This window comes from Mesorhizobium sp. XAP4 (assembly GCF_029269325.1).
In the GTDB taxonomy this organism is placed as follows: Bacteria; Pseudomonadota; Alphaproteobacteria; order Rhizobiales; family Rhizobiaceae; genus Mesorhizobium; species Mesorhizobium ciceri.
The window spans coordinates 1-57,671 of record NZ_JARIXW010000011.1 but is presented as its reverse complement, the minus strand read 5'-3'; the positions used below and the strand labels follow the sequence as shown (position 1 = coordinate 57,671).

50 protein-coding genes and 7 pseudogenes are annotated in these 57,671 nt (G+C 58.4%); 49 read left to right on the top strand and 8 right to left on the bottom strand.

Annotated elements, in window-relative coordinates:
- Window positions 1-118 precede the first annotated feature (118 nt).
- From P3C39_RS31225 to P3C39_RS31200, 6 genes and pseudogenes are all read left to right on the top strand, one after another.
- Window positions 119-1,297 (top strand): cytochrome P450, encoded by a 1,179-nt coding sequence (locus P3C39_RS31225; RefSeq protein WP_024505246.1) that lies wholly within the window; start codon window positions 119-121, stop codon window positions 1,295-1,297.
- Between the two features lie 29 nt (window positions 1,298-1,326).
- A pseudogene (locus tag P3C39_RS31220) lies at window positions 1,327-1,449 on the top strand (ferredoxin); the annotation flags it as partial.
- Between the two features lie 138 nt (window positions 1,450-1,587).
- Entirely contained in the window at window positions 1,588-2,175 is a 588-nt protein-coding gene (locus tag P3C39_RS31215; protein WP_245463580.1) for a nuclear transport factor 2 family protein, read from the top strand.
- A gap of 148 nt (window positions 2,176-2,323) precedes the next feature.
- Window positions 2,324-3,925: an SDR family oxidoreductase gene (locus P3C39_RS31210; RefSeq protein ID WP_063169384.1), complete on the top strand. Its 1,602-nt coding sequence runs from the start codon at window positions 2,324-2,326 to the stop codon at window positions 3,923-3,925.
- Window positions 3,926-4,063: 138 nt separating this feature from the next.
- On the top strand, window positions 4,064-5,116 hold the full coding sequence (locus P3C39_RS31205) for an LLM class flavin-dependent oxidoreductase (RefSeq protein ID WP_024505249.1): 1,053 nt from the start codon (window positions 4,064-4,066) through the stop codon (window positions 5,114-5,116).
- Window positions 5,103-5,729 (top strand): nitrogen fixation protein NifQ, encoded by a 627-nt coding sequence (locus tag P3C39_RS31200; RefSeq protein WP_024505250.1) that lies wholly within the window; start codon window positions 5,103-5,105, stop codon window positions 5,727-5,729. Before P3C39_RS31205 ends, P3C39_RS31200 begins: the two co-directional genes overlap by 14 nt.
- Here P3C39_RS31200 and rpoN read toward each other — a convergent pair.
- Window positions 5,726-7,159 (bottom strand): RNA polymerase factor sigma-54, encoded by a 1,434-nt coding sequence (gene rpoN / locus P3C39_RS31195; protein ID WP_275954936.1) that lies wholly within the window; start codon window positions 7,157-7,159, stop codon window positions 5,726-5,728. The genes P3C39_RS31200 and rpoN overlap by 4 nt on opposite strands.
- 68 nt (window positions 7,160-7,227) lie before the next feature.
- Window positions 7,228-7,761: a peroxiredoxin gene (locus tag P3C39_RS31190; RefSeq protein WP_024505252.1), complete on the bottom strand. Its 534-nt coding sequence runs from the start codon at window positions 7,759-7,761 to the stop codon at window positions 7,228-7,230.
- Between the two features lie 1,173 nt (window positions 7,762-8,934).
- Between P3C39_RS31190 and P3C39_RS31185 the strand changes: the two genes are divergently transcribed.
- The 4 genes and pseudogenes from P3C39_RS31185 to P3C39_RS31170 all read left to right on the top strand — a co-directional run bounded on the left by P3C39_RS31185 (window position 8,935) and on the right by P3C39_RS31170 (window position 13,780).
- Window positions 8,935-9,207 carry a hypothetical protein gene (locus tag P3C39_RS31185; RefSeq protein WP_206523012.1) on the top strand — a complete coding sequence of 91 codons (273 nt, stop codon included), beginning with the start codon at window positions 8,935-8,937 and terminating at the stop codon, window positions 9,205-9,207.
- An 872-nt stretch (window positions 9,208-10,079) separates the two neighbouring features.
- On the top strand, window positions 10,080-11,234 hold the full coding sequence (hisC, locus tag P3C39_RS31180) for a histidinol-phosphate transaminase (protein WP_275954935.1): 1,155 nt from the start codon (window positions 10,080-10,082) through the stop codon (window positions 11,232-11,234).
- Window positions 11,235-11,281: 47 nt separating this feature from the next.
- Entirely contained in the window at window positions 11,282-12,316 is a 1,035-nt protein-coding gene (locus P3C39_RS31175; RefSeq protein WP_095484287.1) for an LLM class flavin-dependent oxidoreductase, read from the top strand.
- 254 nt (window positions 12,317-12,570) lie between these two features.
- A pseudogene (locus tag P3C39_RS31170) lies at window positions 12,571-13,780 on the top strand (IS3 family transposase).
- 6 nt (window positions 13,781-13,786) lie between these two features.
- Here the strand turns inward: P3C39_RS31170 and P3C39_RS31165 are convergent.
- Window positions 13,787-13,916 (bottom strand): annotated as a pseudogene (locus P3C39_RS31165) (transposase); the annotation flags it as partial.
- Complete coding sequence (locus P3C39_RS31160; protein ID WP_275954942.1) at window positions 13,900-14,253, bottom strand: hypothetical protein; 354 nt, start codon at window positions 14,251-14,253, stop codon at window positions 13,900-13,902. The gene P3C39_RS31160 and the pseudogene P3C39_RS31165, both read right to left, overlap by 17 nt.
- A gap of 155 nt (window positions 14,254-14,408) precedes the next feature.
- Here P3C39_RS31160 and queC point away from each other — a divergent pair, with 155 nt between their 5' ends.
- The 28 genes and pseudogenes from queC (at window position 14,409) to P3C39_RS31020 (ending at window position 39,301) form a co-directional block, all read left to right on the top strand.
- The gene (gene queC, locus P3C39_RS31155) at window positions 14,409-15,107 is read left to right on the top strand and encodes a 7-cyano-7-deazaguanine synthase QueC (protein ID WP_275954934.1); all 699 of its coding nucleotides are present in this window, start codon (window positions 14,409-14,411) and stop codon (window positions 15,105-15,107) included.
- Window positions 15,107-15,463, top strand: coding sequence for a 6-carboxytetrahydropterin synthase QueD (gene queD / locus P3C39_RS31150; protein ID WP_063169374.1), 357 nt, complete (start codon window positions 15,107-15,109; stop codon window positions 15,461-15,463). The genes queC and queD overlap by 1 nt, the downstream gene beginning before the upstream one ends.
- A gap of 5 nt (window positions 15,464-15,468) precedes the next feature.
- The gene (gene queE / locus P3C39_RS31145; RefSeq protein ID WP_164752747.1) at window positions 15,469-16,194 is read left to right on the top strand and encodes a 7-carboxy-7-deazaguanine synthase QueE; all 726 of its coding nucleotides are present in this window, start codon (window positions 15,469-15,471) and stop codon (window positions 16,192-16,194) included.
- A 573-nt stretch (window positions 16,195-16,767) separates the two neighbouring features.
- A complete protein-coding gene (locus P3C39_RS31140; RefSeq protein WP_275954933.1) occupies window positions 16,768-17,028 on the top strand; it encodes a hypothetical protein in 261 nt (86 codons plus the stop codon).
- 1 nt (window position 17,029) lies between these two features.
- Entirely contained in the window at window positions 17,030-17,782 is a 753-nt protein-coding gene (locus P3C39_RS31135; protein ID WP_275954932.1) for a carbonic anhydrase, read from the top strand.
- A gap of 162 nt (window positions 17,783-17,944) precedes the next feature.
- A pseudogene (locus P3C39_RS31130) lies at window positions 17,945-18,135 on the top strand (7-carboxy-7-deazaguanine synthase QueE); the annotation flags it as partial.
- 1,097 nt (window positions 18,136-19,232) lie between these two features.
- Window positions 19,233-20,126: a nitrogenase iron protein gene (gene nifH / locus P3C39_RS31125; RefSeq protein ID WP_024505261.1), complete on the top strand. Its 894-nt coding sequence runs from the start codon at window positions 19,233-19,235 to the stop codon at window positions 20,124-20,126.
- 87 nt (window positions 20,127-20,213) lie between these two features.
- Window positions 20,214-21,716: a nitrogenase molybdenum-iron protein alpha chain gene (nifD, locus tag P3C39_RS31120; protein ID WP_024505262.1), complete on the top strand. Its 1,503-nt coding sequence runs from the start codon at window positions 20,214-20,216 to the stop codon at window positions 21,714-21,716.
- Between the two features lie 129 nt (window positions 21,717-21,845).
- A complete protein-coding gene (gene nifK / locus P3C39_RS31115; protein WP_275954930.1) occupies window positions 21,846-23,387 on the top strand; it encodes a nitrogenase molybdenum-iron protein subunit beta in 1,542 nt (513 codons plus the stop codon).
- A gap of 61 nt (window positions 23,388-23,448) precedes the next feature.
- Window positions 23,449-24,924, top strand: coding sequence for a nitrogenase iron-molybdenum cofactor biosynthesis protein NifE (nifE, locus tag P3C39_RS31110; RefSeq protein ID WP_095489376.1), 1,476 nt, complete (start codon window positions 23,449-23,451; stop codon window positions 24,922-24,924).
- Window positions 24,925-24,932: 8 nt separating this feature from the next.
- Window positions 24,933-26,285 (top strand): nitrogenase iron-molybdenum cofactor biosynthesis protein NifN, encoded by a 1,353-nt coding sequence (nifN, locus tag P3C39_RS31105; protein ID WP_275954929.1) that lies wholly within the window; start codon window positions 24,933-24,935, stop codon window positions 26,283-26,285.
- Window positions 26,282-26,779 carry a nitrogen fixation protein NifX gene (gene nifX, locus P3C39_RS31100; RefSeq protein WP_126097324.1) on the top strand — a complete coding sequence of 166 codons (498 nt, stop codon included), beginning with the start codon at window positions 26,282-26,284 and terminating at the stop codon, window positions 26,777-26,779. The genes nifN and nifX overlap by 4 nt, the downstream gene beginning before the upstream one ends.
- 16 nt (window positions 26,780-26,795) lie before the next feature.
- Window positions 26,796-27,275 carry a NifX-associated nitrogen fixation protein gene (locus tag P3C39_RS31095; RefSeq protein WP_024505267.1) on the top strand — a complete coding sequence of 160 codons (480 nt, stop codon included), beginning with the start codon at window positions 26,796-26,798 and terminating at the stop codon, window positions 27,273-27,275.
- Window positions 27,276-27,382: 107 nt separating this feature from the next.
- On the top strand, window positions 27,383-28,087 hold the full coding sequence (locus P3C39_RS31090) for a response regulator transcription factor (protein ID WP_275954925.1): 705 nt from the start codon (window positions 27,383-27,385) through the stop codon (window positions 28,085-28,087).
- Window positions 28,088-28,182: 95 nt separating this feature from the next.
- Window positions 28,183-29,055, top strand: coding sequence for a universal stress protein (locus P3C39_RS31085; RefSeq protein WP_063169369.1), 873 nt, complete (start codon window positions 28,183-28,185; stop codon window positions 29,053-29,055).
- 842 nt (window positions 29,056-29,897) lie between these two features.
- Window positions 29,898-31,196: a SidA/IucD/PvdA family monooxygenase gene (locus P3C39_RS31080; RefSeq protein ID WP_275954924.1), complete on the top strand. Its 1,299-nt coding sequence runs from the start codon at window positions 29,898-29,900 to the stop codon at window positions 31,194-31,196.
- Between the two features lie 13 nt (window positions 31,197-31,209).
- Window positions 31,210-31,587, top strand: coding sequence for a hypothetical protein (locus tag P3C39_RS31075; RefSeq protein ID WP_024505270.1), 378 nt, complete (start codon window positions 31,210-31,212; stop codon window positions 31,585-31,587).
- Between the two features lie 272 nt (window positions 31,588-31,859).
- Entirely contained in the window at window positions 31,860-33,005 is a 1,146-nt protein-coding gene (locus tag P3C39_RS31070) for a TlpA disulfide reductase family protein (protein ID WP_127318854.1), read from the top strand.
- 320 nt (window positions 33,006-33,325) lie between these two features.
- Entirely contained in the window at window positions 33,326-33,769 is a 444-nt protein-coding gene (locus tag P3C39_RS31065; RefSeq protein WP_245454719.1) for a DUF269 domain-containing protein, read from the top strand.
- 90 nt (window positions 33,770-33,859) lie between these two features.
- Window positions 33,860-34,018, top strand: a complete 159-nt coding sequence (locus P3C39_RS31060; RefSeq protein WP_224571204.1) for a CCE_0567 family metalloprotein — start codon at window positions 33,860-33,862, stop codon at window positions 34,016-34,018.
- Window positions 34,015-34,331: pseudogene (gene fdxB, locus P3C39_RS31055) on the top strand (ferredoxin III, nif-specific). The gene P3C39_RS31060 and the pseudogene fdxB (P3C39_RS31055) overlap by 4 nt, the downstream one beginning before the upstream one ends.
- Window positions 34,303-34,608 (top strand): exopolysaccharide production repressor protein, encoded by a 306-nt coding sequence (locus tag P3C39_RS32965; RefSeq protein WP_346016463.1) that lies wholly within the window; start codon window positions 34,303-34,305, stop codon window positions 34,606-34,608. Before fdxB (P3C39_RS31055) ends, P3C39_RS32965 begins: the two are co-directional and overlap by 29 nt.
- Window positions 34,609-35,001: 393 nt before the next feature.
- Complete coding sequence (locus P3C39_RS31045) at window positions 35,002-36,015, top strand: 1-aminocyclopropane-1-carboxylate deaminase (protein ID WP_024505903.1); 1,014 nt, start codon at window positions 35,002-35,004, stop codon at window positions 36,013-36,015.
- A 599-nt stretch (window positions 36,016-36,614) separates the two neighbouring features.
- Window positions 36,615-37,772 carry a TlpA disulfide reductase family protein gene (locus tag P3C39_RS31040; RefSeq protein ID WP_275954921.1) on the top strand — a complete coding sequence of 386 codons (1,158 nt, stop codon included), beginning with the start codon at window positions 36,615-36,617 and terminating at the stop codon, window positions 37,770-37,772.
- Between the two features lie 324 nt (window positions 37,773-38,096).
- Window positions 38,097-38,534 carry a DUF269 domain-containing protein gene (locus tag P3C39_RS31035; protein ID WP_126104992.1) on the top strand — a complete coding sequence of 146 codons (438 nt, stop codon included), beginning with the start codon at window positions 38,097-38,099 and terminating at the stop codon, window positions 38,532-38,534.
- 91 nt (window positions 38,535-38,625) lie between these two features.
- Window positions 38,626-38,784: a CCE_0567 family metalloprotein gene (locus P3C39_RS31030; RefSeq protein WP_224571204.1), complete on the top strand. Its 159-nt coding sequence runs from the start codon at window positions 38,626-38,628 to the stop codon at window positions 38,782-38,784.
- Window positions 38,781-39,098 (top strand): ferredoxin III, nif-specific, encoded by a 318-nt coding sequence (fdxB, locus tag P3C39_RS31025; RefSeq protein WP_174800308.1) that lies wholly within the window; start codon window positions 38,781-38,783, stop codon window positions 39,096-39,098. The genes P3C39_RS31030 and fdxB (P3C39_RS31025) overlap by 4 nt, the downstream gene beginning before the upstream one ends.
- Window positions 39,095-39,301 (top strand): exopolysaccharide production repressor protein, encoded by a 207-nt coding sequence (locus P3C39_RS31020; protein ID WP_275954920.1) that lies wholly within the window; start codon window positions 39,095-39,097, stop codon window positions 39,299-39,301. Before fdxB (P3C39_RS31025) ends, P3C39_RS31020 begins: the two co-directional genes overlap by 4 nt.
- Window positions 39,302-39,899: 598 nt before the next feature.
- On the opposite strand, the gene P3C39_RS31015 is transcribed toward P3C39_RS31020, so the two are convergent.
- Window positions 39,900-41,702 carry an ABC transporter ATP-binding protein gene (locus tag P3C39_RS31015; protein ID WP_063169366.1) on the bottom strand — a complete coding sequence of 601 codons (1,803 nt, stop codon included), beginning with the start codon at window positions 41,700-41,702 and terminating at the stop codon, window positions 39,900-39,902.
- A 637-nt stretch (window positions 41,703-42,339) separates the two neighbouring features.
- On the opposite strand from P3C39_RS31015, the gene P3C39_RS31010 reads away from it, so the two are divergent.
- Both P3C39_RS31010 and P3C39_RS31005 read left to right on the top strand, forming a co-directional pair.
- The gene (locus tag P3C39_RS31010) at window positions 42,340-42,954 is read left to right on the top strand and encodes an autoinducer binding domain-containing protein (RefSeq protein WP_275954919.1); all 615 of its coding nucleotides are present in this window, start codon (window positions 42,340-42,342) and stop codon (window positions 42,952-42,954) included.
- Window positions 42,951-43,085: a LuxR C-terminal-related transcriptional regulator gene (locus tag P3C39_RS31005; RefSeq protein WP_346016464.1), complete on the top strand. Its 135-nt coding sequence runs from the start codon at window positions 42,951-42,953 to the stop codon at window positions 43,083-43,085. The genes P3C39_RS31010 and P3C39_RS31005 overlap by 4 nt, the downstream gene beginning before the upstream one ends.
- A gap of 16 nt (window positions 43,086-43,101) precedes the next feature.
- Here P3C39_RS31005 and P3C39_RS31000 read toward each other — a convergent pair.
- Window positions 43,102-43,337: pseudogene (locus tag P3C39_RS31000) on the bottom strand (transposase); the annotation flags it as partial.
- Between the two features lie 719 nt (window positions 43,338-44,056).
- Here P3C39_RS31000 and P3C39_RS30995 point away from each other — a divergent pair.
- From P3C39_RS30995 to P3C39_RS30970, 6 genes are all read left to right on the top strand, one after another.
- Window positions 44,057-44,773, top strand: a complete 717-nt coding sequence (locus P3C39_RS30995) for an SPASM domain-containing protein (protein WP_275954918.1) — start codon at window positions 44,057-44,059, stop codon at window positions 44,771-44,773.
- Window positions 44,774-45,226: 453 nt separating this feature from the next.
- Entirely contained in the window at window positions 45,227-46,516 is a 1,290-nt protein-coding gene (gene istA, locus P3C39_RS30990) for an IS21 family transposase (RefSeq protein ID WP_275954917.1), read from the top strand.
- The gene (istB, locus tag P3C39_RS30985) at window positions 46,516-47,316 is read left to right on the top strand and encodes an IS21-like element helper ATPase IstB (RefSeq protein ID WP_275954939.1); all 801 of its coding nucleotides are present in this window, start codon (window positions 46,516-46,518) and stop codon (window positions 47,314-47,316) included. Before istA ends, istB begins: the two co-directional genes overlap by 1 nt.
- A gap of 725 nt (window positions 47,317-48,041) precedes the next feature.
- On the top strand, window positions 48,042-49,298 hold the full coding sequence (gene ectB / locus P3C39_RS30980; RefSeq protein ID WP_275954916.1) for a diaminobutyrate--2-oxoglutarate transaminase: 1,257 nt from the start codon (window positions 48,042-48,044) through the stop codon (window positions 49,296-49,298).
- The gene (locus P3C39_RS30975; RefSeq protein WP_095489413.1) at window positions 49,291-50,130 is read left to right on the top strand and encodes a hypothetical protein; all 840 of its coding nucleotides are present in this window, start codon (window positions 49,291-49,293) and stop codon (window positions 50,128-50,130) included. Before ectB ends, P3C39_RS30975 begins: the two co-directional genes overlap by 8 nt.
- 23 nt (window positions 50,131-50,153) lie before the next feature.
- On the top strand, window positions 50,154-50,303 hold the full coding sequence (locus P3C39_RS30970) for a hypothetical protein (RefSeq protein WP_275955459.1): 150 nt from the start codon (window positions 50,154-50,156) through the stop codon (window positions 50,301-50,303).
- Between the two features lie 782 nt (window positions 50,304-51,085).
- Here the strand turns inward: P3C39_RS30970 and P3C39_RS30965 are convergent.
- Window positions 51,086-51,331 (bottom strand): annotated as a pseudogene (locus tag P3C39_RS30965) (helix-turn-helix transcriptional regulator); the annotation flags it as partial.
- Window positions 51,332-52,057: 726 nt separating this feature from the next.
- Window positions 52,058-52,837: a hypothetical protein gene (locus tag P3C39_RS30960; protein ID WP_275954915.1), complete on the bottom strand. Its 780-nt coding sequence runs from the start codon at window positions 52,835-52,837 to the stop codon at window positions 52,058-52,060.
- 480 nt (window positions 52,838-53,317) lie between these two features.
- On the opposite strand from P3C39_RS30960, the gene P3C39_RS30955 reads away from it, so the two are divergent.
- The 3 genes from P3C39_RS30955 (at window position 53,318) to P3C39_RS30945 (ending at window position 57,459) form a co-directional block, all read left to right on the top strand.
- Window positions 53,318-55,015, top strand: a complete 1,698-nt coding sequence (locus tag P3C39_RS30955) for a GMC family oxidoreductase (RefSeq protein WP_127382838.1) — start codon at window positions 53,318-53,320, stop codon at window positions 55,013-55,015.
- Window positions 55,016-55,559: 544 nt separating this feature from the next.
- Entirely contained in the window at window positions 55,560-56,492 is a 933-nt protein-coding gene (locus tag P3C39_RS30950; RefSeq protein WP_127382839.1) for a 2-oxoglutarate and iron-dependent oxygenase domain-containing protein, read from the top strand.
- A 529-nt stretch (window positions 56,493-57,021) separates the two neighbouring features.
- Window positions 57,022-57,459, top strand: coding sequence for a DUF2267 domain-containing protein (locus tag P3C39_RS30945; RefSeq protein WP_127382840.1), 438 nt, complete (start codon window positions 57,022-57,024; stop codon window positions 57,457-57,459).
- Window positions 57,460-57,671 lie beyond the last annotated feature (212 nt).

Here is a 57,671-nt window from a genome sequence, read left to right as displayed (position 1 = left end):
AATTCGGCACGGAGCTTGCACCAACGATTGCATGCAAATGCCGACAGCATCTCATGAACGGTCTCTCGATTCTGGCGCGGTTAAATCGCGGCCGGTTCCAGATCATGTCCCGCCCGAAATGGTGAGGGACTTCAACCTGTTTACGTCGCCCGGCATGTTGCCGACGGCTAACGGGGATCCGCATGCCGCGGTTGCTTGCGTTCATGCCGGGCCTCCGATCTTTTATTCAACCAGCAACACGCGCGACGGTCGGGGTACCTGGGTCATCACTCGCGCGAGCGACCAGCGCCGGGTGCTGCAGGACACCGAAACGTTTTCCAGCCATCGCAGCATCTTCGCCTCTGTGCTCGGCGAGAGCTGGCCGATGATCCCGCTTGAGCTCGATCCGCCATTCCACGGTGTTTTTCGCTCACTGCTCAATCCGCTGCTTTCGCCAAAGCGGGTAATGGCATTGGAGCCGGCTGTCCGGGAACGAGCGATCAAGCTGATCGACAGGATCGCCGCATCAGGCACGAGCTGCGACATCATGAAGGATTTTGCAGTTCCGTTCGCGGTCAATATCTTCCTTCGCTTTATTGGGCTTTCGGACGACGGACTAGAAACATTTGTCGGCTGGGCTAGAGATCTGCTCCACGGCGATAAGGAGCAACGACCACCCGCAGCCCGGGCGATCGTGGCCTTCATCGACGAACTTGCCACCGAGCGCCGCAAGGAGCCGGTCGATGATTTCATGACCTTCATCGTGAAGGCAAAGGTCGAGGGTCGTCTGCTCAGTGACGAAGAAGTCCGTGGCATCGGCGTGCTTGTGTTCGTCGCGGGACTCGACACGGTCTCAGCAGCCATATGCTTCGACTTGGCCCATCTCGCGCGCAACCCCAAAGATCAGGAATTGCTACGAAGCGAACCTGACCGGATTGCCGTCGCTGCGGAAGAATTGCTGCGCGCCTATTCGACCATTCAGATGATCCGAGTGGCAACGAAGGATGTCGACTTCAAAGGCGCGCCGATCCGCAAGGGAGATTATGTTTCCTGTGCCACGATGATTGCCAATCGTGACCCGGCGGAATTCGAATGCCCGAATGAGATCGATCTGGCGCGCGAGGACAACCGGCACGCTGCCTTTGGCTATGGTCCCCATCGTTGTCTTGGCTCACACCTTGCCCGGCGGGAGATTGTCATTGGCCTGGAGGAGTGGCTGGCGCGCATCCCAGCCTTTCGGATCAAGACAGGGACTGAACCTATCACCTTCGGCGGCCATGTGTTCGGGATCGAGAATCTGATCCTGGACTGGTCCTGAAGTTTCAGCCAACGACATTGGAGTTCGCTATGCGTGTCGTCGTACATAAAGCCAGATGCCAGGGTCATGCGCGCTGCTGGGCGCGGGCGCCGAGAGTCTTCAAGCTTGATGACGCCGGCTACATCTTGCCCGGTGATATTGATGTTGCCGATGGGGAGCAACTGCTTGCCTCAAAAGGGGTACGAGCCTGCCCCGAACAAGCTCTGGAAGTTGACGAGCCCCCCGCTAACTCAGTTGTAGAGAGAGACACACGCAAAGTGCAGACTGGCATCGGGAAGGACAAAACAATCATACAATTCGCGACAGACCCTGTCGACCACGCGAAAATTACCGAACTGCGTGACCGAGAGGCGATCCGCAACTGCCTGTATCGGTACTGCCGCGGGATAGACCGCGCCGATGAGGCGGCGCTGCGTAGCGCATACTGGCCCGAAGCGTATGACAGGCACGGTCCCTATTGCGGACCGGCAGAGGACTTCATCCAATTTGCTCTCGGTCTGCCGGGGCACCGTAACATCCATCAAATCACGAACAGCCTGATCGACTTCATCAGTTCAGCAGAGGCCGCGGTCGAGAGCTATTTCACCGCGCTGCAACGCGGACCGGATACAGACCAAGAAATACGTCAGACGCTGCTTTGCGGCCGTTACTGCGATCTGTTTCAGAAGAGGCAGGACGAGTGGCGAATTGCGGAACGGACAGTCGTCTACGATTGGGTTGAGGAGCAAATCCCGCCAGCGATTCTTGAGGCAGATAGGTTCGGCCAGCGACAGCCGATTGGAGCACCACATCCAGACGATCCCATCTACCAGTTGCTCAAGGGTCACATCCCCACCGACCAAGATGGCGTCGAGGGTCCCCAACTGGGAGCTGCATAAGTGGGTAGAAATGGAGGATGAGCGCCCTACGGGAACGACATCTGTGTGGGGCCGCAACTGGCGGTCACTGCAACGATTTGGCTCGGCCCTTCATTCCGCCCAAGGTTGATGGGCTGAGATCACAAGCGGTCATCGTGGAGAAGCTCTCGTGAAACTGGCAGCACGCACCGTAATCATCACAGGCGCTGCGGGCGGGATCGGCCGTGCCCTGGTCGATATCCTTGCCGCGGACGGAGACACTGTAGTTGCGGTGGACCTTCCGGGCAGTGGTGTGGTTGAACTGGCTCGGGATCTCGGGTCGCCGCACGTCGGTCTGGAGTGCGATGTGTCGCGAGAGAAGGACATGCTCTCACTTTTCGGCCAGGTCGAAGCACGCTTCGCGCAAATCGATGTCCTCATCAACAATGCGGCGGTTGGACCCACGATGGATAGGATCATCGACACCGCTGTCGATACCTTCCGACGCGGCGTGACAGTGAACCTTATTGGGCCATTCGTTATGGCCAGGGAAGCGGCGCGGCGCATGAAGCCGGGCGGTGCGATCGTCAATGTGGCTTCGATGGCGGGCGTGGTCGGCAATCCCAGGCGCAACGCCTACGCAGCCTCGAAAGCTGGCGTGATCTCGTTGACAAAGTCCCTTGCATGCGAGTGGGCTATGCGAGGAATCCGCGTCACGGCGGTGGCGCCGGGCTCCGTCCGCACCCCAATGGTCACAGAACTGGCACGCGCTGGCAAAATGGACCTCGCGGCGATACGCCGCCGCGTGCCGATGGGGCGCTTGGCTCGCCCCGACGAGATCGCCAGGGTCGTGCGTTTTCTGAGCAGCACGCAGGCGCGCTACATCACCGGCTCGGTGCTGGCAGTCGACGGAGGCTGGATGTCATTCAACCAGCCGGGGGATGCTCACCCGCCGGTGGATGGTGCGCTCCAAGCCGAGCTCTCCTGTCCGGCCGAATGCACAGATGCGCGAATCGTGCTCGTCACCGGTGGCGCAAAAAGCATTGGCGCGGCCGTCGCTCGCCGCTTTGCCGCGAACGGCGACACCGTCGTGATTGCTGATAAAGATGGCACTGCAGCGGCAGAGCTGGCTACATCGCTCCCCGGCAAGCATCTGGCGAAATCGCTGGACGTGGCCGTCGAGAGCGATGTGGTGTCGATGTTCGAAGAACTGAGGGGACGCTTCGGGTATATCGATGTTCTGGTCAATAGTGCTGATACCGCCGACAGGATTGTGCCTGCGATCGAGCAACTGTCGAAACAGCTCGAACACGTCCTGGATGTCAACCTTACCGGCGCCTTCACCTGCGCGCGCGAAGCGATCAAGGCTATGCGCCCGGGCGGCGTGATCCTCAATCTCGGGTCGATCGACAGCTTTCTGCCGTTCGCGCCGCGCCATGCCTACGGCGCCTCCAAGGCGGGGATGGATATGCTGACCCGTTGCATGGCGGCCGAACTCGGGCCGGTCGGAATTCGGACAGCCACCGTCGCTCCTGGCCACATCCGCACGCCCGCACTTGCTCAGTTGGCCAAAGCCGGCCGCATCGACCTGACAGCAATCGGACGACGCATCCCCATGGGCAGGATGGGACGGCCAGAAGACGTCGCAGATGCATCGTTCTTCCTTGCTTCGTCTGACGCCTCATACATCAACGGCTCGATCCTCTACGTGGACGGCGGCTGGACCTCGTTCGGTGATGCGGGAAACGCCAGCGAGCTCTATGACGAATGTTTTGCGGAGGCGGCAGGTTAATTGCCAGGCCTTCGCAGGGCGACCGGCCGAGCATTATGAAGCCTCGGCTCCACGACGCACCTGAGGTGCTTGAGATCCAAGCATGCGCATGCCGAGCACATTCCCGGTCGGCTGACGTGTCTATAACGAGGAGAAATCATGGAATTTGCCACTTTCATTCTGGCCGCCCAGCGTGGCTATCACCAATCCTCAGAAAGCGTCATCCGCAACTCCATCGAACAGGCCGTCGCTTCGGAGCAGGCTGGGTTCAACACCGCGTGGTTTGCTGAGCACCACTTCAACAATTACAGCCTCATACCATCCCCGCTGATGATGGTGGCGCACTGCGCCGGCTTGACAAGCACGATTCGCCTGGGCACTGCCGTCTGCGTGCTGCCGCTTTACCAACCGCAGCGCCTGCTGTCCGAGATCGGCTTCGCCGACATCGTTGCGAACGGCCGTCTCGAGCTCGGCGTAGGCTTGGGATACCAGCAGTTCGAGTTCGAACGGTTCGGCGTGGACATCGATGAGGCGCCGGCCGTCTTTTCGGAATACCTGGACATCATTCTCAAGGGCCTCAACCAAAACGTCTTCGAACACGACGGCCAATATGAGAAGATCCCCCCAACAGCGATTTCGGTCCGCACAGTCCAGCAGCCGACGCCGCCTATCTGGATCGCTGGCGGAGCCGCACGGATGGCTCGGGCCTACCGCGAGGGGCACAATTTTTTTGTCACAGCCTTCCACGACGGCTTAGAGACTTTGACCACACTGCGTGAATCAGTCGAGAGGGCGGCGGCATCCGAGGAAAAGAACGTCACCGACGTCAAGATATCGCTGCTGCGCTGCTGCTATGCCAGCCACGACGAGTTGGAGATCAACAGCTATCTCGACAATGCCCGCTTCCAGCGCCGGCTTTCTGAAGCCCTGCATCAGCGCCGCCAACAGAGCCACGATGGCTACCTGCTGCAGGAGACACCGACCCAGCAGGATCTGTCCTTCGAGACCATGCGCAAAAATTTGCCGATTGGCAGCGTAAATCGCGTGATTGATCGCCTGCTGGAAGAGATCGATATCTTGAAACCGGACCAGATCGCAGTTCAGACTCAATTGGGCGACTTCGACCAAAAGACGATGCTGCGCCAGATCGAGCTCTGGGGCGACAAGATCATCCCTGCGGTCAACAAGGCGCTTTGTCATGCCGGAAGCTGAAGCCGGCCGTTACGATGATGGCTGCCTATCCAGCGCGCAATGGCGTGGGTCCGAGCTAGGGAGGAGCTTCGATCAGCATGTGCTGCCCTGCGTACATTCACGTTCGCTTGAGGAGGTCCAGGCGGGCGAGGTGTTGGCGACGGAGGGGACAGGCCTTTCGTCTGTCGAATTGCGTGATGTCTTGGCCGCAACTTTCCCGTCTACCTCCAGCAGCGTATTCGCTTTGGAGGAGTTGAGCGAGCCCGAGCCGGAACTGGAAGAGGAACTGCTACGCCGGCTGCTGCTAGCGCATGCTGCGCCGGCCGACCCGGCGAGCGCCCGCTTGGCCAAGATCATCGCCCGGCGTGCGATGCGCATGGACCATCTTTGGCGGGATCTTGGCCTCTCAAATCGCGCTGAGCTCAGCCGCCTGCTTGCCAGACATTTTCCCGCGCTGGCGGCAGGCAACACAGAAAACATGAAATGGAAAAAGTACTTTTACCGCAAGCTGTGTGAGGCCGAAGGCTTTTCGTCATGCACAGCACCCAGTTGCGGGGAATGCCATGACTTCGAAAGCTGCTTCGGCCCGGAGGAAGTTGAGAGTTGCCTCTCGCCGACCACGAATGTCGGTTAGTCACTTCGCTTGATCGCAGCTGCGGACAAACGCTTATCGCGGCGCCGTCGTATGGAGGAAGGGATGTTCATCGCCTCGCGATATTTGGTGACGGTACGGCGAGCGACATCGATGCCGGTCTCCTTGAGTTGAGCAACGATGTCTTCGTCGGAATGTACCTTGTCGAGCGATTCTTCGGCTATGATTGCCTTGATCCGATGGCGGACAGCTTTGGCGGAGTGCGCATCGCCGCCCTCGCAGGATGCGATTGGCGCAGCGAAAAAATACTTCAGCTCGAACACCCCGCGCGGAGTTAACATGTACCTGTTCGAAGCCACCCGGCTTACCGTCGACTGGTGCATGCCGATCTCGTCAGCGACATTTTTGAGACAGAGAGGCCGCAGATGGGCGGCGCCGTGTGTAAAAAAGGCATCCTGCTGGCGCACGATTTCGGTCGCAACCTTAAGGATCGTCTTAGCGCGCTGCTTGAGACTGCTGATCAGCCAGTTCCCTGTTTCCTGGCAATGGTCGAGAAACGCTTTGCCTTCCGGATTTTGCTTGGTCAGCTGCGAGATTTCGGCGACATAGGTGTGGTTGATCAACACTTTGGGCAGCGTGGCCGGATCAAGCTCCACCCGCCATCCACCTTCGGACTTGGGCATTACCCAGACGTCCGGTACGATGGTTTCCGGCGTCCCGGACTGGAACCGGTCTCCAGGCTTGGGATCGAGCGCGCGGATTTCGTTCCTCATGTCGAGGAGATCCTCCTCGTCGACTCCGCAACGCTGCTTCAATCCCTGAAAATCCCCCCGTGCAAGCATCTCGAGATTGGCGACCAAAGCTGCCATAGCCGGGTCGAACCGGTCTTGCTGGCGCAGCTGAATCTCCAGGCATTCGCTGAGAGTTCGCGCAAAAATGCCCGGCGGATCAAATTGCTGCAAGATTCCGATGACCCGTTCCACATCAGCTTGCCGAACGTTTAACCTCCTGGCCAGATCGAAAAGGTTTACCTGAAGATAGCCAGTGTCCTCCAGATGAGCGGCGAGCTGTCCGGCAATCAGCCGCTCCTGGGGGGTGAACGGGGTGAGGGCGACCTGGCGGGCGACATGGTCGTGCAATGTTTCGGTGTGGGCGGTAAACTCCTCGACGGCAGGTCGATCGTTGCCGCTACTGCGTTGCGACTTCCATTGCCCGCGCCCGCCAGACGGCCCGCCAATGGGCGATTCGCCGATTTCGCTTCTGCTTTGACTGCTCCGCTGATCCACCCCTGGCAGCGGCGAATCGTCGTCAAACGGGTCAGGCTTCAAAACGGGGTTCTTCTCGAGTGCCTGCTGCACGAGCTGATGGAGTTCAGTATGCGTCAATCGCAGCAAGCGAATAGCTTCAATGGCTTGAGGCGATAAGGCCATACGTTGCTTCTGGCGTTGAAGCAGGCTTGCTGAGAGATGCATGTTGAACCGTGATCTGCCGAGGAGGCTCTAGTGTGTGCTTGGGTTGTGTGAGACTTTCCACTTCTGGGTCATGCCGCCGCCTTCAATTTGTCGAGAACGTTTTGCGGGGATGAAACGCCATAGGGGTCCGTCTCGCAGTTGTCACAGAAGCCTTCCTCCTCGAACCACTGCTCCACCACGCCATCGTCGATCAGAGCGGCGTATCGCCAGGAGCGCATGCCAAAGCCCAGATTGTCCTTCGCGACCAGCATGCCCATTTTGCGCGTGAACTCGCCCGACCCGTCTGGGATCAGCTCGATCTTCTGCAGCCCCAAGGACTTTCCCCACGCATTCATGACGAAAGCATCGTTGACCGAGACGCAGTAGATCGCGTCAATTCGCAGTTCCAGAAATTGATCATAGAGTTTTTCGAAATCGGGCAGTTGGAAGGTCGAGCAGGTCGGGGTGAAGGCGCCAGGCAGCGAGAACAGGATGATGCGCTTGCCCCCGAAATAATCGTCGGAGGTCTTGTTCTCCCACCGATAAGGATTTGGCCCCCCGATCGACTCATCGCGAACACGCGTGCGAAAGGTCACGAGAGGAACGTTCTTTCTATAGGTCATTGATTTGCTTCCAGGCCAAAGTGGTACGGTGCATTTTTCGGTTAAACTGAAGCGGCATCGACTTCGGTCGACAGTTCCGGCAGCCTCGCGCCTTGGCGTGGTTGCCTCGGACCGGTCTTGTGCAAGACCGCCCCCGAGCAGGCACGTTCAACGGCGACGAGCTTCCGCGGAGACGGGGAATTTTGCTCGCGTGCTTTATCGAGCTTTGAGAGGTAGGCATGGTCTGCAACCGTGATTTTGACTGCGTTCTATCGACCGAGTCGCAAGCGCCATGCCAATTGACCCGATGCCTTGGGTTCACTTCGGTTTTTGCAGCAACTTTCGTGTTGTGCAGTAATGCCGGTCGATATTATTGCTCAAGCAGCACTGGAAATTGGGTGCGACTCCGTTCGGCAAACCCGGCCTTTGTCCGAAGCCGGACACGAATGTCGGAAATAGCCAAACGCCAGGATCTGGGGCGGGTTAAGAAACGTTACCGTGGGCACCGGCTTCAGCACAATTGCGCCACGCGAGCATGGCTCCCAGCGTCAATGCCGTGCAGCAGCGAGACGAAGTCACTGCAGAATATCAACCTCTGCGAAGTCGTTGAAACCCAGCATGTGCGAGCCGTTCGAGGCGCAGATCAAGGCATGCTCGAGGAAGAGCTCGTGCTCTCGGCAGCAAGTGTTGCGACGTCTGACAAGGATCGTCGCGCTTCAAGGAAAAGAACCTGAATGGTGCACGGCTTGTGAAGGCCGGCGCATGGAAATGGCTGGGCTGATCATCCTCCATGAGGGTTGAATGAAGAGCTGGCCCCTATCTCCCTCAGCTGCAACGGGGGGAGATAGGGCATGTCCGTCTATCGCGCTGGGTAACATTCCTCGGTGATGCAATAAGGGGGAGCAATTTCTCATTTCGGCAGACACGACCCAGCTCTCCTTTCATGCGCTGATTCCCCCAGGGGAAATCGCGACTCCAGGCTTCCTATGCAGCGAATCGCGGTGCTGTCCGATGTCCGACAATGTCGGATGCGGATCGTAGCTGGGCTAGATCCGTCACTTTGCCTCGATGGTTTCCCACTGGCCTTATATCTGCTTCGCCCAAATGCGGCGACATAACCTGTGCGGCATCTGTGAATGGATCGACTTCAATCCAGACCTCGGAGGTCCCGATGCGCGAAGGGAGCTTGCCGATATGACGGCCACCATAGCGAACCACGGTCCGGACGACGAGGGGACTTGGATCGGCGGGCCTGCGGCGCTGGGACACCACCGCCTGGCAATCATCGATATCCAGGGCGGCCGCCAGCCGAGGATGCTCCAGGAGGATGGCCGACCTGACTTGGTGCTCGTCTACTCGGGTGAGACTTACAACTACCGCGAGCTGCGTCAACAGCTGGCCGGCCTAGTCCATCGCATGAACACGAGCAGTGACACCGAGGTGGTGCTGCACCGCCCCCGCGAGTAGGGCTCTTCGGCGGGTACACTTTTTTCACGAAATCCGTGAATGTTTCTCGCGACATCATCCCGCAATCGGTGGTGCAGCGGGTGAAGAGCCCGTATCCGGCTATCCAGAATGCCGCCTACGACAAGATACTACGTACGCGATTCACTGTGATGCTGGACGACCTAGTGCCGGCAGCGGCACCGCTGTTGTCCGTCGACAGGTCCCGCGCTTGCTCGGTGCGACCAACAACCTTAAGCGCTAGGGCGTAACCTGACCCTGCAAGATCTCCTCACCGACTATAAGGTGCGCCTCACGATCTGAGACGATGGGACAGGATGGCTAAGGAGGTGCGCCGTCTTGCATGCCCCGCCAGCGAGGCGAACCCTCTTGGCTACGCGCGCCACCAGCGACGCTCCATATCGTCAGGCCTGCGTCTCATGCTCAGATGAGCCGGTATTTGGCTCTCTCATCAGCAAACCGAGAGAGCCCATGCCAAGACGGAAGCAAGCAAGACGAACGAGCGTCAGAGATATCCTGCGCCTGACCCATAAACAGGGCAGTCCGGTGGGCCAGGTGGCAGAGCAACTGAGGTTCGGCAAGACTTCGGCTTCCACCTATCTGCGGGCGCTGGAGACGGGCTTTCGTGCAGGCCCTGCATGCGGCTTTGAGGACGATGCGATGTTGAAACACCGTCTGTTGCGCCGAATCGGCCGTCGGCCAAACGTTGGGTCGTCATCAGGTTCTCGACAGCTTCCCGGTGTCAAATCCAAACCGTGGTCGGCGATCCCCACCAGGGTGGGAAGGCAGCGCTGATATAGCCGAACGTCGATCAAGTCACGATCAACGATTGCCTCATGTCACATGCCCTGCGGGACTGAAAAACGGAGAAGAACATGTGCGATGCAAAACTGAAGACCGTGCTTTCGCTTTTTTCGCCGGTGGCCAGCAAATTAGATGCTCTCTCGTCCAACGGACCAGCGACGGATGCAAATTGCGTTAAGCTAAATACGAACGAGAACCCGTTTCCGTTGCCGAAGAGCGTAATGCAAAGTGCAATTGCTGCGATCGAACACCAGTATCTTTATCCGGAAGACGACAATCTCAGCTTAAGGGCAGCTGCCTCCGATGCTTACGGATTTTCCAAAGATCAGGTGATTGCCGGCAACGGTTCGTCGGAGCTGCTCGGACTCATCTACAGAGCTTTCCTCGCCCCAGGAGATAGAGTGGCAATGCTCTCGCCCGGATTTTCGTTCAACCGTAAACTTGCCATGTTGCAGGGTGCCGAGTTTCTCGAAATCGCATCGAGCGAAGCTCATCCCCTGCCGATAGAAAAACTGCTGTCCGGCCCCGCAAAAGACGCGAAGTTCATTCTGTTGGCTAATCCGAACAATCCGACCGGAACATTCGTGCCGGTGGCCGAAATCGAACGCCTTGTGGAGCAAGCAGATCGCTTGATCGTCTTGGATGAGGCCTACGTTGACTTCGCACCCGACCATGCCCTGCGCCTCGTCAATAGACATCCGAATCTTTTGATCTTGAGGACTTTTTCAAAGAGCTATGCTGCCGCTGGCGTGCGAGTCGGCTTCGGTTTCGGTCACCCAGAAATCATTGGCAGGCTGCGCAACATCCAGAATGTCTTCAACATGAACGTGATCGGGCAGGCGGTCGGGAAAAGCATTCTTGCGCATCGCCACGCCTACGAAGAGAACCACAGGCACATCAAGCATGAACGACAGCGAGTGACCCTGGCGCTGTTGCAACTTGGCTTTTCCGTAACACCCTCCCACGCAAACTTTTTGCTGGCCCGTGTGCCAGCGGGACAGGAGGGCTCATGCTGGCAAGCCGCGTTGAAAGAGCAGGCGATCCTCATCGCCAGCTTTCCTGACGTAGATTTGAAGAACTGTATTCGCGTCAGCATTGGCACCACAGAGCAGATGGACAAATTCCTTGCTGCCGCCAAACGCGTCTGTATGAGCTTTAAGAAGAATCGCGGTGTGCTCAAGCATGAAGTCGATTCACATCAAGCACCAAGTAATGATATGTCGTGAGCTATGCTGATTAGCGAATAAATATAGGTAATTTGGAGAACAATTAATTGAAGAAAATTTCCGCTTCGGGCCTGACCTTCGGCATCTTCGATCATCTGGACGAAAACGGCGATGACATCGCACAGCAATATGCAGATCGGCTGAGCCTAGCAGAAGCGTGCGATGGCTATGGCTTTTATGCGTATCATCTCGCCGAGCACCACTGTACGCCGCATGGCAGAGGTCCATCACCGAATTTGTTCTTAGCGAGCGTCGCCCAGCGAACCCGCAGTCTTCGTGTTGGTCCCATGGTAATGCTACTTGCGCTCTATCATCCGCTGCGTGCCTTCGAGGAGATCTGCATGCTTGATCAGTTGAGCGGCGGCAGGCTTGAACTCGGCATAGGGCGCGGCTCTGCTCCCACTGAATTGGGATACTTCGGGGTTGCTGTAGAAGCAGCACCAGAACAGTATGCGGAGGCCAGTGAGATTCTCATCAATGCGATGAAAGGCGGGACGCTTTCTTATCAGGGCCGCCACTTTGAGTTGAAAGATGTTCCGCTGACGTTGAGACCTCACCAATATCCCCATCCGCCGACATGGATCGCCACCAATCGACCCGAGCCGGCTAGCTGGGCCGCTGCGAATGGGGCAAACATCGCCTGCGTCGGACCTTCCACTTCTGTTCGCAGCGTTACCGACGCGTTCCGCGCCGCCCGAATTCACGATGCTGACATTGGCCAGCAAGCGCCATTTCTTGGATTGCTCCGAATGGTGGTGATAGGGCGTTCTGAAACAGATGCGTATTTGCTCGCAGCACCTGCCTATGAACGATGGCTCAATAGCTTCAAATTTCTATACGAACTAAATGCCATTTCCACTCCACCAAACTTGCCTTTGAACTTCGATGCAGCAATTGAAAGTGAATTGTGCGTCGTGGGAACGGCAGATTCTGTCCGAAAAGCTCTCCTTGATCAGCTGGAAGAGGCAGGTGCTAATTATCTTCTGTGTCAACTGGCATTTGGGGATTTGCCGCTGGATGCCTCACTATACACCGCATCGGCCATTCGATCCGAAATCATGGCTCGAGTTGCCGCATCGTGAATCCGTCGTGTGATTGGAGGAGCAGCGGCAGCGCTGCTCCTCATTGCGAAACGGTTGTGGGGGCCGGACTCCTGTGTCAGGTGTAAACCATTGGAGCACGTCCTATCTGATGCAGGTCATATCCTGCGGCTTTGAAGTAGTTGGCACATTCGGCTGGGGTGAAGAGGTCGACGACCGCGCCGAGGCGTCCTGACCTTGCCCCTCTGATCTAATCCGGTTTGAAGTTCGTTCTGGCCCATCCAGAGGACCAGGACATGAAACGCAGCCGCTTCTCTGAAGAGCAGATCATCGGAATTTTGAAGAAACACGAGGCCGGGGTATCGGTTGGCGATCTGTGCCGCAAGCACAGGGTCAGCGACGCCTCGATCTACAATTGGAAGGCCCGCTTCGGCGGGATGGATGTCACCGAGGCTCGGCGACCTGAAGGCGCTGGAGGACGAGAACACGCCCCTGAAGCGGCTTCTGGCCGACGCCATGCTCGACAATGCCGCGTTGAAGGACCTTGTGGGAAAGAAATGGTGACGCCCGCCGCCAAGCGGAAAGCTGTCGCTCGCCTGAAGGAAGGCTTCGGGATGAGCGAACGGCGGGCGTGTAAAGCCATCGGCTGTTGCCGCACGACGGTTCGCTACCAGACCAGCAGGCCGGACGACCGCGAGGTTCGCGAGCGGATGAAGGCCGATCGCGCAGGAGCGTCGCCGGTTCGGCTACCGGCGTCTTCTCGTGATGCTGAGGCGGGAGGGCCTGGTCGTGAACCACAAGAAGCTGTTCCGGCTCTATCAGGAGGAGAAGCTCGCCGTTCGCCGCCGTGGCGGCCGCAAACGGGCGATCGGGACCAGGGCGCCGATGCTGGTGCCGCTGAGGCCCGACGAGCGCTGGTCGCTCGACTTCGTATCGGACCAGCTCACCGACGGGCGCCGCTTCCGCATCCTGGCCGTCGTCGACGACTGCACGAGCCGGTGCCTGGCACTCATCGTTGATACGTCTCTCTCGGGCATGCGGGTTGCCCGCGAATTGGACCGGCTCATCACCGAGCGGCGCCGGCCCAGGATGATCGTCAGCGACAATGGCAGCGAGTTCACCTCGAACGCCATCCTCTCCTGGGCGGATCAGAACCGCGTCGAATGGCATTACATTGCGCCCGGCAAGCCGATGCAGAATGGCTTCATCGAGAGCTTCAACGGCCGACTGCGCGATGAACTGCTCAACGAGACGCTGTTCACCTCGCTGGCTCAGGCGCGCGTAGCCATCGCCCTGTGGCACGCCGACTACAACACCGCGCGGCCGCACTCCCAACTCGCCTGGCAGACACCGGCCGAGTTCGCCAGCACCTTCAATCCGCGACGGTCGCTCGCGCTGCGCTATGCCAAAGGCTCCGCGCCAGCGCCCGTCGCTTCACCCGCCCAGCAGGGCACAACCCACGCCGGAAACGAACTCAAAACTGCTGGGGCAACGTCAGTCCAATAGAGCCTTGATGGTTATCTCGGCCTTTGCTCGCAGCAGCGCCTTAGGTTGGGCGAAGGCGTTCTCAATCGGATTGAAGTCGGGACTGTAGGGCGGCAGGTAGAGCAGGCTCGCCTGCGGCCTCAATCGCGCCGCGCAGGGTTCTCCAGGCGGATGTCGCCAATGTCAAATTTGCTGGCATCCATGTCGCCCTCGCTTTCTGGTTCGAGATCGGAAAATCGCCGAATAATCAGCACATCAACCTGCGCCTGAAGGAGCTCACTGCCACTTTCGGCTGGCGGGGTGTGCCGCCCCACAAATAGAATATCAATTGTCGTGCCAACCGCACAAGCGAAGGCCAGAAAGCCAACATGTGTTCTGCGGCTTAATTGAGAGTCAGCCGATGTCGGCCGAACATCACCTTGTCTCGAAGTCGACGATCCGACAGCAGGTTGCGAAAGTTGGCGCGATGCGAAACAAACTGCTGAAGCGCTCAACTTTTATTGATCACGCGTGTTGGACGCGACGCACTCCCGTTCCAATCGGGCTGAGCGCAAATTCTCCCGGTTCACAAAACTGAGTCGCTGGAGTAGTGGGGGCGCAGAGAAATCTCCGGTCGCAGCCTTACCCGGTCAAAACAAGGATATCAATGATGAAGACTCTCGCCGTCTGCTCTGGCGGATTGGACTCCGTTTCCCTTGCTCACATGGTGGCAGCGGAGCACGAACTCACCGGCCTTCTATCTTTCGACTATGGCCAACGGCACAGGAAGGAATTGGGCTTCGCCGCTCTTTGCGCGCAGCGACTGAAGGTCCCGCACCAGATCATCGACATCGGCGAAATTGGCCGTGGCCTTTCCGGCTCAGCGCTGACTAGCAGTATCGACGTGCCGGACGGCCACTACGCCGAAGACACGATGAAGATTACGGTGGTGCCGAACCGCAATGCCATCATGTTGGCAATCGCCTTCGGTCTCGCCGCCGCCCACAGCGCCGAAGCGGTGGCGGCGGCCGTGCATGGTGGGGACCATTTCATCTATCCCGATTGCCGTCCGGCCTTCATTGAAGCTTTCCAGACAATGCAAGACCGCGCGCTCGACGGCTATGCGCAGATACGCCTCTATGCACCGTATGTGAATCTCGGAAAAGCTGACATTGTTGCGGATGGCGCAAGATACCGCACCCCGTTTGCTGAGACCTGGTCCTGTTACAAGGGCGGCGTGCGTCACTGCGGACGATGCGGGACCTGCGTCGAGCGGCGCGAAGCGTTCCATCTCGCCGGGCACGCTGATCCCACCGACTACGAGGACGCCGATTTCTGGCTTGAGGCGCTGCGCAGGAGGCGCGCGTAATGTTCCACATCAGCAAGGAATTCCACTTCTCGGCCTCGCATCAGCTCACCTCCTTGCCTCCCAACCATCAATGCGCGCGCCTGCACGGGCATAACTATGTCGTCGTAGTGGAGCTGTCGGCCAAGGAACTGGACGCCCACGGCTTCGTGCGCGACTATCACGATCTGGCGCCGCTCAAACGCTACATTGACGAGAGCTTCGACCATCGGCACCTCAACGACGTGCTGGGACATGAGAAGGTCACGGCGGAATGCCTGGCCAGACATTTCTATGAATGGTGCAAGGCACGTCTGCCGCAGACCGCGGCCGTGCGCGTTAGTGAAACACCGAAAACTTGGGCGGAATACCGTCCGTGACCGACATGCATCCCGCAATCCGTGTGAGCGAGATATTCGGGCCGACTATCCAGGGCGAGGGCGTGCTCATCGGCTTGCCGACGGTGTTCATCAGAACCGGCGGATGTGATTATCGCTGTTCATGGTGCGACAGCCTTCACGCGGTGGACAATCAGTATCGCCATGAATGGCTACCGATGCCGATCGATGCCGTGTGGCAAACCGTCCATGCGCTTTCCGGCGGCAGGCCGGTTATGGTCTCCTTGTCAGGCGGCAACCCGGCCATTCAGCCGTTCGGTCCCCTCATAGAACGAGGCCATCGCGAGGGCTATCGTTTTGCACTGGAAACGCAGGGTTCCGTGGTGAGGGAGTGGTTTGCGGATCTTGACGTGCTGACCCTTAGCCCAAAGCCGCCGTCCAGCGAGATGACGACCCGTTGGGCTGCGTTTGATGCATGCCTCGAAGCGGCGCAAGAGAAGCCGCAAATCGTGCTCAAGCTCGTCGTTTTCGACGAGAGTGACTATGCCTACGCCAAAGAAGTCGCGGCCAGATATCCGCACCTTCCGATCTATCTGCAACCCGGTAATCACACTCCGCCGCGCCCTGGCAGTGAAGACGCCTCTGTCGACTTGGACGGAATAATGATGCGAATGGAATGGCTTGTCGAAAGGGTGACTAGCGACAGGTGGTTCGAAGCCCGCGTGTTGCCGCAGCTGCACGTTCTGCTTTGGGGTAACAAGAGGGCGGTCTAGTCTGCGGCTTGCGTCGCACCGGAAGGCCGGGCTCGACGGCTTGGCAGGCTCTCTTCGCGTGCCGAGTACAGCCGAGCTTTGTTCGCGTCAGCGGTCTCGCGATTGTGCGGCTGGAAACTGCCCGGACACCCCGCTGCCGGCGTGTGTCACCTTGACTCCGATGAGCTGTCGTCACGCAAAGTTGAAATCCGCAAGAACTGGCCTTCTCGCCCCACCTGCTCCGTCGCAAGCACGTCATCCCCTCATCCTTGTCCAGCTCTTATCGATGTATCTCATTGTCCGGCCTGACGCACGACTGTCAGACACCAGAACGCCCAAAGGGGCTGGCCCGCCGGTCAACGGCAGCTGCTAAACAGAACGCCGATGTGCATGGGAATGCATCCATTGCGCAAATGCCTTCCATAAAGAAGATCGATTTCCTCACTGGCCCAACGTGAAATATAGCAACGTTTTCGTGGCGTCGTCGGCTGCGTCGGGAGTAGCGATGAAAACGTATTGGGGTCGCCTGCGTCTCCTTGGGCAGCGAGTGTAAAGTATAGCGATGCGGCCTCCGGCGCGAACGGCAGCCGCGCAGTGATCACCTTCGCCTGTGCCTTTGCGGCGGGGGTCAAGCGCTGGTCTGCTCAAATTTTTTTATCGTTTAGCTGGTTGAAACTGCCCCCCTTGCGGGCTGCAGAAGCCGGCCAGCCGAGAAACGGCAGCCGCACTTATGAAAGCACGCCAAGGCATGCGGGCATCTATCAGTTGCAAAGGACAATACTGGCCGCGCCGATTGGCCATCACGCGTCCATTAGGGCAGCCACCAACATCAGTTCGCAAGAGGAGCAAAAGTAATATGTATCGTCGTCACCTGATCAAAGGGTTGGTTGCGCTCGGCGCATGCCGGATTTGCGTTCAAGCCGCCCAAGCGACCAGTGCCCATTGGGGGTACACCGGTCCGGTCGGACCGGAGCACTGGGCTGATCTGGATAAGGAAAATTTCGTATGCTCTGCCGGCACGCAGCAATCGCCGATCAATATCAACAGCGCGGTCAAGGCGGATATCCCGCATATCGCCATCGGCTGGCACAAGGGCGGCGGCAATATGGTGAACAACGGCCACACCATTCAAATCAATATGCCACAAGGCAGCACGCTGACCCGCGGCGATCGTGTCTACGAACTGGTACAGTTCCATTTCCATGCGCCAAGCGAACATCACGTGGCGGGCAAGAGCTTCCCGATGGAGGTGCATTTCGTTCACAAGGACACGCAAAGTGGTACTCTGGGCGTGCTGGGCGTCTTTTTAACGCCCGGCGTGACAAATGCCAGCTTTGCTGCCCTTGCTGCGGCCTTTCCCGAACTGCCGAATGGGGAGGTGACGATCGACGAGGTGAATCCCAACTGGCTTCTGCCAGCCTCGCTTGGCTATTGGACTTATGAGGGCTCACTGACGACGCCGCCGTGCACCGAAAACGTCGAGTGGATGGTGGCGATGGAACCGGTTGACGTTGATCCGGCAGACATCCAGCGATTTGCCTCACTCTACCCGTCGAACGCGCGCCCTATTCATTCACCCAATCGACGCTTCATCCTGCGCCAGAGTTGAGCGCCGCCCCAGCGGTTCCGCACGGTCCAACATTCTTGGCACAAGTTGGCGCGAAGCCTCCTCTTCCGGTCTGGCGGTCTGACGGCGCTCCCCAAGCTGGCTAGTCTAAATGATAGGGATTCGGTGCCGACACCACTCGTCCCAAAGACGTCGCGGCGAGGTCTGCAACCCGGCAATCACACGCCGCCCCGCCGTGGTAATGAAGACGTCTCTGTCGAGTCCGACGGAATATGATGCGCATGGAATCGCTGGTCGAAAAGGTGACCAGCGACAGGTGGTTCGAAGCCCGCGTCTTGCCGCAGCTGCACGTTCTACTCTGGGGTAACAAGAGGGTGGTGTATACCTTCTCCTAGCTTCGCCGCCAACTACTCGGTTTTCCGAATTGCTCTCTATATTCTTGAAGACGATGCGTTCGTTAAAGACATGTGCTGCGCACCTGGTGTAAAAGCTGCTCTCATCATGCAGAGGTCAAGCCAGTCGGGCTCATCCGAGGCTATGGCCGTGAGCACTGTTCAGTTCGGCAGAGAGGGCGCTTTTGTACACACTTTGCGATCGTGGCGGCCCCGTGGGCAGATCTGCAAGCTGCCGCGACACTAACCTCTCGAAGCCCGCCCGCCCGCCTTTCGTGCAGCTTCCTCTGAACAAAACCACCGCTCGCCCTTCAATAGGTTGATGCGTGTCTCCCAGTAAGATTCCTGTCCAAGAACGTGATAATCTTCTTGCCAGTGTTGTAGCTGATGTTGCCCTTGATGCCGCAGCCTACCGCGGCGGGACCAAACTCAATGGCAAGCAGGCCGGCTAGGATCGTGCAGCCAGTCGCGAGCCTCGCCCACAACGGGGTCTCACGCGCATGAGGGCGCCGACCATGGGTTCGGCGGTTCATACGCGTATAACACGTATCTTTCTGAAAAAATCAATGCTCTCGGCTAAGCTACTGAATTATTTGGCTTCCATATAGCGCGTCGGCGGAACCAACTTGTAGACGGGCTATGAAAGGTTAAGCGCGGATGTCTATCGGCCGCCGGCGTTCCCGCTCTGTAAGCCTGCCTGAACTACCCGCGCCGCGGTCAAGCCCCAGGCTCCTGCTCATCCAGCGACCGCCCGATCAATGGCAGGCTGGAAAGACAAGAGCCGATGTCTTCCGATGGTCTCGCCATCAGCTTTGGGCTAACTTCCCCATTCTCCCGCTTCGAGCTCGACACACGGCGGTGTGGATGGCGCACGACAATCTGTGTCGGCTTTGTCGTGTCCGTGACAGACGCCTGAAAGGCCCGTTCGCGCGTTTTGCCGCCGTCTAAGCGGCTGGAATTTAATGACAAAGTTTCTTCTGGGATCGGCCGATCACGCTGGTACGCTTTTTGCGATGCTTGGTGTGAGGCGGCACGAGCTGCCTATCGGCACTTGTGTCGCGGGCAGTCGCGATGATTAGAACGAAGGAAGGAAAGCTATTATGTCAGGTCTGCGTCAGATCGCCTTTTACGGAAAAGGCGGCATCGGCAAGTCCACCACGTCCCAAAATACGCTCGCTGCCCTTGTCGACCTCGGGCAGAGAATCCTCATCGTAGGATGCGACCCCAAAGCCGATTCCACACGCTTGATCCTGAATTCGAAAGCTCAGGATACCGTCCTGGATCTCGCCGCACAGGAAGGTTCGGTGGAAGACCTCGAACTCCAGGACGTGCTCAAGGTGGGCTACAGAGGCATCAAGTGCGTGGAGTCCGGCGGCCCCGAGCCGGGTGTCGGTTGCGCCGGCCGCGGCGTCATCACCTCGATCAATTTCCTCGAGGAGAATGGCGCTTATGACGATGTCGATTATGTCTCCTATGACGTCCTCGGCGACGTGGTATGCGGCGGCTTCGCCATGCCGATCCGCGAAGGCAAGGCCCAGGAGATCTATATCGTCATGTCCGGCGAGATGATGGCGCTCTATGCCGCCAACAACATCGCCAAGGGCATCCTCAAATATGCCCATTCGGGCGGTGTGCGGCTGGGCGGGCTGATCTGCAATGAACGTCAAACCGACCGCGAACTCGATCTGGCCGAAGCACTGGCTGGCCGATTGAATTCCAAGCTCATCCACTTCGTGCCCCGCGACAACATCGTCCAACATGCCGAACTCAGGAAGATGTCGGTGATCCAGTACGCGCCGGACTCAAAGCAGGCAGGGGAATACCGCGCTCTGGCCGAGAAGATCCACGCCAATTCGGGCCAGGGTACGATCCCGACGCCGATCACCATGGAGGAGCTGGAGGAGATGCTGCTCGACTTCGGCATCATGAAGACCGACGAGCAGATGCTTGCCGAGCTTCACTCCAAGGAAGCGGCGAAGGCGGCGGCCCAGTAGTGACATTAGCGCTGCCATGAATCGGCGCGCCTTGCAGAGAACGGCGCCTATTCTTTGAGGCGTCACCCAACCTTGAAAGGGGGACTCATGAGCCGGGAATACGAGAATGACGGTGCTCTTCATGCGAAGCTTATCGAAGAGGTGCTGTCGCATTATCCCGACAAGGCGGCGAAGCGCCGCAAGAAGCACCTCAACGTCGCAAAGAGCGGCAACGAGGCTGGCGGGGAAAGCGAGGTCCTTTCCGAATGCGACGTCAAATCGAACATCAAGTCCATTCCCGGGGTGATGACGATTCGCGGCTGTGCATATGCTGGTTCGAAAGGCGTGGTGTGGGGGCCAGTCAAGGATATGGTCCATATCTCGCACGGCCCGGTCGGCTGCGGCCAATATTCTTGGTCGCAGCGCCGCAACTACTACGTCGGTACAACGGGCGTCGACACGTTCGGGACAATGCAGTTCACCTCCGATTTCCAGGAGAAGGACATCGTCTTCGGCGGCGACAAGAAGCTGGAACAGATCATTGACGAGATTGAAGTCTTGTTTCCGCTCAACAACGGCATCACCGTGCAGTCCGAATGCCCTATCGGCCTGATTGGCGATGACACCGAGGCCGTTTCTCGCAAAAAGACCAAGGAGTATGACAAGACGATCGTGCCGGTACGCTGCGAGGGCTTCCGCGGCGTCTCGCAGTCGCTTGGCCACCACATCGCCAATGATGCAATCCGGGATTGGGTCTTCGACAAAAAGGATGTCAAGTTCGAGGCCGGCCCCTACGACGTCAACGTCATCGGCGACTACAATATCGGCGGCGATGCCTGGGCCTCGCGCATACTGCTTGAGGAGATAGGGCTGCGCGTGGTTGGCAACTGGTCGGGTGACGCCACACTCGCAGAGATCGAGCGCGCCCCGAAGGCTAAGCTCAATCTTATCCACTGCTACCGGTCGATGAATTACATCTGTCGGCATATGGAGGAAAAGTATGGCGTCGCCTGGATGGAGTACAATTTCTTCGGTCCCTCCCAGATCGAAGCCTCTCTGCGCAACATAGCCAAGCATTTTGGGCCGGAAATCGAGGAGAAGACCGAAAAGGTCATTGCCAAGTACAGGCCGCTTGTTGATGCGGTCATCGCCAAGTACCTGTCGCGCCTGGAAGGAAATACCGTGATGCTCTATGTCGGCGGCCTGCGCCCCCGCCACGTCGTCACGGCCTACGAGGACCTCGGCATGGTCATCGTGGGCACCGGCTATGAATTCGCCCACAGCGACGACTATCAGCGCACCGGCCACTACGTGAAGAACGGCACGCTGATCTACGATGACGTGACCGGCTATGAGTTGGAGAAGTTCATCGAAGGGATTCGCCCAAATCTGGTCGGCTCGGGAATCAAAGAAAAATACCCGGTGCAGAAGATGGGCATACCGTTCCGCCAGATGCATTCCTGGGATTATTCAGGCCCGTATCACGGCTACGATGGCTTTGCCATTTTCGCACGTGATGTGGATCTCGCCATTAACAACCCGGTCTGGGACCTATTCCACGCGCCTTGGAAAAGAAGCCGGGGCGATGAGCGGGCGATGGCTGCCGAATAAACATTTGCTTCAGCCCCAGTCTCCCACTGAGACGGTGAACTCCCGCGGCCTCTGATCCGCCGGAGCCTGGAACGTCTTGACGTCCTGAGCTGCCGTCCCGCGCAGCCAGATGCAAAAGAGGTAATCATCATGCCGCAGTCGGCTGAAAAAATTCTCGATCACGCTCCCCTGTTCCGCGAGCCGGAATACAGAAAGATGCTCGCTGAGAAGAAGCTAAACTTCGAATGTCCGCACCCCGATGAAATCGTTTCCGATCAGCGCGATTTCACCCAGACGTGGGAATACCGCGAAAAGAACCTCGCCCGCAAAGCGCTTGTCGTGAACCCGGCCAAGGCCTGCCAGCCGCTAGGTGCGGTATTCGCTGCCGCCGGCTTCGAGCGAACCATGTCCTTCGTCCACGGCAGCCAAGGTTGCGTCGCCTATTACCGCTCGCACCTGTCGCGCCATTTCAAGGAGCCTGCCGCGGCGGTCTCCTCCTCAATGACCGAGGATGCGGCGGTGTTTGGCGGCCTGAAGAACATGGTCGACGGGCTCGCCAACACCTACCAGCTCTACGACCCCAAGATGATTGCCGTGTCGACGACCTGTATGGCAGAGGTCATTGGCGACGACCTGCACAGCTTCATCCAGAACGCCAAGGACGAAGATTCAGTCCCGCGCGACTTCGACGTGCCCTTTGCCCACACCCCGGCCTTCGTTGGCAGTCATGTCGACGGCTATGACAACATGGTCAAAGGCATTTTGGAGCACTTCTGGAAAGGTCAGGAGCGTACGCAAATCGAAGGAACCATCAACATCATTCCGGGCTTCGACGGCTTCTGCGTCGGCAACAACCGGGAGCTCAAGCGCCTGCTCGATGTAATGGGCGTGTCCTATACATTGATCCAGGATGCCTCTGACCAGTTCGATACGCCTTCGGACGGTGAATACCGCATGTATGACGGGGGCACGAAGATCAACGAGGTGAAGAAGGCCCTCAACGCCGAGGCAACGCTTTCGCTGCAGCATCACAACACCCGAAAGACACTGGGCTATTGCGAGGAGGTCGGGCAGGCGACGGCCTCGTTCCACTATCCGCTCGGCGTTCAGGCGACGGACGAATTCCTGATGGAGGTCGCGGCGATTTCCGGCAAGGAGATTCCCGAGGCAATTCGCCTCGAGCGCGGCCGACTGGTAGACGCCATGGCGGACAGCCAATCCTGGTTGCATGGTAAGAAATACGCCATCTACGGTGATCCCGACTTCGTTCACGCAATGGCCCGCTTTGTCATGGAGACCGGCGGCGAGCCAACCCATTGCCTCGCCACCAATGGCACCTCGGCATGGGAAGCCGATTTGAAGAAGCTGCTAGCATCCTCGCCTTTCGGCAAGGCTGCCCAGGTTTGGGCGGGCAAGGACCTGTGGGCGCTGCGCTCACTGCTCTTTACCGAGCCGGTGGACCTTTTGATCGGCAATTCCTACGGCAAGTACCTGGAGCGCGACACCGGAACACCGCTGATCCGGCTGATGTTTCCGATCTTCGATCGGCACCATCATCACCGCTTTGCGCTCTTTGGCTACCAGGGAGCGTTGCGCGTGCTGACGACGATCCTCGACAAGATCTTCGACAAACTCGATCGCGAGACGAGCAAGACGGGTGTGACGGATTATTCCTATGACCTCACGCGCTAAGAGCCGTGGCCGGCTTTTCGCCGAAGCCATTCCTTGCCCAATGGACTGGGGAGGCTGAGCAATGTCCTCCCTCAGCGCCAAAATCAAGGACGCCTTCGATGAGCCCGCCTGCGATAAGAACCGTGGCAAAGATGCCAAGGCGCGCAAGGAGGGCTGCTCGAAGTCGCTGACACCAGGGGCGGCAGCCGGCGGCTGCGCCTTTGACGGAGCCAAGATCGTCCTGCAGCCGATCACCGACGTTGCGCATCTGGTCCATGCGCCGCTCGCCTGCGAGGGCAATTCTTGGGACAACCGTGGTGCGGTTTCGTCAGGGCCGACCTTGTGGCGGACAAGCTTCACGACCGACCTCACCGAACTCGACCTTGTGATGGGGCAGGGCGAGCGGAAACTCTTCAAGGCGATCCGCGAGATCAAGCACACATACGCGCCGCCGGCGATCTTCGTCTACTCGACTTGCGTAACGGCGCTGATCGGTGACGACATCGAGGCCGTGTGCAAACGCGCCACGGAAAAGTTCGGTTTGGCCGTGGTGCCGATCAATGCGCCTGGCCTGGCAGGCTCCAAGAACCTCGGCAATAAGCTCGCCGCCGAGGCGTTGCTCGATCATGTCATCGGCACGGTCGAACCCGACGACCCCGGACCCTACGACATCAACATCCTTGGCGAATTCAACCTCTCGGGCGAATTCTGGCTTGTAAAGCCGCTCCTCGATCGGCTCGGGATCCGGGTGCGCGCCTGCATTCCTGGCGATGCGCGTTACCGCGACATTGCTTCCGCGCACCGCGCCCGGGCGGCAATGATGGTGTGCTCGACCGCGCTGATCAGTCTTGCCCGCAAGATGGAGGAGCGCTGGGACATCCCGTTCTTCGAGGGCTCCTTCTATGGCATCTCCGACACATCGCAAGCTCTTCGAAACCTTGTCAGGCTGCTGGTGAGGAAGGGCGCCGATCCGGAGATCCTCGAGCGCACAGAGACGCTGATCGCGCAGCAGGAGGCGATCGCGTGGAAGAAACTCGAATCCTACCGGCAAAGGCTCCAAGGCAAGCGCGTGCTGCTCAACACAGGCGGTGTGAAGTCCTGGTCGGTTGTCCATGCGCTGATGGAGATCGGAATCGAGATCGTCGGCACCTCGATCAAGAAATCTACGGTGCAGGACAAGGAGCGCATCAAACAAGTTCTCAAGCACGACAAGCACATGTTCGAATCCATGGCTGCGAGCGAGCTGTACGCCATGCTCTCTGAACACAGGGCCGATATCATGCTGTCGGGCGGTCGCACGCAATTCATTGCGCTCAAGGCCAAGACGCCCTGGCTCGATATCAACCAGGAGCGCCAGCATCCTTATGCCGGCTATGACGGCATGGTGGAACTCGTACGCCAGATCGACCTCGCCATTCACAATCCGATCTGGTCTCAGGTGCGCCAGCCGGCCCCGTGGGATTGCCAGCCTGAGCTGATAGGCGAATTGCCGTGCACGAGGAACGAGACCGCGTACCTGTTTGATGAATTCGCCTGCGCGACGGCACACGAGTGTTGAGGCGGCCGATGGCCCGCATCCTTCCCCAGAGCAAATCGGCGGCAGTCAACCCGCTGAAGTCGTCGCAGCCGCTGGGTGCCGCCTTTGCCTTTCTTGGCGTCGACGGTGCGATGCCGCTGTTCCACGGCAGCCAAGGCTGCACAAGCTTTGCGCTCGTTCTCTTCGTGCGGCACTTCAAAGAAGCGATTCCCTTGCAGACTACGGCGATGGATGAGGTGGCGACCATCCTCGGCGCAGCCGACCATCTGGAAGAGGCGATCCTCAACCTCAAGAACCGCACGAAGCCAACGCTGATCGGGGTGTGCACGACCGCGCTGGTGGAGACGCGTGGCGAAGATTGCGCGGGTGATATTGCCAACATCAAGCGGAAGCACACGCAACAGCTTGCGGGTACGGAGGTCGTGCTGGCCAACACGCCGGATTTTGACGGCGCGATCGAAGAGGGCTGGGCCAAGGCAGTCACCGCAATGATCGAAGGGATTACGCGCTCGGGCGAACGGGCGCGGCACCCGAAGAAGATCGCAATCCTGCCCGGATGCAACCTCTCTGTCGCCGACGTCGAGCATATGCGGGACATGGTTGAAAGCTTTGGGCTCAAGCCGGTTATTCTGCCCGACATTTCAGGCTCGCTCGACGGTACGGTTCCTGACCGCTGGGTAGCGACCACATACGGCGGCACCAGCGTCGAAGACATTCGCGAGTTGGGTACGGCCATGCGATGCATCGCCATCGGTGAGCACATGCGCCGCCCGGCGAAAGCGCTGCTCGGGTTGACCGGCGTGCCTTACGTGTTGTTCCAGTCACTGACTGGGCTGCAGGACACGGACCGCTTCGTGTCGCTGCTGTCTTCGATTTCGGGCGCGGCGGTACCGGCCCGCGTGCGCAGGCGCCGGGCGCAATTGCAGGACGCGATGCTCGACGGACATTTCCATTTCGGCGGCAAGAAAATTGCCATCGCTGCCGAACCAGACCAGCTGTTCCAACTTGCAACCTTCTTTGCTGGTCTCGGCTCCGAGATAGCCGCGGCCGTCACAACGACCGACAGGTCTAAAATTCTCAAGAAAGTCCCGGCGGTTTCGGTTCAGATCGGCGATCTCGGCGATCTGGAAAGTCTTGCCGTCGGTGCTGACCTGCTTGTCACGCATTCGCACGGGCGCCAAGCATCGGAGCGGCTCGGAATTCCGCTCATGCGCATCGGGTTCCCGGTCTTCGATCGACTAGGCAGCCAGCACAAGCTCGCAATTCTCTATCAGGGCACCCGCGACATGATCTTCGAGGTCGCCAGCATCTTCCAGGCCAACCAACACGCGCCCACTCCTGAGGCGCTTGATCCACTCCGTAATCGAGAAATATCACGATGAACGCTGTTCGCCGCCTCTCGCTGGTCAGTAATGAGGTTTTCGCCCCGATGCCTGAACGACGTAAGGGCGCATTGCGCGTTGCGATCGCCACTCAGGACATGCAGGACCTCAATGCCCATTTCGGGTCGGCCAGGCGCTTTGCTGTCTACGACGTGACGCGCGAGGAATGGAATCTCGTAGAAGCCGTGGCCTTCGATGACGTGTCCGATGAAAGCGGGGAGCATCGGGCCGAGCGCGATGATCGCATCACGCCAAAGGTGGATGCGCTCAAGGGCTGTCAGATCCTGTTTTGTCTGGCAATTGGCGGCCCTTCGGCAGCCAAGCTTGTCGCGGCAAAAATCCACCCGATCAAAGTGGCGGAGCCCCAATCGATCCCACAGGTGCTCTTGCGCACGCAGATGATGCTCAGGACGTGTCCTCCGCCTTGGCTGCGCAAGGTGCTGGCGCGAGCGGGCATTGCCGAAAAGAAACCGTCCTTCGAGGACGAGGACTGAAAAGAGGAGGACGCCAATGCCTGACCCCGCAATCCCCCCAGCTGTCGCCGAAGACGAGGCGGCTCTTTGCACCCCGTTCGTCAAATGCCTCGTGCGGCTGATCCGTTCTCAGGATTCCTATGGCTCGTGGGAACGCAAAGCGGACGCTGAGCTGCTGGGCGACTTCATTATTACCAAGGAACAGCGCCGAGGGATCCCAATCATCGGAGATCCCGATCCCGACGTGCTGTGGAGGCTCGACAAGTACTACGCCGCCATCGGGCTTGCGATCGAGGAGCGCTGCGGCCTTATGGCATCGCCGATGATCCAGGTGAGCCATGAGGGTTTTGGTCGGGTGCTTTTCACGACCGGACGGCTGGTCGTTTTGTCCAAAACGCTGCGCGATGTCCACCGGTTTGGCTTCGAGACGCTCCTGAAGCTCGCCACGGCCGGTACGAAGCTGGTCGACGATGCGATTTCAGTCATCGAAACCTTTCCCCACGTGGCGCTGGCATGATGGGCGCGATTTTCGAGAAAGGCCATCATGACGGACCCGAGAAACTATGTTGGCCAGTCCCCTCGACCCAGGGACTCGAGGCCGACCAGGTTGTTGGGGTATCGCCGATGAAGAAGCCGCTGGTCCTGATCTGCTCGCAAGATGCCGAGTTCTATCTGCTCTACAGCCACATACTGGAGGTTGACGGTTTCAGCAGTGAGACGGCAGACGGCGCGAAGGCTGCGCTGGCCTTGGCCGAACAACGGGAGCTTCAGGCCGTAGTGCTGGATTGCGACCCAGCCAGCATAAACGGGTCCGCAATTTGCGCCCACCTCAAGCGGGAACCGCGCACCACCGACCTGCCTATCATCGCCCTGATCGCGCCTGGCGCCGAGCACCAGCACCTCGATCTCTTGAAGGCAGGCGTTGAGAGCTTTGTGCGGCCGGTGGCTCCGGCCAAGCTGCTCGACTGCCTGCGGGCGAGGCTCGGGCTGACCAAGCGTGGTCCGAACGGGGTTGAAAACGACAGTTGGATTTGTTGTGGAGGCCTGGAGATGAAGCTCGATGCCCATCGGGTTCGCGGTAATGGCCACGACATCCATCTCGGACGGATCGATTTCAACGTGCTGCGGCTTATGATTGAGGCCCCCGGCAAGGTCTTCAGCCGGGACGAGCTTATCGGGGCGGCCTGGCTGCCCAACATTCATGTCGGTGCACGCACCGTCGATGTCCATATCAGCCGAATCAGGAGGGCGCTGAAAACGGCCTTGCCCGGCAGCGTCATTCGCACCGTCAGGTCGGCCGGCTACTCGCTCGAGCAGCCGGACGACTGAAATCGGTGATCGAACGTGGTGCCGCTCTCTCTTCCTCCTGAGAGCGGTGTTGCCGCTTTGAGGCGCTCCTAACGAAGACCAGGAGAAGCAGGCAAATGGAATTTAAAAGCATATTCAGTGTGACGGGTGCTGATCATTCTGATGAGGACCTCACAACAGCTGCCGGACTGTGTGCCGAGGTCGGCGCGCACCTATCGGTACTCATTATACCGCCTCCATTGCTCTTGATGTCGTCTCCGCCCCCCGAATGGAATACAGGACGTGCACAGGCAATTGCAGTACCGAACTATCGATTTCAGCAAATCGAGAAATTTTCACAGGACGTGACCAGAATGGAAAGACGGTCCGCGGATATCCTCAAAAGGCTGAAAGCTATGTCGCTTTCCTGTGACGTTGACACCGACTATTGCGATCCGGCTAGCCTCGGTGAAGTGGCACGACAGCGGGCGCTCTGCGCTGACCTGACGATCGTTGGAGGAGACCTCCTCAACGATGAGACTCTCGGACCTCCTGTTGTCAACGGCTGCTTGTTCGATAGCGGAAAGCCGGTGCTCATCGTGCCGAAGGGCGTTAAGGCGACGCTGTCGCCTCGACGCGTGCTGGTCGGCTGGGATTCGCGTGTAGAGGCCTCGCGTGCGGTTCGGGAAGCTCTTAGTATCCTATCCGCTGCCAAGGAAGTCTGTGTCGCTATGGTCGATCCAAAGGCGCAAAACAACGGGAAAGGCGCGCAGTCTGGAGCTGACATCGCTGCCTATCTTACTCGGCACGGTGCTCGGGTCTCCGTTGACCTGCTTAAGAGCGCCGGCAAATCGGCGGGCACAGTGCTGACCCAGCACGCGAACGACATCTGTGCTGACATGATGGTCATGGGTGCTTATGGCAGCCGTGGGCTGCGTGAGCGGATTTTCGGCGGTCCGCCGAGCTGGAGCTTTGGGAAGACCACATTGCCGCTGTTTTTGGCTCGCTGATCAGCTCCGTAGGAACACCGATCAGGTCGTAGGACCGCCAACCAGTCCGAAGTCGTCGTCGGTTACCGGTCGGATTGCGGAGACATGGCTGGATCCGCGAACATCTTGCGACGCTTGTCAGAGCCAAACCGGACGCCTCGACTGCTTCACGACGCTCTCGTGAACCAACTCGTGCGAGATCGTCCGCAACGGGCAGTAAAGACGAACGGCTGCAGCAGACCGCAGCCAAGCCACAGGGCGGGTGTACCAGGAGACCCCGCCTCGTGCGCGAACCCTGTTGGAAGGCCCCTTATCAGTACCCGGACGCGCGTCAAATCGGCGGCTGTCCCTGTCAGCCTGCGGTGTGCAAGGGCCGCTGCCGCGGAGCTTCCCCTGCCCGATCGTCGGGCGTGCGACAATGTCGGATTCCAGACGAGCTGGAACTGCGCGAACTCGTTGGTTTGACAGGTCTTTATCCGGCACGCCGCATGCATGGGAGTCTCCGAAAGCATTAAGAGCCGTTATCCATGGTTACGCCCCTCGAAAGAAAGAGCCGCTTCCGTCGTGGCAGGGAAACAGCCACTCCTGGGGTGGAGGCCGGCGCTAGAAGCCGCCGTAAGATCCGGAAGAGCCGCGCGACAGCATCACACACTTTCCTTCTGCTCTTGGGTTCGGATCACGCCGCGCCGCTGTCGATGCCGCCGACTTTGAGCCCAAGACCTGGAAGGCGGCACACGCTTTTGCTGTCCTCTCAGTCGGGACCGCGGCTCAAGCATGCTTGTGAGGTTCGCATTGCTCAATGCCCGGCGATCGACGTCAACATGCCGCTGAGTTGGAAAACACTCCTAGAGGAGTAAGGATAAGTGGACCTCTTTTGTATTGGTGTGGGTGCTGGACCATCTAATTTGAGCCTTGCGTGTCAGATACAGGAAGAGATTGCGCAAGGGGCACTGTTCCTGGACCGGGAGGTCGATTTCCGAGGACATCCAGGCAGCGCTTTCGATTGCGCGGAGCTCCAGGTCGGCCACTTCCAGGATCTGGTTACTCTGGTCAATCCGCGATCAGCCTACACATTCGTAAACTACCTCCACGAGAACGGGCGTCTTTACAATTTCCTCAATGCGCAATTTCACGGGGTGCTTAGAGCCGAGTTCGCCCAATATCTCAACTGGGCGTTCCAGAAGAATCCGCTTGTCCGTGGCGGCGAGGCCGTTCGCGAAATCCGCTTTGACGGCGAGTTTCGCGTGCGGACGGACAACGCGGTCCTTGATGCAAGAAACCTCGTCATCGACATAGGCAAGCAGGCGCAAATTCCGCCTCAGTTTCATGGCTGGACTGGACCCAACCTGTTCCACTCATCTGAGTTGGCCCACATCAATCCTGAGGTGCAAAAAAAGCATGTCTGCGTTGTTGGCGGCGGACAGTCGGGAGCCGAGCTGCTACTGCACCTTGTCGGCCGGCCGAAAGAACGGCGGCCCGCGGCGATCACATGGGTCTTGACGCGCGAGATGCCTTTCGACGACCACGCGTTCACAAACGGGCTGTTCACGCCATGCTTCTCGGATCGTTTTGCTGCGATGAGCGAGGTGCATCGACAGCTGTTCCTGCGGCGTTTCGCGCTTGCCTCCGAGGGCATTTCAGAAAGCAAGTTGCGCGCGGTCTATCAGGCGCTCTACCACCACGCCTTTCTCGAGCCACACCAATGCGAGATCACATTGCGGCCAAGTTGCAACGTGTCGCGCTGCATCAATGCCGGAGCAGGGCACAGGCTCACGCTGCAACGCGGCTTGGACAACATCGGAGAAGTAACCGCCGATATCGTCATCCTGGCCACCGGGTACGAGAAACCGCTGCCGGGTTTCCTAGAACCGATCGCAGATCGCCTCGAACAGATCGGCAATGAGCTCGCCATCGGCGAGGATTTTTCGGTGTACTGGGACGGACCGCGAGACCGACGCCTTTTCGTTCAGAACGCCTGCCTTGGACAGCGCGGGCTGGCTGATCCGAACTTTGGGCTGCTGGCCTGGCGAGCGCGCCGCATCCTTGACAGCCTTCTGCGGCGCGCGCCATGCGCCAATCCCGAGCATCTAGGGTTCATCAACCGTCCCTTGACGGAGTGCTGGCACGACCTCGGAGTCGAACAAATGGGCAGCGGGATATGATTCGTCGATATTGATGATCGGCGGTGGCATTCAGGAAAGATTTCCGCCTCTGGCGGCAAAAGCGGGACGAGCAATATTCCTACGGCGTCAGATCGCTCTGCTCGCGCTTGAGCAAGGTAGCGTCGCGCGACTCCTGCTTGGCGTGAAACAGCAAAGGGCATTCAATCACGATGCAGCTTTACGTGCTGTCGGGCTCAACGCCACGTGGATCGAGCCCAACGCCGCCGTTGGCAACCGCGACGCGAATTATGACGCCGGGCCACATGCGGCGGTGGCTGCAAGGGTACCGAGCCTCTCCCGCACTTTCGACCCCATCGCCGAAGTGCGACTACTCCAGGACGCCGAAGCCGGTCTTATCGCCAGCGGGCCAGCCAAACTCTCACCTTCCTAAACGGCAGCCGCTAAGGTGAGCCGTCGAAAGCCGACATTCAGGTTAACGTCAGCTGGCCCTGTTAGGGCTCGCTTATTCAAGGCGGTACCGGCGCTTGCCGAAGCTAAGAAGGGTTGGCATGCCCTTTGCCGTGCTTGATGTGCGGCAACACGGTGAGAGCTTCGCTGAAGCAAGCGAGAGGGAGCAATGCCCTCGAGACCGTGTCCGATTTTGACTGGAAAATATTCCGCGACAAAAGAGACGAAAGGTGTGGAATGACTTTGGACACCAAGATGGAACTGCGTATGGGGTCCCCGGCTCCTGCGCTGAAAGTGGAGAACTGGCTGCGTGGCGAGCCCCTCACGAGCCTTCGGCCCGGCAAGGTCTACCTCGTTGAATTTTGGGCGACTTGGTGCCGACCATGTGTCCACGCCATGCCCCATTTGATCGAACTGCAGGAGAAATATAAAGACAGCGGATTTGAGATTATCGGAGTCGCAGCTTGCGAAAAGGCTGCAACCGCGGACGAAGCGCGGACCAACGTGGATGCCTGGCTGACCGAGAAGTTCCCGAATCTGAATTATCGGACAGCGTTCGATTGCACTGGCGAAATGAAAAAGCTCTGGCTGGAACCCAGCTCTTCGTTCGGGATTCCCACCTCGTTCGTGGTCGACCGCGACGGCCACATCGCTTATATCGGCCACCCGGCACCTCTCGATGACGTTTTGCCGAAAGTCCTTAACGGCAGCTGGCGCAGCAGCTATGAAGCGAAAGCCGTCGATGCAAAGCGAATCTCGCGTGTGCGCGAATCGTCGCTGAGTCAGCCGATATACGCCAAACTTGGGCCGGCGATGCAGGACGAGGATTGGGCAGCGGCACTATTGGCCATCGAAGAAGGCCTCGCCGTGATGCCAGACTCTTTTGATTTTCGGCGGGTTCATGCGGATATTCTGCTTCACAAGCTGCGCGACATCAAAACCGGCTTGCCGCTTATGCGCGAATTGGTCGAGGACGCGATCAACAAAAAGTTCGAAGCGATGTCTTGGGTGGTGATGGCGCTGAACCAACTCTTCCATCCCACGATCGACAACTCCCATCTTCCGCATGATGATCGCTTTGCGATGGGCAAGGAGCTCTCCGAACAGATCCTGGAACTTAATCCTCCGCAAGGCGATGGAGACTTTAAATTCGGGTGTTACTTTCCGGTCGCTCAGTATTATTACGAGAGCGGCAACAAGGACCGGGCGATCGAGTTGATCGAGGTGGCAATCAAATCGCTGGACCATTCGGAGCCAGCGCCGGACCAAACCAAACAGCGCTACCTCACCTCGTTGCTCCAAGCCCTGGCCAACTACACGGGTGAGCCTGCCTGTCACGCGGGTCTCTGTGTGGCTCCGCAAAACAAGACTTCCGAAACTCAAAACGCTGTCACTTCCTGAGCAAGGATCGCGAAGGGCATGACAATTGGAATTGAACACCGGCAAATCCGCCCGCCCAGGCGCACTTCGCAGCAATAACGTCGATGCCGCAAAAGTGCGCGGCTTGCGGCAGGTGGAATTTCCATTGCGTTTACCTCGGGTCGAACCGCGGCGCAGGCGTTCGCGCCGCGGTGAAAGGTCTCGCACTGGTGGACGTGCTCGAGGTCGGCCACGGGACACTGTTGCGTGGGATCGGCTCGCCCAAGCCATTCCCCGCCCACGCAAGCGCCCGAACCACACATCGCAGAAAAAGAGATCGTCCTTCAAGAGGAGTACTGAAATTGGGGAAAAGCGAAATTCCTCATGAACCGGTTGGCCCTGCTGTCCACAAGGACGACGAGGCCCTTGCTTCCCCGTTCGTAAAATGCCTCCTGCGGCTCATTCGTACTCAGGATTCCTTCGGCTTATGGGAAGGCCATTCGGATGCCGAGCTGCTGGCCGAGTTCATCATCACCAAGCAACAGCAACGTGCGGTACCCTTTGGCGGCGATCCCGATCCTGACGCGCTGTGGAGGCTCGACATGTTTTACACCGCCGTAGCGCTTGCGATCGAGGAGCGCTCCGGCGTGTCGACGTCGCCGACAATAGAAATGAAACCCGTGGGGGCTTCCGGCGGTTGGGCGTTCTGTCGAGACGTCCACCGGTTCGGCTTCGAGACTTTCCGCAAACTTGCTGAGGCCGGTACGAAACTGGTCGACGATGCGACTGCAGCCATTGAAGCCTAGCCCGAGATGGAGCGCATCAAGAAACCATTGTTCCAGGAAGGATCTATGTCAGACCTAGATAGGATGAGGAAAAAAGTCTGAAAGCTCCAGTTGCGTGCAGCTATTGCCAAGATGGCATTGCAGGACCTCGTCGAGGGTCTGCCGGGCAAGTGGGCCGACATACAGGAAGTCGCCGAGAAAACCCAAGCCGTTTATGCCGAGTTGGATGTTGCCAAGAGAGAACTCGCTTCAATGAAGAATTTAGGATGATGCGCACATTCACCACCCGTGACGGCTCCATTTGGATGCCGTCGTACCTGACCTCCATCGATAGCAAACCTGCATCGGCTGCTGCCGTTGTTTCAAGGTCTGCTCGCGCGATGTCATGCATCTTCACGGCGTTGATGATGCGGGTGAAATCCTCGGCCCCTGCGATGACGAGGACGACGATTTCGACGGCAAGCTCAATCGCATGATCATGGTTGTCGATGATGCCGGCCGCTGCATAGGCTGCGGAGCCTGCGGCCGCGTCTGCCCCAAGAACTGCCAGACGCATGTTGCGGCCGACGAGCTCGCAACATGATCTGGCGAAAACCAGGGGAGCGGCGTGCACTTCATCTTTTTGTCGGCTCGTGGGGCTGGTCCTGTGCAGCAATGCGTCGATGGTTTACTTCGCTTTGGATTCGCTCCGTGTGGCAGTCGTCACGACGCTGGCCTGTTCGCTGCTGCTTCAGGCCGGCTACTTCGGCCGCGTGCTCTTTCTGATCTGGCAGTCCTCTAGCCGCGCTCGTGGAACTCGCCACAGGGGCCAGCATGCCGATGGTTACAGGAAAGCTCGGGTACCAGTCGTCTCACTCTGATCAACTGCGGAATGCAATTTTCAGCTGTGTCCCGGCTTGGTCGAATGCCCAGCATGTGCTGCTGCTTTGATGCGCGGATGACAGGATCAGTGCTCAGACCCACACCAATTTTGGTCACCCTCTGATGACTGAGCTGATCGTATAGGGAATCTGTGTTCGGCTAACACGCGACCACATTCGGTGTCCTTAGGCCGGGAGATGCGGGTGGTTGGTCGATTAGGGACATAAGAGTCATCGCAGCACGCTGGATGCGGTGTGCTTGTCGCAATGACAAACTCGGTGCTGCACTACCGGACTTCTGCACCCGCTTCGAAAGACGGGTGTCTTTGATCACACATACCCCTGGGCTGACCGGTGCGTAGCCGGTTCAGGTACTTTTTTGCTGGAGATAGCATGCTGGAAAAATTCGAACGTTATCCGCTCACCTTTGGACCCACGCCGATCGAGAGGCTCGACCGCCTCGGCAAGCATCTGGGCGACAAGGTGGAAATCTACGTCAAACGCGAGGACTGCAACTCCGGTCTCGCGTTCGGCGGAAACAAGCTGCGCAAGCTCGAATACATTGTGCCCGACGCGATCGCGTCAGATGCCGATACGCTCGTCACAATCGGTGGCGTGCAGTCCAACCATACGCGCATGGTCGCTGCGGTCGCCGCCAAGATCGGCATGAAATGCCTCCTGGTCCAGGAGAGCTGGGTCCCACATGATGATGCTGTCTACGACCGGGTCGGCAATATCCTCTTGAGCCGCATCATGGGGGCAGAGGTGCGCCTGGTTGACGAGGGCTTTGACATCGGCATCCGCCGCAGCTGGGAAAAGGCACTTTATGAAGTCAAGGCAAGGGGCGGCAGGCCATATGCGATACCTGCCGGCGCCTCTGTCCACAAATACGGCGGCCTGGGCTATGTGGGGTTCGCTGAGGAGGTGCGTGCCCAGGAAGAGCAGCTTGGGTTTGCCTTCGACTATATCGTCGTCTGTACGGTGACTGGTTCAACCCACGGCGGCATGCTCGTCGGGTTCGCCAAGGATGGTCGACAGCGCAACGTGATCGGTATCGATGCCTCCGCCATGCCCGCCAAGACCAAGGCGCAGGTGCTTGGCATCGCCCAAAATACAGCGAAGCTCGTCCACCTCGGAGCGGAAATTGTCGAGGCAGACGTGGTGTTGTTCATGGACTACGCGTACCCGGGTTATGGCGTTCCATCGGAGGAAACCAAAGAGGCAATCCGTTTGTGCGCGCGGCTCGAGGGCATGATTACGGACCCCGTTTACGAGGGCAAATCGATGCAAGGGATGATCGACCTCGTCCAGAGGGGCTTCTTTCCACAGGGATCGAGGGTCCTCTACGCACATCTAGGCGGCGCGCCGGCGATCAACGGGTACGGCTACACCTTTCGCAACGGCTGACGTTCGGCAGTCTGCGATTCCGCGGTCGCGCTCGAACGTGGGTAGGTAGCGTCGTTCGAGCGCTTGGCTGGAGAAGTGGAGGCAGCGACGGGCATCCACTAATTGGTACCATTACGTGCTGTCGGGGCTCAACGCCACGCGCATTGAGCGCATGCCGCCGTTGGCAACCGCGAGGCGAATTTTGACTCCGGGGCAAGAATCCACACGCGGCGGTGGCGGCACGAGGACCAAGCCGGCGAGTTCGCGCTTTCGAACTGGCGCCAAACTGCCACTGCTCGAGGACCGAGGCCAGTCTAATCACAGGCGAACCGTCCAAGCTCTCAAGAGTGATAGGGCGAAACCCGACAGCGGCAGAAGACATGTCGGGTTCACGACAATCGGCCGCATTTGGGCTCGTGGAGAATTTCAAAGCATTTCCCGCCGCTTACCGGAGCTGAGGGAATTGGCACCTCCGTTGCAGCTTGATGTGCGGCAACACGGTGAGAGCTTCGCTGAAGCAAGCCAGAGGGAGCGATGCCCTCGAGACCGTGTCCGATTTTGACTGGAAAATATTCCGCGACAAAAGAGACGAAAGGTGTGGAATGACTTTGGACACCAAGATGGAACTGCGTATGGGGTCCCCGGCTCCTGCGATCAAAGTGGAGAACTGGCTGCGTGGCGAGCCCCTCACGAACTTTCGGCCCGGCAAGGTCTACCTCGTTGAGTTTTGGGCGACTTGGTGCGGACCATGTGTCGACGCCATGCCCCATTTGATCGAACTGCAGGAGAAATATGAAGGCAGCGGATTTGAGGCGGTCGGAGTTGCCGCCTGCGAACAGGGTCCTACCGCAGACGAGGCGCGGACCAACGTGGATGCCTGGCTGACCGAGAAGTTCCCGAATCTGAATTATCGTATCGGGTTCGATTACATTGGCGAAATGAACAAGCTCTGGATGGATCCCAGCTCTTCGATTGGGATTCCCACCTCGTTCGTGGTCGACCGCGACGGCCACATCGCTTTTATCGGCCACCCGGCGGAACTCGATGACGTTTTGCCGAAAGTCCTTAACGGCAGCTGGCGCAGCAGCTATGAAGCGAAAGCCGCCGATGCAAAGCGCATTGCGCATAACCAACTTGCAGCGCGCGAAATGTCGCTTACCGGGCCGATATACGCCAAACTTGAGCCGGCGATGCAGGCCGAGAATTGGACGGCGGCGCTCTTGGCCATCGAAGAAGGCCTCGCCTTGATGCCAGACTCTTGTGAGTTCCGGCAGATTCATGCGGATCTTCTGCTTCACAAGCTGCGCGACATCAAGACCGGCATGCCGGTCATGCGAGAATTGGTCGAGGACGCGATCGACAAAACGTCCGACGCGGTGTCGTGGATGGCCTTGGCCCTCAACCAACTCTTCGATCCCACGATGGACAATTCCCATCTTCCGCGCGCGGAGCGCTTTGCGATGGGCAACGAGCTCTCGGAACAGATACTGGCACTCAATCCCCCGAACGGCGATGGCCCGTTTAAATACCTCCGGTACCTCCCGGTAGCTCAGTATTATTACGAGAGCGGCAACAAAGATCGCGCAATCGAGTTGATCGAGGTGGCACTGAAATCGGTGGACCGGCTGGGACCAATTCCGGACCACACCAAACAGTACTATCTTACCCCATTGCTCGAAGCACTGGCCAACTACACGGGTGAGCCTGCCTGTCACGCGGATTTTTGTGTGGCTCCGCAAAAGAAGGCACCCGAAACTCAAAACGCAGTCACTTCCTGAGCAAGAATCGCGAAGGGACTGACAATTGGAATTGAACACTGGCCAATCCGCCCATCGAAGCTCTCTTCGCAGCAAGTATGTCGATGCAGCAGGGCGGCGGCTTGCGGCAGGTTGGATTTCAATTGCGTTGACCACCGGTCGGATCGCGGCGCAGACGATGTGCGCCGCGAATTCGCGCCGCAGGTCTCGCACTCGTGGACATGTCGAGGTCGGCCACGGGGCACTCTTGGGGTTGGCCCGCCCAAGCCATTCGTCGGCCCCGCAAGCGGACCCGGAGTGGGCATCGCAGGAAAAGGAAATCGTACCTCGAAGACGAAGACTGAAATGACGAACAACGAAATTCCTCCGGTTGGCCCTGCTGTCAACAATGACGACGAGGCCCTTGCTTCCCCGTTCGTCAAATGCCTCCTGCGGCTCATTCGTACTCAGGATTCCTTCGGCTTATGGGAAGGCCATTCGGATGCCGAGCTGCTGGCCGAGTTCATCATCACCAAGCAACAGCAACGTGCGGTACCCTTTGGCGGCGATCCCGATCCTGACGCGCTGTGGAGGCTCGACATGTTTTACACCGCCGTAGCGCTTGCGATCGAGGAGCGCTCCGGCGTGTCGACGTCGCCAATAATTGGAATGAAGCCCCTGCGGGCTTCCAGCGGTTGGGCGTTCTGTCGAGACGTCCACCGGTTCGGCTTCGAGACTTTCCGCAAACTTGCTGAGGCCGGTACGAAACTGGTCGACGATGCGACTGCAGCCATTGAAGCCTAGCCCGAGATGGAGCGCATCAACAAAACCATTGTTCCAGGAAGGATCTATGTCAGACCTAGATAGGATGAGGAAAAAAGTCTGAAAGCTCCAGTTGCGTGCAGCTATTGCCAAGATGGCATTGCAGGACCTCGTCGAGGGTCTGCCGGGCAAGTGGGCCGACATACAGGAAGTCGCCGAGAAAACCCAAGCCGTTTATGCCGAGTTGGATGTTGCCAAGAGAGAACTCGCTTCAATGAAGAATTTAGGATGATGCGCACATTCACCACCCGTGACGGCTCCATTTGGATGCCGTCGTACCTGACCTCCATCGATAGCAAGACCTGCATCGGCTGCTGCCGTTGTTTCAAGGTCTGCTCGCGCGATGTCATGCATCTTCACGGCGTTGATGATGCGGGTGAAATCCTCGGCCCCTGCGATGACGAGGACGACGATTTCGACGGCAAGCTCAATCGCATGATCATGGTTGTCGATGATGCCGGCCGCTGCATCGGCTGCGGAGCCTGCGGCCGCGTCTGCCCCAAGAACTGCCAGACGCATGTTGCGGCCGACGAGCTCGCAACATGATCTGGCGAAAACCAGGAGAACGGCGTTGCACTTCATCTGTTTGTCGGCTCGTGGGGCTGGTCCTGTGCAGCAATGCGTCGATGGTTTACTTCGCTTTGGATTCGCTCCGTGTGGCAGTCGTCACGACGCTGGCCTGTTCGCTGCTGCTTCAGGCCGGCTACTTCGGCAGCGTGCTCTTTTTCGCGGACGTCGATGATCTGTAGAACTGTTCATTCGCTCCGCAGAGGGCCGGCGAATCCAATCTCTTCCTAAGCCCGTTGGCCGTAATCGAAAGACACGGGGCCGGCGAGTTCGTGCTCAGCTGCCACTGTGCTGGCAAGGGAACGGAATCCAATCCCGGAGCAGATGGCCAGAGTTGAGCGAAGACTGCGGTCGGAGCTCCTGCGCTTCCGGGTCTCCAAGGGGAACGACTTTGCGAACCGAAGGGACTTTGAACCGTTGACGTGGCCGGCGTGCGGTAGGTTGGGCCAGCGACAGGGATCCCAGCCGGCCGGGAAGCACCGCCCTCTCAATGTGCGTTGACTTCGCTTCCTTTGGCGAAATGTGGGTAACGGCGAGGGCCGCACTCTTCCCGGGCCGTCGACATTCCCGCCCTTTTGGTGCGTGCGCCGTTAGGCGCGACAATTCGGTGCCCGCGTGTAACTGCGCGCATTCGCCGAAGCTTAGACGTGGTGCATTCCCGCTCGCCCGTTTGGCGGACAGTTCCGGCCGTGCTGGTTTTGCCGCCTAACGCCCGCCGCTCGTCACTGCCACACCCCTCTCCGGCAACGGCTCGGCGCATCGCGCAAGCCGGTTTAGCGATCAGGCCAGGCCCTTCGCGAGTTCCAACGCCTGCCGTTCGAAGAGGCGGCGGTAAATGCCACCATCGAGATTGATCAGGGCGGCATGATCGCCGTCCTCCATGATGCGGCCACGGTCGAAGACGAGCAGCCGATCGAGCGAGCGGACCGTCGACAGCCGGTGTGCGATGACGAGTGTGGTTCGGCCCACCATCAACCGATCCACCGCTTGTTGAATGAGCACCTCGGATTCCGAATCGAGGCTCGATGTGGCCTCGTCCAGAATAAGGATCGGCGCGTTCGCGAGGAAGGCGCGCGCGATCGCCACGCGCTGGCGCTCGCCGCCGGAGAGCTTCAAACCCCTTTCGCCGACCAATGTCCCATAGCCCTTCGGCAGGGGCGCGATGAATTCGTGGGCACTTGCCAGCCGTGCCGCTTGCTCGATCTCGGCCTGGCTCGCGCCAGGCCGGCCATAGGCGATGTTCTCGGCAAGCGACCTGTGAAACAGGATCGGCTCCTGCTGCACGATCGCGATCTGCGAACGAAGGGACTCTTGGGTCACCTCGGAGACGTCCTGACCGTCTATCAGGATCCGGCCGCCGCTCAGGTCGTAGAGTCTCTGGATCAGCTTCACGAATGTTGTCTTGCCGGAACCGGAGGGTCCAACCAACCCAACCCTTTCGCCAGCTTCAATCGACAGCGAACATTCGCTATAGAGCGGCAGGGGATGGTTGGCGTAGCGGAAGTGGACGTTCTCGAAATCGATACGGCCGTTCGTGATCCGGATCGGCTTGGCCTCTGGACGATCGGCAACATCCACCTGCTGATTGTGGATGGCCACCAGTTCTTCCATATCATTAACCGAGTGCTGCACGTTGCGGACATGCATGCCGGCATCACGCAGATAGCCCTGCAGGACGATGAAGGACGTGAGAACATATGCTATCTCGCCCGGCGTTGCCTGTCCATGCGACCACAGAAGCAGGGCATATCCGACCACCGCCACCCTGAGCGCAACCAAAGTTACGCCTTGGGTTGAGCCGATGATCGTTCCGCGCACCCAGCTCCGGCGCGCGCGGTGCCGCCATTTCGTCATGATATTTGCAAGCCGCTCGTCTTCGCGAACCTCTGCGCCGAAGCCCTTGACCACAGCGTTGCAACTGACCGCGTCCGCAAGCGCGCCGCTGAGCCTTGTGTCCCATCGGTTGGCAAGGCTCGCCGCTGGCGCGACATAGCCGAGCGACAGCGAAATCGAAAACGCAAGGTAGACGAGAGAGCCGCAAGCAAAGATCACGCCCATGACCGGCCAGTGCCAGCCGAGCAGCACCGTCGAGCCGATCAAGATGACAAACGACGGGAGCAGCGTGACGAGTATCGTGCTGTTGAGGAGGTCGAGCGCCCACATGCCGCGCGTTATCTTGCGCACTGTCGAGCCGGCGAAGCTGTTTGCATGCCAGTCTGTCGAAAAGCGCTGCACATGATGGAACGCTTCGGTCGCGACGTCGGAAATCATTTTCAACACCAGGTCGCTCAGGCCAATGAAGGCGACGTGGCGCATGGCAATGCCACCGAGTGCCAATGCAATCGGTACAGAGAATGCTGCAACAGCTGAATCCGAAGCTGGTGCTGCCGCATTAGCAGCACGAGAAACAGCGTCGATGAGTCGGCCAGAATAGAGCGGCATCAACACGTCAGCCAGCGTGGAGGCGAGCATCGCGGTCATGATGATCGCGAGCCGGGCCGGCTGCCTGTTCCAGAGGCGAACAGTGAAGGCGAAAACGTCGCGACAAGTGGCGCCGCGCCCATGGACGGGGAAACGTCTCATAGTTTCCAAGCGGGCGCATCAACACGCTCGGTCCCAAAGACGATAAAAGACAAAACTGGAATTTCGACCTCCCCCATAACAGCATCAATTTTGGCGGGCAGCTCTTGCCGCCTCTCGACGGTGAGTTCAAAAGTCGTGCCAACTGAGCGGGAACATCCGAAGGACAAATTCAGCAGGTTACCGAGCCTGGAGAAAGTCAGCCGCCATCCAGTCGAATACGATTGCTACGGCTGCTCAACTCGGGAGATTGGAAAAGAAGGTCGATGTATCGATTGAATTTTGAGCTTGTTCTTGCCTCGATCAAATAAGTACAGTTGCAATGCAGCTTTCTCAGGCCCGGCACTTAGGTGCTGATTTCAAAAGCGCGCCGCGAATACTTTCCTGCCCATATTCCGTCAATCGAATGCTCGACTGTCGGATTGTGCGCTCCCCGACACAGTGCTGTCGGTTCGCCTCCTGGGTACCTCCCCCGTCGATTGACGACCTGAAGGAGAAGCTTCGCTCGCAAGCTGGCACGACTCTTGAGGGTACTCCAGGTGGCGGAAGGAACTCCGGCTCGAGTCCCGTTGACTTCGGATGTTGCGAGGCTGGGTTGGAGCAAACTGTGCACCAATGAGAACGCAATGAAGGAGACATCATGGAACTCCGGCGGATTGCGGTGGAGTTAGACCTATTCCTCAAGATGACTGATGATGTCGCTCAATCCGAACAGTTGTTCGAACTGTTGTCTGCGTTTGCGCTGAATTTCGATTGCCCGTGGATTGCCTATGGGCCGCTCGCATCAGAGAGGGCTTTCAAGCCGAACCGAGAGGGTTCTGTGGTGATGTGGAATTATCCTGCTGAATGGCAGGAGCGCTACTCGAGAATGGGCTATGCCAAAATAGACCCCCTCATCAAGAAAGGTCGAAAGGAGGCGGGACCCTTTCGATGGAGCGAGGTGTATACTGATGAAAACATAACTGAAGATGGACGCCGCGTCTTGGACGAAGCAGCAACATTCGGCTTGAGGTCAGGCGTTACCGTCCCATTACATGGCCCTGGTGGCAGCTTTAGGTTTGTGAGTTTTGCTCAATCCTCGGACTGCGAATTGCAGAATAGAGCGATCACCTACCTGCAAATGGCCGCGCTGCGGTTTCATCGGATGGTTACGAAGTTCGACACTACGACTGCGTCGGAACGAGCTCATAACCTGTCTCCGAGAGAAATAGAGTGCATTGATTTGGTGTCACAAGGAAATCATCTTGGGAAATAGGAACTATTTTAGGCAGATCACGAAATACGATAGATTTCCATTTAAAAAATGTAATGCGGAAGTTGGATGCGACCAGCAGAACGGTAGCTGTTGTAAAAGCTTTGAACCTTGGGATTATCGAACCGCCGTAGGTGCGCAGCTAGTTCTCCGCCCGTAGTAGCGCGCGTGATAGCCGAGACGCTCCGGCGTGCGCTCGCTCTTCGAAGCACCCAGCGCCTCGTCCATCTCGGCCTCGAGCATCTCCTGCATCACGGCGCGAATCACCTCGTGCAATCCATCCGGCTTCGAAAGCAAAATGTCGTTGACGCTGCTATGGCGGATTTATCTTCAGGCTTGGTCCTGGTGGCGATGCTGAGTTCGCTTCGCTGAGATTGGGCGGTCATGACAGGGTGGTGTTCAATGTCACCGATTCCTGGAAGAAATTACCATCCGTATTAAGCGACTGACGATGAGTGATGTGTGTCCAAAATCTGACAGCTGTCAGAAAACATGTCGGGTTCAATACAGCGGAGCGTCTTAGCTCTGTCGGGCTTTTCGAAGCCTATCTCGCAGTAACTGCGCGCCAGGCGCACTAGCTCGGCCTTTGCTGGTCGATGTGCGGCAATATAGTGTGAGGGCTGACCCGCATGAGAACACGGAACTCGCTCGATGAAGGATGATCGACGGCATCCAGAAAGCTTCTCTCCGGCGGGTTCGAGGGTGCTGCGCGCGCATCTCGGCGACGGGCCAGCGATCGACGATTGAGGCTACATCTCCGGAGCGAGTGATGCCTCGAAAATTGCAATGCTGTCTCTGGTCCGACGCGCTGGAAGTTTGTGAAGAGTCGGCCCGGCAAATCGGCGAACCGGTCGGCTTAGGCTGCGAAAAAGGGTAGATGGCCGCGTTGCCGCGGTAGATCAACATGCGGTGTCAGAAAGCCAAAGCCACACGTACACTATCGTGGCGCTTCGCAGGAGGTAGATGGGAGTAATCACCAGTGATTTTACCGGAACTTCGCTCAGCAAACACAGCCGGCAGGGTTTTGGAGATAACGACGACCACGGGATGTGTCGTAGGATGTTCATATTGTCCCCAGGACAAGTTCGCGGTCCGGCAAAGAAAAGTGTCTCATACGAGTCATCTGGGTCTTGAAGATTTCAAGCGGTGTCTGGCCCGCGTACCGACTTCCGTCGACATTGGTTTTGCGGGATACTCCGAACCTTGGCTCAATCCGGACTGCACCGAAATGGTGGAGCACGCCTTCGCCAAAGGCCATGGCATCAGGATTTTTACGACGCTGGTGGGAATGAACGGGCAGGACCTGCAGCGATTGCAAGCCTTGCGCTTGGGCGTATTCGTGGTCCACGTTTTCGATGACGGCACCTACATGAACAGCCGCCTGGTCGGAGACAAGTATCGCGATCTGGTTCGTCAACTCGTCGACGCGGACATCCCCTTGATCCGATTCGTGGCCTTGGGCGAGCCCCACCCAGATATAGCCGACATTATTCCTACCGAAGCCCTGATAAAAGCGCGGCCGGTGAGCAGTAGGGGTGGAAGCGTCGACCCTAAGATCGTTGCACCACGTCAGCCAGTGGTCGGAGCCCTAACCTGCGTGGACGCACGACAGTATCGGAATGTTCTTCTTCCAAACGGCGACGTTACCCTGTGCTCTATGGATTTTGAACGGCGTCACGTATTGGGCAACCTTCTATATGAGGGTTATTCCGCTCTGTTTGAAAAGCCAGTTTTTCGCGAAATCGTCGACCGCATGAATGGAGCAGATGGTTTTCTGCTTTGCAGGATGTGTGAATTCGCCGACCCAAACGACCGGACCTGAGTGCATGCCGGCCGAGAGGGCGTGCCTGGCAGTGCGGATGGCCCCACGACAGATGCACCTGCCCGCGACGCCATCGTGTTTTCACGTTACGCCAGTATGTTCCTGTAGGCGCGGCAGTGGGCCTCGAGCATTTCGGAGACGAGCTCATCGAAAGGTCTTCGCCTTCCAACCGAGCTTGTCGGCCTGCCTAGCTTGAGGTAACGCCGATCACAGGTCAACCATCGGTCGGATGGAAACAGTGTTAGTCGATCCCGATCAGAGCTTGATTGCTTACTCACGGCTCACCTCGTCAACGCCTTCACCCTCCCGGACGATCTCCTTTTCGACTCGCCCGAAGGCAGCAGCCCCAGCTGCGGCCGGGGGATGGTTGCCGTCGCGGTGTCGGGCGAATTGAGAAACTGACCCCCTGACGAAATGAAGAACTGACCCCCTCGGTTATGAGAGGAGGCATGAATGACGATTGGGATTTCGGCGATTCCTGCATTGTCGAGAACGATGCAGGGAGAGGAGATGCTTCAGCCTGAAGAGGTGGCAGCGATGCTGCGGCTGCATGAGCTTGGCTGGGGAGCGAAGCGGCTGGCGAAGGAATTCGGGTGCGCGCGCAACACGGTGCGTCGGTATCTGCGCGAAGGCGGGACTGTTCCGTTTCGCAAGCCTGTGCGGCGGAGCGCGTTTGACGGGCTAGACGATTGGCTGCGGGAGCGCTTCTTCCGCCATGGTGGCAACGCCGATGTGGTGCGCCAGGAACTGGAGAGCGAACATGGGATCGTCATAGGGCTTCGGTCGGTGGAGCTTCGGGTGCAGGGTTGGCGTCGGGAGTTGAGGGTGCAGAAGCGCGCAACGGTTCGGTTTGAGACGGCGCCGGGACATCAGATGCAGATCGACTTTGGCGACACGCGGGCGTGGATTGGCGGCGAGCGTGTTCGGGTGCACCTGTTTGTGGCAACGCTGGGTTACTCGCGTCGGCTGCATATCCGTCCCTCGCTTCGGGAGCGCCAGGCGGACTGGTTGGAGGGGATGGAAGGAGCCTTCCTTCGCTTCGGCGGGGTTCCAACGGAAGTGCTGTTCGATAATCCGAAGGCGCTGGTCGAACATCACGATGCGGCGACGCGGGAGGTGCGCTTCAATGTGCGGCTGCACGCCTTTGCCCGCTACTGGGGATTTACGCCACGGGCTTGTGCGCCCTACCGGGCGCGTACGAAGGGAAAGGACGAACGCGGGGTCGGCTACGTCAAGCACAATGCGATTGTCGGCCGCCGGTTCGAGAACTGGGCGGCGTTCGAGGCGCATCTGGAACGGTGGACGCGCGAGATTGCCGATCAGCGTGTGCATGGCACGACCGGGGTGGCTCCTGCGGAGCGCTTTGCCGAAGAAGACATGGCGCTCCGCCCTCTGGGCGGACGGGCGCCGTTCGGGCAACTGCGGGATCTCGTGCGCAAGGTCCAGGCAGACTGCGCAATCGACCTGGACACGAACAGTTACTCGGTTCCCTGGCGGCTGATCGGGGAGAGCGTCCAGGTCGTGGTGCTGGGCGGCCGCGTTATCGTGCGTCATGCGGGCGAGGTGGTGGCGGATCATGCGTTGTGCCGCGGACGTCGCCAACGGATTGTCGAGCGCGCGCATCTTGCCGGCGTGGTCGGCGCTGCTGCGCCGGTGCGATCGGCGCCGGTGGATATCGTTGCGCCTTCCGCTCTGTTGCGGCCGCTGGCCGAATATGAGGCACTGGTGGGAGGCAGCTGGTGATGACGACGGTCGATCACGAGATGCTGGTGGCTCAGCTCGACCGGCTGAAGCTGACCGCGATCCGGGACCAGCTCGATACGCTGCTGGACGAAGCGGCGCGTTCGCAGATGATCTTGCGCGAGGCTTTGGCCTTCCTGGTGACCCGCGAGATCGCGCGGCGCGACGAGCGGCGCATCTCTATGGCAGGCAAGATCGCGCAGTTCCCGTTTGTGCGCGAACTCGATGGCTTCGACTTCGACGCGCAGCCGTCGCTGGATCAGCGCCAAATCCGGGAGCTGGCGACCTGCCGCTGGATTGCCCATGGCGACACGGTCCTGTTCCTTGGACTTCCGGGTACGGGCAAAACACATCTGGCGGTGGCTCTCGGGCGCGAGGCGATCCGGCAGAACCATAGCGTCCAGTTCGTCACGGCGGCCACGCTCGTGGCGATGCTGGCCAAGGCCCATGACGACGGTTCACTCGAAAAGCAACTGACGACCCTGTCGCGGCCGAAACTGCTGATCATCGACGAGCTCGGCTATCTCCCGTTCGAAGCCAATGCCGCACATCTGTTCTTCCAGCTGGTGTCGCAGCGTTATGAGCGGGGATCGATCCTGATCACCTCCAACCGCTCGGTGGGCGAATGGGGCAGCGTGTTTGGCGATCCCGTGGTGGCAACGGCGATCCTTGATCGCCTGCTTCATCATTCGACAGTGATAACGATCCGTGGCGACAGCTACCGGCTTCGCGAAAAGCGTCGTTCCGGCCTATTGCAGAAGGCCGGAACGACGCTCGGTACCAACGAAACCGCAAAACAATGAGGGGGTCAAATCAGTTCGCCCAGGGGGTCAAATCCTCACTTCGCTTGACACGCGGTAGTGGACGTTCTCGAAACCGATGCGGCCCTTCGCCAGCGCGTCTCCCGGTTGCTTCCGCCTGGCTTACGAACGGGCTTTCCGTCAAGGGCGCCCGCGGCGGCCCGCCCTCTTGACCCGGCGGCTCGGGCCAATCATCTCGCGCAAGAGATCGGAATCCGCAGTCTTCTCCAAGAGAGCGCGGCTTTCGCTGTGTCATCGGTCATCAAATAGTTTCTTGAATCAGGTTGGTGTCCGCAGCCCGAGGTTGAACGGCGAATATTGATGACCGCCGCGAAGCCGCTCGCTCGCTACGGCGCTATTGAGGAGCGCGCTCGCGAGCGGCTTCTCGCTACCGCCGAGCTACACAACCTCTGGCGACGCGACCCCGCTGATCTCCTGGGACTCATCCATTGTCCGGAGGCGCTATGGGTAGCGATGGGTGGGTACGTCAACTACCTGATGCCATAGTATCCATGCTTTCGCGGAAGCTTTAGAAGCCATCTTATTGCAGCACCTTCTCCGAAGGCGCCTGAATGGAGGGCAACGCAACCTAATAATAGTCGATGAGGATCCCAGCAACAAATCTGCCTCCGGCATTCCGCTTCAATGTTAAGCGACGAACATCTGCCGCAAACCACTAGCCATTAAACAGCTCTCTTTTTTGAACGTCTATGTGCAGAGGACTTAATATGGACACCGACACTTTCACGGCTCATGAATCTAACGTTCGTCGTTATTGCCGGGCGTTCCCCACCGTCTTTACGAAGGCCCTTGGGGCGACGATTTGGGACGAGACGGGTAAGCCCTTTATCGATTTCCTGGTGGGTTCCGGCGCACTCAACTACGGGCACAACAATCCGGATATTATGGCGCCAGCGATTGAATATCTCGTCGGGGAGAACATTCTTCTGTCGCTTGATATGCATACGGCGGCAAAGCGTGACTTCATTGAAGGGTTCGTCGATTGGATCCTGAAACCCAGAGGCCTTTCGTACAAGATTCAGTTTCCTGGGCCGACCGGCACGAACGCCAACGAAGCGGCGCTCGCGCTGGCGCGAAAATACACGGGCCGCTCGAGCGTCATGGCCTTTACGAATGCGTTCCACGGCATGTCGCTCGGCTCTCTAGCGGTGTCGGGCTCGGCCTCAACCAGGGAACTGGGAGGCGTTGCTCGCCACGATGTGATCCGTGTTCCCTATGACGGTTATCCGAACCAAGCATTCGATTCCGCCAGTTACATCGACAGCGTTTTGAGCGACCCGGGGAGCGGCATAGAAAAGCCTGCCGCAATCATTCTGGAGACCATCCAGGCAGAAGGCGGCATGAACGCCGCATCCGCAGCTTGGCTCACGGAAATTCAGCGCATTTGCCGTACTCACGGCATTGTTTTTATCGTCGACGATATTCAGGCGGGTGCGGGCCGAACTGGCGATTTCTTCTCATTCGAGTCCGCGAAAATCGAACCGGATATTGTGTGTCTTTCCAAGTCACTAAGCGGTTCAGGTAGTCCGCTGTCCATCGTTCTGATTCGACCCGACTTGGACATATGGAAGCCCGGAGAACATAGCGGGACCTTCAGAGGCAACAATTTCGCCTTCGTGACGGCAGGAGCCATGTGCAAGATGTGGTCGGATAGGAAATTTACTGCAGGTGTCGAGCGGACAGCCGTCAGGCTGCAAACGCACCTCGATCGCCTGGTTGCGAAATTTCCAAGATACATCGAACAGAAGCGCGGCCGCGGTCTGATGGCCGGCCTGAAATGCCGTTCACCGGCAGTTGTCGGCCGCGTGCACGATGTCGCATTCGAAAATGGCCTTCTTATCGAATCCTCGGGGCCAAATCGCGACGTTATCAAAGTCCTCCCACCGATAACCATCACCGATGCCGAACTCGATCGTGGCATCACCATCCTTGAACACGCACTACAGGAGCAAGACAATGTCTAGTCAGATATCTCAAGTGCCAGCCATCTCGCCGGTTTCGATCAAAGAACGGACCGGGTCGATCAACACGTCGGAGATCATCTCGGTCCTGAAAGGTGAGCTCACCGCTCTGCACATCAAGCAAGCTTTCAGCACCGAAGTAGCCGAGGAGATCACTACGAACTTTATTGGAAGCTCCGGTCTCAGAGAGCGTAAAGATGGTGTGCCCGGACAATATGTCGGCGCATCTCACTACAGAAAGGATGCAGCCACCTATTTCGCAGACGCCGAAAACGCGCGGCCGTACGTCGATGCCCTTTTTAAGAATTTGGTTGACCCGGTTCGAGCAGTATTCGGGGCGTTGAAGCGAGAGCTTCACAACCAGGGAATCGAATTGCGGCTAGCCCGTTCCGAACACGGCCAGGCCAATGTTTGTCGCGGCCTCAGTTGGTCGGGCACAGGCACCTTTTCCTTGGATCCCCACGACGACGTCGCTCAAGTCTTACGTGCTGGCGATGATTACGAGCTTTCTGCGGTGGCGCACAATACGGTCGCAGCGCTCAACCTCTATCCCAGCATGCCTGAGCAAGGCGGCAATCTGAAGCTCTGGAGCCACAAGCCGACGGTTGCGGACCGGATATCGCAAGGTGTGGAGACCACTGGATATCCCTATTCGGCAGCCTATCTGGAGGCCGTCCCTTACCGCGAGTTCGAGCTCAAAACTGGGGATATCGCCCTAATCGATGGCGGCTTCGTTCACGGGGTTACCGGTCAATCAGGCGACGGAAAGCGTCGCCTGGTGCTGAATTGCTTTTTCGGATTTGCCCGGCCTGACCTTGTTCTCTGGTGGACCTGAAGTTGGACGTCGCACCGTAGACCTTGATCAGCATGGTCGACGAGGCACATCTCGACGAATTGCGCCAGCTGCGGCTGGTGCGGGCGCTGGCGGTGGGCATCCAAGAGAACTGGCTTGAAGCGATCCGTCTGCGCGAGCTCACGAAGGAGAGCCTGAGGGCATTGGCCGCCTGAGCACCGCCCGTGTGTCCGCCGCTCCGCTAGACGGCGGCTGCGCGGCGGACACTCAACGTCACCACTGAATGCCACGCCATTTTAGCAGAACTTGACGCACACAACTCACCAGGCGACGCCGCATCGCAGAGTGCAGGGCGCTCCAGATGGTTGAGCCGGAATCTTCTCGTCCATCACGCGCGCCACCTCCTGTTGACCGGTGCGCGAGGCTGCTCTCAGATTTTGCAGCCGCCGATGGGCCGAGGACTCCACGACATAACGCTCGTCTACGCCAACCTCGCCGAGGTTCAGGCGCACTCTCAGCTTTGCCGCATCAGGAGCGTCTCTTCGGCCAGCGCCTGCCATGGTGGCATCTGCGCGGTCTTCGCATCGTACGGTTTGAGATCGAACTGATATGGTGTGCGCTGGCGCAGCATGAACTCCTCCGATGGCGCGTGGTCGGCCCTGGTGCTGTGCCCCGAACCTATTCGGCCGTTCCGTCCTGCAGCAAGTCACCAAGACCCCAAAGTACTGGCGTAGTTGCGCCACGCGATTCAGACCGCGCCCGCAGCGGAAAACCTCCCGGTCAGCCTTCTCGATCACCTCATGAATGTGAACACAACCCCGGCCCGAGGATGCGATGGACGAAAACTCGCGTTCCGCAGGTCCGTGGGCGTTGTGTCATCGTGTTGTTCACACTGCGAGGCCGCATTCGTGGGTCGACTATGAGACCCGGCAGCCATAACGGGATTATTGGCGCAATCCGGGCTCAGCGGCCTTACATTACAGAAAAGACCGAGACTCTAATCGTCGCCTGACGACACTTCGGCGGCGCTCACCGCTTCCTCCAGTTCGATGATCCCGAGGCTTACCGCCTTCATAGCAGCGACCGTTCTGCTGCCCGTGTCCAATTTCCGCATTACGTTTTTTATGTGAAAATTCACAGTGTTTTCGGACCTGTTAAGTATTCGTCCTATCTCCCACGACGATTTCCCTCTGGCTGCCCAGAGTATGCACTCTATTTCCCTTGCGGAAAGGACGGGCACTTCTTCGAGTTGGGGGCGTTCCATAATCCCTTCTCCGCAACCGTTTGCACCGAATATTGCGAGCGGCGCACAAAGCTGCGGCTAAGGCTCGGCGCGCCGTCCTTGGCAGGTCGGCGTTAAAGCTTTAGCACGGAGTTTCCCCTCGGTGAGTTATCGGAACGTAAAATTATATTGATCTTTATATTGCACAACTTCAAAATGGTGAAACATCTTATATTCTGGATAGTTGTGAATGGGATTACCGAAAGTCTGTCCGACGCAGTTGATAAGGTGGGCTTGGCTCTGGCCCGCCCGCCAACCCGACGGGAGGACGAACATCTCCCGGGCAATCCTTTCGACTTGCATTGGGAAAATCAACCTCACTTCCGGTCCTCGTCGCTTGAATCGGCGGTCCTCGCGGTCGCGTGTATGTCGCGTCCGAGGCCTTCTTGGAACCTGCCGGATGCCACATGCCAAGGGACAACGCGGTGTCGACCGGCAGCTAACGCAGGGCCAGCAGTGTTGCCGGAATGGCGGCAGCTCAAACGGTTAGCGTAGCGAGAGTGTCACATAGTGCCACCGAAACTATCGCCAACCCGAGCCCACTCCAGAGAGTTTGAAACTTGGTCGTTGATAGTCGCTCAGGCGCTGAGGCTCACGCGTGTTAGAGGCTCTCGAATGTGTAGTATTTGGAAACCTCCATTCACCGGGCCGATGAGACGTTCATACGGCATCTGATTCCGGCTCAGATCAGTCTGGCGATACGGTCCATGATCGAGAGTCGGCTTTCGCCACAGTATTCTCACCGGGCGCCTGCACTGATGAGGCACGAACCGTCTTCAACAGTTCGTCTCGCGTCAGCCAAACGAGCCAATCGTCGTCATCTATCCCGTGCGCGGGCAAGTGCAGGACTGATCCGTGTGGCTCCTGATGTAGATACCCATACTGATCGACAACGCCTTTTTGGATGTGCCAATCGGCAACCAGCGCATAGATGAAGTCCGGCGACCATTTAGCCCAGGCTAGTCCAAATGCAATGCGACCGATAAAGGTAGAGAGACCGCGGCCTCTGAAGTCCTCGCGCAACCAGATGTCGCCATGATAGGCGACCAGCCCAGTCATGCTGCGGCCAGTGGGCGCATCGCAGCGAGACGAGGAACCAGACCCGGCTATGAAGGTAGGATCCGCGAACCAGGCTCTCAACGACCCAAGGTGCTCAGCAACGTCTGTGTTGGTTAGATGATATAGACGCATTGCTTGTACATGCGCTACTCTTCCATCCTGATCACGCCCGACGATCCAAAAGGCCTTTCCAGGCGGAAGATAAGAACAGTCGGGACGGAAGCTTGGATACGTCGGTGACTTCCCGGGAAGTCTGCTGGTGATCCCAACGTACTCTTCAAAATCTTCGCCCATGGTAATATGAAGGCCCATCTTGCGCCCCAACTCGTCTGCCGCACAGATGCACCTCGCAAGCTCTAGGGTCGTGACGTTGCTCTGCATGCCGATGCCCTTCAGTGCGCTGAACACACGGTGACTTCTAGAGCTTGCGGGAAAGCACTGATACTACGGCATCTAGTAGTTGACGCGTCCGCTTATAGGCGGGAATGACTTTTAGCATGACGAACAGCAAGCGCACGGAACATAGGATATCCTTCGGGATCGTCGCTCGTCCGAGCGCCACGCCGTTAAAGGCGGGCCGCACACGGTCTCGCCAGGGGTGGCGTAACGTGCCGGCGCGAGCTGGAAGAAGATCGGCTAGGTCGCATCGGTGCGATGACTGCAAGATAGCGGCTAAAACTTGACGAAATTGCTCACGCGGCCGTCTCGACATTCATTCCGCTTGTCATCCTAGCTGATTCTCGGCCTCTTACCAACTACTAGGGTGTAGTGTGGATTTCCTACGGCACCAGCACGTATTTAGCTGTCTGACGAGTGATCCTCTGCTGGGGGGCCTAATAGTGCCCGTTATCCCTCGTCTGAGCATCATGTGAATAGTGGGAGGCTTGTGTGGTTTTCGATTATATCGTGATCGGTGGCGGTTCCTCTGGATCCGTCGTAGCGAGCAGGCTCTCCGCCGATGGACATCGCGTACTGCTCATCGAAGCCGGTCCTGATACGCCCCCGAATGCCGTCCCTGATGACATCTTGGAAGGCAATCCAACACGTGCTTACTTCAATCCTGATTATCAATGGCCTTTACTCGACGCGACCACAGTCCGGGATGGCCGCAAGCCCATTCATTACGAGCAGGCCCGGGTGATGGGCGGCGGCTCCAGCATCAATGCTCAGGTGGCCAACCGCGGTGGTCCCGAAGACTACAATGACTGGGCCTCGAGCGGTGCAGCGGGCTGGAGTTGGGAGGAGGTTCTACCCTACTTCCGTCGCCTCGAATGCGATCTGGATTTCGGCGGCGAATTTCACGGCAAGGCTGGTCCGCTGCCGATAAGTCGGGTGCGGCGATCAGACTGGTCCGGCTTTATCCGAGCGGTATCGAGAGCGTATGAAAATGAGGGTATTCATTTCAGGCCGGACTTCAATGGTGGTTTTGGTGACGGCTACTCCGTCGTTCCCTTGACCAACCGAAACGGCCACCGCGTTTCCGCTGCGATGGCCTACTTGTCCGAGAGCGTCCGCTCTCGACGCAATTTGACAATCTTGCCGGCAACGACGGTTGTGCGTCTGGCCTTTTCAGGCCGCACCGTCACGGGGGTCGAGACGGAAAACAACTTCGGCCAGCAGTCGTATCTCGCTTCAAGTGTGATCCTCTGCGCCGGAGCTGTCCACTCCCCCACCATATTGATGCGCTCCGGGGTCGGCCCGGCCGAGCAACTGACAAATCTCGGTATTCCGGTTGTGGCAGATGTAAGAGGTGTGGGCCAGAACCTTCAAGAACATCCAGGGATCGCCGTTTCTGCGTATTTGAAACCAAGCGATCGCATGGCGCCCAATGTGAGCGGCCACATCCAGATGCACGCCCGTTACTCGTCGGGCTACAATGGGTGCCCGTCGACGGACATGGCAATATCGGGAGTTGCGAAGTCGGCCTGGCACCCGCTGGGCAAGCGCCTCGGCTCCCTCTATTTGTGGGTCAACCGAGTTTACTCGACAGGAACGATCGTGCTCAAGGATCGCTCTCATACCGTAGAGCCGCAGGTAGATTTCAACTGGTTGAGCGACAAGCGGGACGCCGATCGACTGAAGCACGGATTCTGTTTCATGGCCCGCCTACTGAAGCAGGATTCCCTGTCGGCGGTCGCGCTTGACCCTTTTCCCTCAGCTTGGAATGCACGAGCGAAGCAGGTCAGTAAGGTCAATTGCGTTAATTACGGACTCACCTCGGTGCTTGCTTTGCTTATGGACAGTTCTCCACGCTTGCGCCGCGCCCTCATTAGTCATGTCATAACCGATGGTCATAGCATTGCAGATCTGATCAAAAACGAGGAGCATCTCGACCGATTTGTCCGACAGAATGTGACCGGCAATTGGCATCCGACTTCGAGCTGCAAGATAGGGCAAGCCTCCGACCCTGCTGCGGTGACTGATCCGTCGGGCCGGGTTCGGGGCGTTTCGGGTTTGAGGATTGCCGATGCTTCGGTGATGCCGTTCTGCCCCCGGGCCAATACAAACATTCCAACGATCATGGTGGCTGAGAAGATGGTTGACGCAATTTTAAAAGAAAACCGGGAATCATCAGCGAAAAGGTGATCAAAAAACTTCTTGTGGCCGGATTTGTTTTTGGCCAAGCGATCGAGGTTTATGAGCTGTCAAATGCCAGACAAGTCCCGAAGAGGTAGAACTTGCCGTTGCTTTCACTCACACAAGCTTGGCAATTCCGTCCCTATCAACATGCATACTGATGCTTGCTGTTGCGCATTGCCAACGCACTGGAACGTGGCGGTCATTCGCCTGTATCAACATCGCAAGGCGATACGGGCTGGGTGTACGGCGTCCACACCCTGGCCAGCGTGAATTTGGGCAGATCTCGCGCAGATCATCGAACAGGCTTTCGCATTTGCAGGAAAGTGCTCATCGTCCCTTCGAGGGCGGTCACAAACCTCGCCTGCTACGGATGTTCAGGGACCGTTAAGTCCAATTGTACAGTAATTTCGCATATTCTTAACATATTTTCTGTTGCGCCGGTGGGTAATCTAGAGGATATTCGCTTCGACAGAGAATAGATCTGTGAATGTAAAACAAGCTTTTGGCTTAAGTAGCCCCACAGGGGCACAGCACCGACGGAGGAGCGACTATGACTACGCTACCGCAAATCTCATTGGCGAAACTGTCATCCGATGCAACGCGACGTGAAGAGCAACAGCGATTATGCACGGCCTGCGAGGAGTACGGATTCTTCTACCTTATCGAGCACGGAATCCCGAAAGAACAGATTACACAAGCAATCGATGCTTCCCGGCGCTTCTTCGCGTTGCCCCTGGCTACGAAGGAACGCTATGGTCACGCCTTTCAAAACGTCCACCCCACCACCGCCCGTGGATACAGTCCGTTGCACGGTGAAATGCTGCATCCCGAGGCCGGACCGGACCCAAAGGAAATGTTCGACCTCGGTATCGAGAATGAAAGCGACCGGCGTCCATTTGCCGGACGCACACGCCTTCCGGACGACGCCTTAGCTCCAGGTTTCGCGCGGAGCCTCCTAGCTTTGCAGGCCACCGTGCTTAATGGCGTCGTCCCGCCGCTCGGGAACGCGCTGGCCGACCTGCTCGATATGGAAAAAGGCTGGTTCCAACGCCATTTCAGCCCGCCGACGGTTCTGCAACGCGTGATCCGATATCCGTCTACCGGTGGCGCGGCCGCTAAGCATACCGACAATGGTTTTTTCACGCTGCTGCTGCAGGAGGAACTCCCCACGCGATCCTTGCAGGTGTGGTTCCACGGGCGTTGGATACCGGCGCCGAGCCTCCCCGATAGTCTCGTTGTCAATCTGGGCGACATGCTTCAGGTGTTGAGCGATAACCGGTTCAAGAGTACGCCGCATCAGGTCGTGCACATTGGTCCGGCCGAACGAATTTCCCTGCCCTTCTTTATCTATCCCGATATCGATGCTCGCCTGGCTTCGCGGCAAGGCAATCACACCTTTGGTGTCGCGGAGATGATGCTGCGAAACTACGAGTCAATATGGGAAAAGGGGAATGGGGCCGGGCGCGCGCGTGAGTTGCAGTAGGTGTTCGGCTTTATGAAACGGGAGCAAACTGCGGCGACGATGTAGCACACCCTGACGTGAGCCCTAGAAGAACTCTCTGAGTGCCGCCGTCGCGTAACGCGGCGGCCTCTAGGCCTTTGGAATGAGGCACGCTGGGACTGCCAAATTGTTTAGATTGCGCCGAACGAGATCCTAGCGCTGCGCTGAGGCGAGGATTTCTGACGCGGAAATTGAGCGATTAATCTGGATGCAAGGAGATAATTACAACCAAAGGGAGTGTTTGTCTGGGTCGAGCCGTGCCCGCACGAGCACTCGCGAACGCTCCGGTTAATATCTTTGTCAAACCGTCTGAACTCCAGCTTGGCCTCTGGAACTACTTCGCTACCGGAAGGCCTCTTTTCATCTGTCAGGCACCGCTCGTTCGCCGCGGACGGAAGCCATTTTTGTGGTCCTCTTCTTTGCAGCGCTAGTCTCGCCTGACAGGGTCAACCTCAAGGCCGACGAGGCGCATTCGAGATCCTGACAATCTTCAAGGAAATGAGAAAAGCCAATGTGCGCGAGGCATGATTTCAACAACGCATTAGAAGTAACGCAGAATTGGATCAGCGATCTGATGTGGAGACTTCGCTGGCACGATCGCGAGCGGGTCTACCAAGCTCTGATTGCAACGCTGCACGCCCTGCGCGACTGCCTGGATCGCGACCATGCCGTTTACATGGGCGCTCGGTTGCCGGCTTTGCTTCGCGGCTTCTACTACGAGGGGTGGAATCCCGGCCGCCGCGCCAACGCCAGAGACCGGAATTCGTTTCTCGACCGGATCCACGACGGCGTCCATCGTGACCCGGCGGTGAATCCGGAAGAGGTTGCCCGCTCGGTCATAGCCCAGTTTGTGGACCGCCTGCCTGCAGCAGAGGTCAAAGGTGCCAAGTCCGCCATTCCAAGAGGGCTGCGTAACCTTTGGCCAGTCCAAGACGAAGCGGGGCACTGAGCGCTCCGGTATCAAGGATGGGCTGGAAAGTCCCAGTCGTATCGAGGCGCGATTTGAACCCGCAGGACGAGGGGCACCGCCGCATCATGAGTCACGTGAACGCATGGATATGAACGTCATCTCACGATCGGTGGGACAAGCGGCCAAACAAAACGTGAGCTGGGAGGAACTACGGTGAAAAAGTGGAAACACGACGAAAGCAGGAATGACCC

Excerpts from the sequence above, each read along its gene's own strand:
- P3C39_RS30975 (WP_095489413.1), top strand. The coding sequence starts at position 49,291 with ATGTCTAGTCAGATATCTCAAGTGCCAGCCATCTCGCCGGTTTCGATC.
- istA (WP_275954917.1), top strand. The coding sequence starts at position 45,227 with ATGACGATTGGGATTTCGGCGATTCCTGCATTGTCGAGAACGATGCAG.
- rpoN (WP_275954936.1), bottom strand. The coding sequence starts at position 7,159 with ATGCATCTCTCAGCAAGCCTGCTTCAACGCCAGAAGCAACGTATGGCC.
- P3C39_RS31035 (WP_126104992.1), top strand. The coding sequence starts at position 38,097 with ATGACGAACAACGAAATTCCTCCGGTTGGCCCTGCTGTCAACAATGAC.
- P3C39_RS31070 (WP_127318854.1), top strand. The coding sequence starts at position 31,860 with ATGGAACTGCGTATGGGGTCCCCGGCTCCTGCGCTGAAAGTGGAGAAC.
- queD (WP_063169374.1), top strand. The coding sequence starts at position 15,107 with ATGTTCCACATCAGCAAGGAATTCCACTTCTCGGCCTCGCATCAGCTC.
- P3C39_RS31045 (WP_024505903.1), top strand. The coding sequence starts at position 35,002 with ATGCTGGAAAAATTCGAACGTTATCCGCTCACCTTTGGACCCACGCCG.
- hisC (WP_275954935.1), top strand. The coding sequence starts at position 10,080 with ATGTGCGATGCAAAACTGAAGACCGTGCTTTCGCTTTTTTCGCCGGTG.
- P3C39_RS32965 (WP_346016463.1), top strand. The coding sequence starts at position 34,303 with ATGTTGCGGCCGACGAGCTCGCAACATGATCTGGCGAAAACCAGGGGA.
- istB (WP_275954939.1), top strand. The coding sequence starts at position 46,516 with ATGACGACGGTCGATCACGAGATGCTGGTGGCTCAGCTCGACCGGCTG.
- P3C39_RS31205 (WP_024505249.1), top strand. The coding sequence starts at position 4,064 with ATGGAATTTGCCACTTTCATTCTGGCCGCCCAGCGTGGCTATCACCAA.
- P3C39_RS31190 (WP_024505252.1), bottom strand. The coding sequence starts at position 7,761 with ATGACCTATAGAAAGAACGTTCCTCTCGTGACCTTTCGCACGCGTGTT.
- nifH (WP_024505261.1), top strand. The coding sequence starts at position 19,233 with ATGTCAGGTCTGCGTCAGATCGCCTTTTACGGAAAAGGCGGCATCGGC.
- P3C39_RS31135 (WP_275954932.1), top strand. The coding sequence starts at position 17,030 with ATGTATCGTCGTCACCTGATCAAAGGGTTGGTTGCGCTCGGCGCATGC.
- nifN (WP_275954929.1), top strand. The coding sequence starts at position 24,933 with ATGGCCCGCATCCTTCCCCAGAGCAAATCGGCGGCAGTCAACCCGCTG.
- P3C39_RS31225 (WP_024505246.1), top strand. The coding sequence starts at position 119 with ATGGTGAGGGACTTCAACCTGTTTACGTCGCCCGGCATGTTGCCGACG.
- P3C39_RS30950 (WP_127382839.1), top strand. The coding sequence starts at position 55,560 with ATGACTACGCTACCGCAAATCTCATTGGCGAAACTGTCATCCGATGCA.
- nifD (WP_024505262.1), top strand. The coding sequence starts at position 20,214 with ATGAGCCGGGAATACGAGAATGACGGTGCTCTTCATGCGAAGCTTATC.
- P3C39_RS30945 (WP_127382840.1), top strand. The coding sequence starts at position 57,022 with ATGTGCGCGAGGCATGATTTCAACAACGCATTAGAAGTAACGCAGAAT.
- queC (WP_275954934.1), top strand. The coding sequence starts at position 14,409 with ATGAAGACTCTCGCCGTCTGCTCTGGCGGATTGGACTCCGTTTCCCTT.
- queE (WP_164752747.1), top strand. The coding sequence starts at position 15,469 with ATGCATCCCGCAATCCGTGTGAGCGAGATATTCGGGCCGACTATCCAG.
- fdxB (WP_174800308.1), top strand. The coding sequence starts at position 38,781 with ATGATGCGCACATTCACCACCCGTGACGGCTCCATTTGGATGCCGTCG.
- P3C39_RS31185 (WP_206523012.1), top strand. The coding sequence starts at position 8,935 with ATGACGGCCACCATAGCGAACCACGGTCCGGACGACGAGGGGACTTGG.
- P3C39_RS31090 (WP_275954925.1), top strand. The coding sequence starts at position 27,383 with ATGAAGAAGCCGCTGGTCCTGATCTGCTCGCAAGATGCCGAGTTCTAT.
- P3C39_RS31010 (WP_275954919.1), top strand. The coding sequence starts at position 42,340 with ATGGAACTCCGGCGGATTGCGGTGGAGTTAGACCTATTCCTCAAGATG.
- P3C39_RS31040 (WP_275954921.1), top strand. The coding sequence starts at position 36,615 with ATGGAACTGCGTATGGGGTCCCCGGCTCCTGCGATCAAAGTGGAGAAC.
- P3C39_RS31015 (WP_063169366.1), bottom strand. The coding sequence starts at position 41,702 with ATGAGACGTTTCCCCGTCCATGGGCGCGGCGCCACTTGTCGCGACGTT.
- nifK (WP_275954930.1), top strand. The coding sequence starts at position 21,846 with ATGCCGCAGTCGGCTGAAAAAATTCTCGATCACGCTCCCCTGTTCCGC.
- nifX (WP_126097324.1), top strand. The coding sequence starts at position 26,282 with ATGAACGCTGTTCGCCGCCTCTCGCTGGTCAGTAATGAGGTTTTCGCC.
- P3C39_RS31200 (WP_024505250.1), top strand. The coding sequence starts at position 5,103 with ATGCCGGAAGCTGAAGCCGGCCGTTACGATGATGGCTGCCTATCCAGC.
- ectB (WP_275954916.1), top strand. The coding sequence starts at position 48,042 with ATGGACACCGACACTTTCACGGCTCATGAATCTAACGTTCGTCGTTAT.
- P3C39_RS31085 (WP_063169369.1), top strand. The coding sequence starts at position 28,183 with ATGGAATTTAAAAGCATATTCAGTGTGACGGGTGCTGATCATTCTGAT.
- P3C39_RS31095 (WP_024505267.1), top strand. The coding sequence starts at position 26,796 with ATGCCTGACCCCGCAATCCCCCCAGCTGTCGCCGAAGACGAGGCGGCT.
- nifE (WP_095489376.1), top strand. The coding sequence starts at position 23,449 with ATGTCCTCCCTCAGCGCCAAAATCAAGGACGCCTTCGATGAGCCCGCC.
- P3C39_RS31020 (WP_275954920.1), top strand. The coding sequence starts at position 39,095 with ATGATCTGGCGAAAACCAGGAGAACGGCGTTGCACTTCATCTGTTTGT.
- P3C39_RS31075 (WP_024505270.1), top strand. The coding sequence starts at position 31,210 with ATGATCGGCGGTGGCATTCAGGAAAGATTTCCGCCTCTGGCGGCAAAA.